Here is a 56035-nt window from a genome sequence, read left to right on the forward strand (position 1 = left end):
CCCCCCCCCCCCCCCCCCCCCCCCCCCCCCCCCGACCCACCTCACCACCGAACCCGCCTACGCGGCCAGCCAGTCGTCCACCCCGGCCAGCAGCTTCCGCTTCACCGCCTCCGGCGCAGCCGCCCCCCGCACCGACTGACGGGCCAGTTCCGCCAGCTCCGCGTCCGTGAACCCGTGGTGCTGCCGCGCGATCTCGTACTGCGCCGCCAGCCGCGCCCCGAACAGCAGAGGATCGTCCGCGCCGAGCGCCATCGGCACCCCCGCCTCGAACAGCGTCCGCAGCGGCACGTCTTCCGGCTTCTCGTAGACGCCCAGCGCGACGTTGGACGCCGGACACACCTCGCACGTCACCTGCCGGTCGGCAAGCCGCTTCAGCAGCCGCGGATCCTCCGCCGCCCGCACCCCGTGCCCGATCCGGTCGGCCTCCAGGTCGTCGAGACAGTCCCGCACCGACATCGGCCCGGTCAGTTCACCCCCGTGCGGCGCGGACAGCAGCCCCCCGTCCCGCGCGATCGCGAACGCCCGGTCGAAGTCCCGGGCCATGCCGCGCCGCTCGTCGTTCGAGAGCCCGAACCCGACCACACCCCGGTCCGCGTACCGCACCGCGAGACGGGCCAGCGTGCGCGCGTCCAGCGGATGCTTCATCCGGTTCGCGGCGACCAGCAACCGCATCCCGATCCCGGTGTCCCGCACGGTCGTTTCCACCGCGTCCAGGATGATCTCCAGCGCCGGAATCAGCCCACCCAGCCGCGGCGCGTACGACGTCGGGTCCACCTGGATCTCCAGCCACCCCGACCCGTCCCGCAGGTCCTCCTCCGCGGCCTCCCGGACCAGCCGCTGGATGTCCTCAGGATCCTGGAGGCACGAGCGCGCCGCGTCGTACAGCCGCTGGAAGCGGAACCAGCCGCGCTCGTCCGTCGCCCGCAGCTCCGGCGACTCCCCCCGGCTCAGCGCCTCGGTCAGCGTCTCGGGCAGACGCACACCGTGCTTGTCGGCCAGTTCCAGCAGGGTCGCGGGCCGCATCGACCCGGTGAAGTGCAGGTGCAGATGGGCCTTCGGCAGTTCAGAGACATCACGTACACGCTCCATTCCGTGATCCTGCCGCACGCCACGCCCGCCCCGGTAGCAGTTTCCCCGTACGTGGTCTTGCTCGCACAAACAAACAGAGCACCCCGTGACGTCACGGGGTGCTCTGTGGGAAGCGGGGGGAGGTCAGTCCCGCGCCTCCGCCAGCAGCTTCTGGATCCGGCTCACGCCCTCGACGAGGTCCTCGTCCCCGAGCGCGTACGAAAGCCGCAGGTAACCGGGAGTGCCGAACGCCTCGCCGGGCACCACCGCGACCTCGGCCTCCTCCAGGATCAGCGCGGCCAGCTCGACCGAGTCCTGCGGACGCTTGCCGCGGATCTCCTTGCCGAGCAGTGCCTTCACCGACGGGTAGGCGTAGAACGCGCCCTTGGGCTCCGGGCAGAGCACGCCGTCGATCTCGTTGAGCATCCGCACGATGGTCTGACGGCGCCGGTCGAAGGCCTCCCGCATCTTCGCCACGGCGTCCAGGTCGCCGGAGACCGCGGCCAGCGCCGCCGCCTGGGCCACGTTGGACACGTTGGACGTGGCGTGCGACTGGAGGTTCGTCGCGGCCTTGACGACGTCCTTCGGGCCGATGACCCACCCGACCCGCCAGCCGGTCATCGCGTACGTCTTCGCGACACCGTTGACCACGATGCACTTGTCGCGCAGCTCGGGCAGCAGCGCCGGCATGGACACCGCGAAGGCGTCACCGTAGACGAGATGCTCGTAGATCTCGTCGGTCAGCACCCACAGGCCGTGCTCGACGGCCCACTGGCCGATCGCCTCGGTCTCGGCCTCGCTGTACACGGAGCCCGTCGGGTTCGACGGCGACACGAAGAGGACGACCTTCGTCTTCTCCGTGCGGGCCGCCTCCAGCTGCTCCACGCTGACCCGGTAACCGGACGTCTCGTCGGCGACGACCTCGACGGGGACACCGCCGGCCAGCCGGATCGACTCGGGGTACGTCGTCCAGTACGGCGCCGGGACGATGACCTCGTCGCCCGGGTCGAGGATCGCGGCGAACGCCTCGTAGATCGCCTGCTTGCCGCCGTTGGTGACCAGGATCTGCGACGGGTCGACCTCGTAGCCGGAGTCGCGCAGCGTCTTGGCGGCGATCGCGGCCTTCAGCTCCGGCAGACCGCCGGCCGGCGTGTAGCGGTGGAACTTCGGGTTCTTGCAGGCCTCGATGGCGGCCTCGACGATGTACTCCGGCGTCGGGAAGTCGGGTTCACCGGCGCCGAAGCCGATCACCGGGCGCCCGGCGGCCTTGAGTGCCTTGGCCTTGGCGTCCACGGCGAGGGTGGCGGACTCGGAGATCGCGCCGACTCGGGCGGAGACCCGGCGCTCGGTGGGAGGGGTTGCAGGGCTCATGGGCCCATCGTTCCAGACCGGAAACTTCCGTGGCACACGGGTTTCACGGACTGAACAGACCGAACGGGGCAGGGCGCACGCCTGAACGCCCGCCTGAACGCCAGTCCGGATCCACCCGCGACACCAGTTCGGATCCACCCCCCGGGGCAGGGCGATCTTCGGCCAGGACGGCCCAGGAAGACGCCCGTGCGTCTTTTCTGTTCGACGCCCGGCCCGTGAGCACGTACACTCTCACCTCGTTGGCCTTCAGCGGCCCGCGCTCACTCGGTGCACACCAAGCATCCGGGCGGATGCGGTACGTTGGGGGGCACACAAAGGGTCGTAGCTCAATTGGTAGAGCACTGGTCTCCAAAACCAGCGGTTGGGGGTTCAAGTCCCTCCGGCCCTGCTACACACACCATCGCCAGGATGTGTGCGCATGTACGTACAGCAATGCACCGCCGTGCGGCTCAAACCGGGCGCGGCACGGCCACGACCCGGAATCAGGTGAGGACGAGTGACGGACGCCGTGGGCTCCATCGACATGCCTGATGCCCAGGACGAGGCGCCGGACTCCAAGAAGAAGGCCCGCAAGGGCGGCAAGCGCGCCAAGAAGGGCCCGCTGAAGCGCCTCGCGCTCTTCTACCGCCAGATCGTCGCGGAGCTTCGCAAGGTTGTCTGGCCCAGCCGTAACCAGCTGACGACGTACACCGCCGTGGTGATCATCTTCGTGGTCATCATGATCGGCCTGGTGACCCTGATTGACTATGGCTTCAGTCACGCGGCCAAGTACGTCTTCGGCTGAGTCGAGAGCGAAGGGCGCCGAGGTACCCGGCGCCCCTTTCGCGTGTTCCACCCCTATGTATCCAGGAAGAAGCAGCCACCGTGTCTGACCCGAACGTGAACGACGCCATCGAGCCGGTCGAGTCCGTCGAGGACGAGCTCGGCACCGTCGAGGGCGCCGACAACGAGGACACCGAGGCCTCCGCCGAGGCCGAGGCTGCCGACGACGTCGTCGTCGCGGACGCGGACGAGACCGCCGAGGCCCAGGACGAGACCGACGCGGACGAGACCGAAGACGACGAGTCCGACGAGGACGAGTCCGACGAGGCCCAGGACGAGGACGAGACCGCCGAGTCGGCGGACGAGGCCGCGGAGCCCGAGCCCGAGCTCGACCCGGTCGAGAAGCTCCGCCAGGAGCTGCGTGTCCTCCCCGGCGAGTGGTACGTGATCCACACCTACGCCGGTTACGAGAACCGCGTGAAGACCAATCTCGAGCAGCGCGCCGTCTCGCTGAACGTCGAGGACTACATCTTCCAGGCCGAGGTGCCGCAGGAAGAGGTCGTCCAGATCAAGAACGGCGACCGCAAGACGATCCGGCAGAACAAGCTGCCCGGCTACGTCCTGGTCCGCATGGACCTGACCAACGAGTCCTGGGGCGTCGTCCGCAACACCCCCGGCGTCACCGGCTTCGTCGGCAACGCCTACGACCCGTACCCGCTGACGCTGGACGAGATCGTCAAGATGCTCGCCCCCGAGGCCGAGGAGAAGGCCGCCCGCGAGGCAGCCGAGGCCGAGGGCAAGCCGGCGCCGCAGCGCAAGGTCGAGGTCCAGGTCCTGGACTTCGAGGTCGGCGACTCGGTCACCGTCACCGACGGCCCGTTCGCGACGCTGCAGGCCACGATCAACGAGATCAACGCCGACTCGAAGAAGGTCAAGGGCCTCGTCGAGATCTTCGGCCGCGAGACCCCGGTCGAGCTGAGCTTCGACCAGATCCAGAAGAACTAGCCTTCTTCGGACGTACCGCTTCCGAGCAGGTCAGACGAACGCTCGCGCGTTGTCTGACCTGCTCGGTTTTTGGCCGCGCATCCATACCCGTTATCGTTGTGCGGTATGCCTGTGTCCGGGTAGCTCCCGAACCCAGGCAGGACCCGAATCGAAAGGACCCGGAGAGCTATGCCTCCCAAGAAGAAGAAGGTCACGGGGCTCATCAAGCTCCAGATCCAGGCCGGTGCCGCGAACCCGGCTCCGCCGGTCGGCCCCGCGCTGGGTCAGCACGGCGTCAACATCATGGAGTTCTGCAAGGCCTACAACGCCGCGACCGAGTCGCAGCGCGGTTGGGTCATCCCGGTGGAGATCACGGTCTACGAGGACCGCTCCTTCACCTTCATCACCAAGACGCCGCCGGCCGCCAAGATGATCCTCAAGGCCGCGGGCGTGGAGAAGGGCTCCGGCGAGCCGCACAAGACCAAGGTCGCGAAGATCACGCGTGACCAGGTCCGTGAGATCGCCACCACCAAGATGCCCGACCTCAACGCCAACGACCTGGACGCCGCCGAGAAGATCATCGCCGGCACCGCGCGTTCCATGGGCGTCACGGTCGAGGGCTGACCTCCACCTCCGTAACCAAGCAGTAGTGGTAGGGCCTGCTCGGCCCGGACCACAACTCCTCAGAAGCCACAGGAGCAGTAGTGAGCAAGCGCAGCAAGTCTCTCCGCGCTGCGGACGCCAAGATCGACCGGGAGAAGCTCTACGCCCCGCTCGAGGCCGTCCGTCTCGCCAAGGAGACCTCCACGTCCAAGTTCGACGGCACCGTCGAGGTCGCCTTCCGTCTGGGTGTCGACCCGCGCAAGGCCGACCAGATGGTCCGTGGCACCGTGAACCTCCCGCACGGCACCGGTAAGACCGCCCGGGTCCTGGTCTTCGCGACCGGCGACCGTGCCGAGGCCGCGCGTGCCGCGGGCGCCGACATCGTCGGCGCCGACGAACTGATCGACGAGGTGTCGAAGGGCCGTCTGGACTTCGACGCCGTCGTCGCCACCCCGGACCTCATGGGCAAGGTCGGCCGCCTCGGCCGCGTGCTCGGTCCCCGTGGTCTCATGCCGAACCCCAAGACCGGCACCGTGACCCCGGACGTCGCCAAGGCTGTCAACGACATCAAGGGCGGCAAGATCGAGTTCCGCGTCGACAAGCACTCGAACCTGCACTTCATCATCGGCAAGACGTCGTTCGACGACACCAAGCTGGTGGAGAACTACGGCGCGGCGCTGGAGGAGATCCTCCGTCTGAAGCCGTCCGCCGCCAAGGGCCGCTACATCCGGAAGGCCGCCATCAGCACCACGATGGGCCCCGGCATTCCGCTCGACTCCAACCGCACCCGCAACCTCCTCGTCGAGGAGGACCCGGCCGCTGTCTGAGCCGACGGCTCGCCCAACCGGTTCACGGGCCCCGCACCTTCCGAGGTGCGGGGCCCGTTCCCCTTTTCCCGCAGGTGTTTCCCCGCAGGTGTTTCCCCGTACAGGTGCCCGTGCCCTGCGTTAGCGTGCGGGCACGGGACTCGCACGGGGGTGGGATGAATGACGCGCACGACGGCACGCCGTACGGTCGTCTCGATCGCGGTGACGGCCGCGCTGGCCTGCGTCACCGCCTGCACCGCCTCGGACGGGCCCTCCGACGACCCCGTCGGCTCGCCTTCCCTCACCGGCCCGTCGGCCGAGTCCCTGCGGTCCGTGGAGCGGGCCGTCGGACGGGCGGGTTCCGCCCGGGTCGAGTCCACGACCGTCATGGGCCGCGAGCTGTCCCTGGACGCCGCCGGCGCCCTCGGCTGGAGCGACGGCCTCACCGGAACCCTGACGATCACGTACACGGGCGGCACGACCGCCGAGACGATGCGCCGGCTCGGCACCACCACCATGGAGGCCCGGTACCTGCCCGACGCCTACTACGCCAGGATGGGCGACACGTTCGCCGACCGGGTGGGCGGCAGGCACTGGATCAAGTACGTCTACGCCGACCTGGAGGACCTCGGCGGCGGCGCGGGCGCCGGTTTCGCGGACCAGATGCGCAACACCACGCCCCACCAGGCGGTGCAGCGGCTGCTGGCCTCCGACGACGTACGCAAGGTCGGCGCGGAGACGACCCGCGGCCGGCGCACCACGCACTGGACCGGCACGGTGGGCGGCGCCACCGCCCAGACCGTCGACGTCTGGGTCGACGACCGCGACCTGCTGGTCAAGAAGGTCGAGCGAGGGCGGACGGAGACCGGGGAGCTGACCCAGACCGCGTACTACAGCGACTACGGCGTCGCCGTGACCGCCGAGCGCCCCCCGGCCGCCGACACGGCGGACTTCAAGGAGCTGCTGGCGGCGCCGGGCTCCTGACGCCTCTGACGCTCCTGGCCGGGGTCCCCGGACCACATAAACCGCAAGATCATTCGAACTGCTTCGGATACGCTCGCGTCCTGCTGTGCAGAGGCAGTCTCTTTTCCGTGTTCCGTGGGGGGAATCCATGAAGACGTCCGTACGTGTGCCCGTGGGTGCCGGGCTGGCCGCGCTGTTGCTCGCCGCGGGCGCGGTGGGCTGTTCCAAGGAGGACGGGGCCGACGAGTCCCCGAAGATGACGCCGGCGGCGGCCGTCGCCAAGGCGGCGAAGAACACGGAGGAGATCGACTCCCTCCGCTACCGCATGACCGGCAGGGCCCCCGAGGAGGGGCGGGTCGAGGCCGAGGCCGAGATGCAGCTCAAGCCCACGGTCGCGATGAGCATGAAGATGACGGCGCTCGACCAGGGCCCCGACGCGACGGCGGAGATCCGGCTGGTCGGCAAGGCCATGTACATCGGGGGCGGCGCCGAGGCCGCCAAGGAGATGGACGGCAAGAGCTGGATGAAGCTCGACCTGTCCGCGATGGGTGCCGGCGAGGAGCTGAACCAGCTGGGCGGCGCCTCCCAGGCCGACAAGAACCCGGCGACCGAGTCCACCTTCCTCACCGGGGCCAAGGACGTGGAGGAGGTCGGCACCGAGACCGTCGACGGTGTGAAGACCACCCACTACAAGGGCACGGTCACCCTCGCCGACCTGGAGAAGTCGCTCCAGGACGAGGACCGGGCCACTCGGGAGAAGCGCCGGAAGAGCCTCGAACAGTACGAGAAGATGGGCGTCGACAAGCTCACCATGGACATGTGGGTCGACGGCGAGGACCACACCAAGCAGTTCCGCATGCGCGGCGACGCCGACAAGGGCCCGCTGGACATGACCATCACCTTCCTCGGCCTCAACGAGCCCGTGAAGGTCACGGCCCCGCCCGCCGGGGAAACCGTCGACCTGGCCGAGATGATGAAGGAGTCCCAGCAGGGCTGAATCCGGCAGGGCTGGATCCGGCAGGGCTGGATCCGGCAGGGCCGAACCGGCGCGGCCGAGTCGCCGTACGGGCGGATTTGCTTGACACCGCCCCGTTCACGTACGCTCTCCCAGAAGCCAAAGACCGCTGGTCGTTGCCGTTGCGCTCGCGAGAGGGCACGGTGGCCGAAGGATCCGCTGAACTGCGGACGACCCGCGTAGGTGACAGTGGATGAGCTCCCGGAGCCCGCGCCCCGTGCGTGTGACGACGGTCGAGCCACGCCCCGTGCGCCTGCGCCGGGGCGTTTCGTTTTCCCCAGTCCTCCTTCGGGTCCGCGCGGTCCGAATCACCCGGAAGGAGGCCGAGGCTCTATGGCGACGCCCGACAAGGCTGCCGCGGTTGCCGAGCTGACGGACAAGTTCCGCAGCTCCAACGCCGCAGTGCTGACCGAGTACCGCGGTCTCACCGTGGCGCAGCTCAAGACGCTGCGCCGGTCGCTCGGTGAGAACGCCCAGTACGCCGTGGTGAAGAACACGCTGACCAAGATTGCGGCCAACGAGGCCGGGATCACGACGCTGGACGACCAGTTCAATGGTCCGACGGCTGTCGCCTTCATCACCGGTGACCCGGTGGAGTCGGCGAAGGGTCTGCGCGACTTCGCCAAGGACAACCCGAACCTCGTCATCAAGGGCGGTGTCCTTGAAGGCAAGGCGCTGTCCGCCGACGAGATCAAGAAGCTTGCGGACCTCGAGTCCCGCGAGGTTCTGCTCTCCAAGCTGGCGGGTGCCTTCAAGGGCAAGCAGTCTCAGGCTGCTCAGCTCTTCCAGGCGCTTCCCTCGAAGCTCGTCCGCACCGTGGACGCGCTCCGTGCCAAGCAGGACGAGCAGGGCGGTGCCGAGTAACTCGGCTCGCTTTCCGATCCTCGCCGCATGAACCGCATGAGGTGAGGGTCGATGCGGGCCCGACGTACGCCCGCCTCACCCCGTACATCCGGCACCTGCCGAATTAGTGGAAGGACCGCCATCATGGCGAAGCTCAGCCAGGACGACCTGCTCGCCCAGTTCGAGGAGATGACCCTCATCGAGCTCTCCGAGTTCGTGAAGGCCTTCGAGGAGAAGTTCGACGTCACCGCCGCCGCCGCGGTCGCCGTTGCCGGCCCCGCCGCCCCCGGCGCCCCGGTCGAGGCCGAGGCCGAGCAGGACGAGTTCGACGTCATCCTGACCGGCGCCGGCGAGAAGAAGATCCAGGTCATCAAGGTCGTGCGCGAGCTGACCTCCCTGGGTCTGAAGGAGGCCAAGGACCTCGTCGACGGCACCCCGAAGCCGGTCCTGGAGAAGGTCAACAAGGAGCAGGCCGAGAAGGCCGCCGAGTCCCTCAAGGGCGCCGGCGCCTCGGTCGAGGTCAAGTAAGACCTCACGGGCCCCACGGATCCGTAAGGATTCCGTAAGGACCTGTAACGCCTCAGCGCTGAAGAGCGATCATCCATCCGGGTGGTCGCTCTTCGGTGTATCCGGGGTCCGGCGGCGGCTGCCTTGCACGCGTGACGGCGGGGAGTATGGTGATCTTCGTCGTGCCGTCACCGGGGCGCTGAGAGCCCTCTGGTGACAACCGGTTCGGCCAAGGGGGGCCTTGACGAACCGCACGCGGCGCGCAATTCTCAGGGCGTCGTCACAAGGATCCGAATCCGAGGCATGGATCCGCGACGAAGAGGGCAGTATCAACGTGCGTTGAGGGCTAGGCCTTGCCGCAGGTGGTGAGAACAACGAGGAGCGAACACGGTCCGCGAGAACGGCACTGGACATCAGTGTGCCAAGTGGCTACACTGACCCTTTGCGCTGCCTGTTAGCTGCCCCCTGCCCGTCACCAGGGGTCTGCCCTCGCCCGAGCACCGACGACCAGAGCACGCCCGATCTGGCTCTTCAGCCACATCAGGCACCACCTGTCTTCGTGCACGGAAGAGGGGCCGGTACGCGCGTAGTGAGTCCGAGCCCTCGGAAGGACCCCCTCTTGGCCGCCTCGCGCAATGCCTCGACCGCGAATACGAACAACGCTGCCAGCACCGCCCCGCTGCGCATCTCCTTTGCAAAGATCAAGGAGCCCCTCGAGGTTCCGAACCTTCTCGCGCTGCAAACCGAGAGCTTCGACTGGCTGCTCGGCAACGACGCGTGGAAGGCTCGCGTCGAGTCGGCTCTGGAGTCCGGTCAGGACGTCCCCACCAAGTCCGGTCTGGAGGAGATCTTCGAGGAGATCTCGCCGATCGAGGACTTCTCCGGGTCGATGTCGCTGACGTTCCGCGACCACCGTTTCGAGCCCCCCAAGAACAGCATCGACGAGTGCAAGGACCGCGACTTCACGTACGCGGCCCCGCTCTTCGTCACCGCCGAGTTCACCAACAACGAGACCGGCGAGATCAAGTCCCAGACGGTCTTCATGGGCGACTTCCCGCTCATGACCAACAAGGGCACCTTCGTCATCAACGGCACCGAGCGTGTCGTGGTGTCCCAGCTGGTCCGTTCGCCGGGTGTCTACTTCGACTCCTCCATCGACAAGACGTCCGACAAGGACATCTTCTCCGCCAAGATCATCCCGTCCCGGGGTGCCTGGCTGGAGATGGAGATCGACAAGCGCGACATGGTCGGTGTGCGCATCGACCGCAAGCGCAAGCAGTCCGTGACCGTCCTGCTCAAGGCCCTCGGTTGGACGACCGAGCAGATCCTCGAGGAGTTCGGCGAGTACGAGTCCATGCGCGCCACCCTGGAGAAGGACCACACCCAGGGCCAGGACGACGCGCTGCTCGACATCTACCGCAAGCTGCGTCCGGGCGAGCCGCCCACCCGTGAGGCCGCGCAGACGCTGCTCGAGAACCTCTACTTCAACCCCAAGCGCTACGACCTCGCCAAGGTCGGCCGCTACAAGGTCAACAAGAAGCTCGGCGCCGACGAGCCCCTGGACGCCGGCGTCCTCACCACCGACGACATCATCGCCACGATCAAGTACCTGGTGAAGCTGCACGCCGGTGAGACCGAGACGGTCGGCGAGTCGGGCCGGGAGATCGTCGTCGAGACCGACGACATCGACCACTTCGGCAACCGCCGCATCCGCAACGTCGGCGAGCTGATCCAGAACCAGGTCCGTACGGGTCTCGCCCGTATGGAGCGCGTCGTGCGCGAGCGCATGACCACCCAGGACGTCGAGGCGATCACGCCGCAGACCCTGATCAACATCCGGCCGGTCGTCGCCTCCATCAAGGAGTTCTTCGGCACCAGCCAGCTGTCCCAGTTCATGGACCAGAACAACCCGCTGTCGGGGCTGACGCACAAGCGTCGTCTGAACGCCCTCGGCCCGGGTGGTCTCTCCCGTGAGCGGGCCGGCTTCGAGGTCCGTGACGTCCACCCGTCGCACTACGGCCGCATGTGCCCGATCGAGACGCCGGAAGGCCCGAACATCGGTCTGATCGGCTCGCTCGCCTCCTACGGGCGGATCAACCCGTTCGGCTTCATCGAGACGCCGTACCGCAAGGTCGTCGAGGGCCAGGTCACCGACGAGGTGGACTACCTGACCGCCGACGAGGAGGACCGCTTCGTCATCGCGCAGGCCAACGCCACGCTCAACGACGACATGCGGTTCACCGAGGCCCGCGTCCTGGTCCGCCGCCGTGGCGGCGAGGTCGACTACGTCCCCGGTGACGACGTCGACTACATGGACGTCTCGCCGCGCCAGATGGTGTCGGTCGCGACCGCCATGATCCCGTTCCTCGAGCACGACGACGCCAACCGTGCCCTCATGGGCGCGAACATGATGCGTCAGGCCGTGCCGCTCATCAAGAGCGAGTCCCCGCTCGTCGGCACCGGCATGGAGTACCGCTCCGCGGTCGACGCCGGCGACGTGGTCAAGGCCGAGAAGGCGGGTGTGGTCCAGGAGGTCTCCGCGGACTACATCACCACCACCAACGACGACGGCACGTACATCACGTACCGCCTGGCCAAGTTCTCCCGGTCCAACCAGGGAACCTCGGTCAACCAGAAGGTCATCGTCAGCGAGGGCGACCGGATCATCGAGGGCCAGGTCCTGGCCGACGGTCCGGCCACCGAGAACGGCGAGATGGCGCTCGGCAAGAACCTGCTGGTCGCCTTCATGCCGTGGGAGGGTCACAACTACGAGGACGCGATCATCCTGTCGCAGCGCCTCGTGCAGGACGACGTCCTCTCCTCGATCCACATCGAGGAGCACGAGGTCGACGCCCGTGACACCAAGCTCGGCCCCGAGGAGATCACCCGGGACATCCCGAACGTCTCCGAGGAGGTCCTCGCCGACCTCGACGAGCGCGGCATCATCCGCATCGGTGCCGAGGTCGTCGCCGGCGACATCCTCGTCGGCAAGGTCACGCCCAAGGGTGAGACCGAGCTGACGCCCGAGGAGCGCCTGCTGCGCGCGATCTTCGGTGAGAAGGCCCGTGAGGTCCGTGACACCTCGCTGAAGGTCCCGCACGGCGAGATCGGCAAGGTCATCGGCGTCCGCGTCTTCGACCGCGAGGAGGGCGACGAGCTTCCCCCCGGTGTCAACCAGCTGGTGCGCGTCTACGTCGCGCAGAAGCGCAAGATCACCGACGGTGACAAGCTCGCCGGCCGTCACGGCAACAAGGGTGTCATCTCCAAGATCAACCCGATCGAGGACATGCCGTTCCTCGAGGACGGCACCCCGGTCGACATCATCCTGAACCCGCTGGGTGTCCCGTCCCGAATGAACCCGGGACAGGTCCTGGAGATCCACCTCGGCTGGCTCGCCAGCCGCGGCTGGGACGTCTCCGGCCTCGCGGAGGAGTGGGCGCAGCGGCTCCAGGCCATCGGCGCCGACAAGGTCGAGCCCGGCACCAACGTCGCCACCCCGGTCTTCGACGGTGCGCGTGAGGACGAGCTCGCGGGTCTGCTCCAGCACACCATCCCGAACCGGGACGGCGAGCGCATGGTGCTCCCGACCGGTAAGGCGCGGCTGTTCGACGGCCGTAGCGGTGAGCCGTTCCCGGACCCGATCTCGGTCGGCTACATGTACATCCTCAAGCTGCACCACCTGGTCGACGACAAGCTGCACGCCCGGTCGACCGGCCCGTACTCGATGATCACCCAGCAGCCGCTGGGTGGTAAGGCCCAGTTCGGTGGCCAGCGCTTCGGTGAGATGGAGGTGTGGGCGCTGGAGGCTTACGGCGCCGCGTACGCCCTCCAGGAGCTGCTGACCATCAAGTCCGACGACGTGACCGGCCGCGTGAAGGTCTACGAGGCCATCGTCAAGGGCGAGAACATCCCTGAGCCCGGCATCCCCGAGTCCTTCAAGGTGCTCATCAAGGAGATGCAGTCCCTGTGCCTCAACGTGGAGGTGCTGTCCTCGGACGGCATGTCCATCGAGATGCGTGACACCGACGAGGACGTCTTCCGCGCAGCGGAGGAGCTCGGCATCGACCTGTCCCGGCGCGAGCCGAGCAGCGTCGAAGAGGTCTGACGGGAGTTTCGGCAGGCCTTGAGCGATCAAGGCCTGCCGGCCCCAGGACCCCCGTTTCAGACCCCAAGACTTACAACCCTGAGAGGGATTGACGCATAGTGCTCGACGTCAACTTCTTCGACGAGCTCCGGATCGGTCTGGCCACCGCTGACGACATCCGTCAGTGGAGCCACGGCGAGGTCAAGAAGCCCGAGACCATCAACTACCGCACCCTCAAGCCCGAGAAGGACGGACTCTTCTGCGAGAAGATCTTCGGTCCGACCCGGGACTGGGAGTGCTACTGCGGCAAGTACAAGCGCGTCCGCTTCAAGGGCATCATCTGTGAGCGCTGTGGCGTCGAGGTCACGCGCGCCAAGGTGCGCCGTGAGCGGATGGGCCACATCGAGCTTGCCGCTCCCGTCACCCACATCTGGTACTTCAAGGGCGTCCCGTCGCGGCTGGGCTACCTGCTCGACCTCGCCCCGAAGGACCTGGAGAAGGTCATCTACTTCGCGGCGTACATGATCACGTACGTCGACGAGGAGCGCCGCACCCGCGACCTGCCCTCGCTGGAGGCCCACGTCTCCGTCGAGCGCCAGCAGATCGAGCAGCGCCGCGACGCCGACCTGGAGGCCCGGGCCAAGAAGCTCGAGACCGACCTGGCCGAGCTGGAGGCCGAGGGCGCCAAGGCCGACGTGCGCCGCAAGGTGCGCGAGGGTGCCGAGCGTGAGATGAAGCAGCTGCGCGATCGCGCGCAGCGCGAGATCGACCGCCTCGACGAGGTGTGGAACCGGTTCAAGAACCTCAAGGTCCAGGACCTCGAGGGCGACGAGCTGCTCTACCGCGAGCTGCGCGACCGCTTCGGCACCTACTTCGACGGCTCGATGGGCGCCGCCGCGCTGCAGAAGCGCCTGGAGTCCTTCGACCTCGACGAGGAGGCCGAGCGCCTCCGCGAGATCATCCGTACCGGCAAGGGCCAGAAGAAGACCCGTGCGCTCAAGCGCCTCAAGGTCGTCTCCGCGTTCCTGCAGACCAGCAACAGCCCCAAGGGCATGGTGCTGGACTGCGTGCCGGTCATCCCGCCGGACCTGCGTCCGATGGTGCAGCTGGACGGTGGCCGCTTCGCGACCTCCGACCTGAACGACCTGTACCGCCGCGTGATCAACCGCAACAACCGCCTGAAGCGGCTTCTCGACCTCGGCGCGCCCGAGATCATCGTGAACAACGAGAAGCGCATGCTCCAGGAGGCCGTCGACGCGCTCTTCGACAACGGCCGTCGTGGTCGCCCGGTCACGGGCCCCGGCAACCGTCCGCTGAAGTCGCTGTCCGACATGCTCAAGGGCAAGCAGGGCCGCTTCCGTCAGAACCTGCTCGGCAAGCGAGTCGACTACTCGGCGCGTTCCGTGATCGTCGTCGGCCCGCAGCTGAAGCTGCACCAGTGCGGTCTGCCCAAGGCCATGGCGCTGGAGCTCTTCAAGCCGTTCGTGATGAAGCGCCTGGTCGACCTGAACCACGCGCAGAACATCAAGAGCGCCAAGCGCATGGTCGAGCGCGGCCGCACGGTCGTGTACGACGTGCTGGAAGAGGTCATCGCGGAGCACCCGGTTCTGCTGAACCGTGCGCCCACGCTGCACCGCCTCGGCATCCAGGCCTTCGAGCCGCAGCTGGTCGAGGGCAAGGCCATCCAGATCCACCCGCTCGTCTGCACCGCGTTCAACGCGGACTTCGACGGTGACCAGATGGCCGTGCACCTGCCGCTGTCCGCGGAGGCGCAGGCCGAGGCCCGCATCCTGATGCTGTCCTCGAACAACATCCTCAAGCCGGCCGACGGCCGTCCGGTGACGATGCCGACCCAGGACATGGTCCTCGGTCTGTTCTTCCTCACCACCGACGGCGAGGGCCGCGACCTCAAGGGTGAGGGCCGTGCCTTCGGGTCCGCCGCCGAGGCGATCATGGCGTTCGACGCGGGCGACCTGTCGCTCCAGTCGAAGGTCGACATCCGCTTCCCGGTGGGCACCATCCCGCCCCGCGGCTGGGAGCCCCCGGCGCGCGAGGAGGGCGAGCCGGAGTGGCAGCAGGGTGACACCTTCACCCTGCGCACCACGCTGGGCCGCGCGCTCTTCAACGAGCTGCTGCCCGAGGACTACCCGTTCGTCGACTACGAGGTCGGCAAGAAGCAGCTCTCGGAGATCGTCAACGACCTCGCCGAGCGCTACCCGAAGGTCATCGTGGCGGCGACGCTCGACAACCTGAAGGCGTCCGGCTTCTTCTGGGCCACCCGTTCCGGCGTCACCGTGGCCATCTCCGACGTCGTCGTTCCCGAGGCGAAGAAGGAGATCGTCAAGGGCTACGAGGCTCAGGACGAGAAGGTCCAGAAGCAGTACGAGCGCGGTCTGATCACCAAGGACGAGCGCACGCAGGAGCTCATCGCGATCTGGACCAAGGCGACCAACGAGGTCGCCGAGGCGATGAACGACAACTTCCCGAAGACCAACCCGATCTTCATGATGGTGAACTCGGGCGCACGAGGCAACATGATGCAGATGCGTCAGATCGCCGGTATGCGTGGTCTGGTGTCGAACGCGAAGAACGAGACGATCCCGCGTCCGATCAAGGCGTCGTTCCGTGAGGGCCTGTCCGTGCTGGAGTACTTCATCTCCACGCACGGTGCCCGTAAGGGTCTGGCGGACACCGCTCTGCGTACCGCCGACTCGGGTTACCTCACGCGTCGTCTGGTCGACGTCTCCCAGGACGTCATCATCCGCGAGGAGGACTGCGGCACCGAGCGCGGTCTGCGGCTGCGGATCGCCGAGCGCGGCGAGGACGGTGTCCTGCGCAAGACGGACGACGTCGAGACCAGCGTGTACGCCCGCATGCTCGCCGAGGACGTCGTCATCGACGGCAAGGTGATCGCGCCGGCCAACGTCGACCTCGGTGACGTGCTCATCGACCAGCTGGTGCACCACGGTGTCGAGGAGGTCAAGACCCGTTCGATCCTGACCTGCGAGTCCCAGGTCGGCACCTGCGCCATGTGCTACGGCCGCTCGCTGGCCACCGGCAAGCTGGTCGACATCGGTGAGGCGGTCGGCATCATCGCCGCCCAGTCCATCGGTGAGCCCGGTACCCAGCTGACGATGCGTACCTTCCACACCGGTGGTGTGGCCGGTGACGACATCACCCAGGGTCTGCCGCGTGTCGTCGAGCTCTTCGAGGCCCGTACCCCGAAGGGTGTCGCCCCGATCTCCGAGGCCTCCGGCCGCGTCCGGATCGAGGAGACCGAGAAGACCAAGAAGATCGTCGTCACCCCGGACGACGGCAGCGACGAGACGGCGTTCCCGATCTCGAAGCGTGCCCGTCTGCTGGTCGGCGAGGGCGATCACGTCGAGGTGGGCCAGAAGCTCACCGTGGGTGCCACCAACCCGCACGACGTGCTGCGCATCCTGGGTCAGCGTGCCGTCCAGGTCCACCTGGTCGGCGAGGTCCAGAAGGTCTACAACTCGCAGGGCGTGTCGATCCACGACAAGCACATCGAGATCATCATCCGGCAGATGCTGCGCCGTGTGACGATCATCGAGTCCGGCGACGCCGAGCTGCTGCCCGGCGAGCTGGTCGAGCGCACGAAGTTCGAGACCGAGAACCGTCGTGTGGTCCAGGAGGGCGGTCACCCGGCCTCCGGTCGTCCGCAGCTGATGGGTATCACCAAGGCCTCGCTGGCGACCGAGTCGTGGCTGTCGGCGGCGTCCTTCCAGGAGACGACCAGGGTCCTCACGGACGCGGCGATCAACGCCAAGTCCGACTCCCTGATCGGCCTCAAGGAGAACGTCATCATCGGTAAGCTCATCCCGGCCGGTACGGGCCTGTCCCGCTACCGCAACATCCGGGTCGAGCCGACCGAGGAGGCCAAGGCCGCGATGTACTCGGCCGTCGGCTACGACGACATCGACTACTCGCCGTTCGGCACGGGCTCCGGCCAGGCCGTTCCGCTGGAGGACTACGACTACGGTCCGTACAACCAGTAAGCGAGTCGCCTGATACGGCTGCTACGACCGAAGGGCGGTCACCCCGTGGGGTGGCCGCCCTTCGGCGTGTGCGGCGCCGGCGGCGCGGTCAGCGCATGACCTCCCACAGGGCGACGGCGACGCCCACGGTCGCGGTGAGCGCGCCGATGCTCGCCAGCGGCCAGCGGGAGCGTTCCAGCGTGTCGAGGCGGGCCTCGTGGTCCGCGAGCTGCTTGTCGGTCTGGTCGCTGCGCTGCACCAGCAGGGCGAGCTGGCCGTCGGCCCGGGCGAAGCCGGCTTCCAGGCTGCCGCGCAGGCGTTCCAGCTCCAGGGCCACGGCGACCGGGTTGTTCGGGTCAGCCTCGGTCATGGGCGGCTCCCGACGGTTTCGAACCCGACGGTTCTGTTCCCGCTGGTTCGGCCCCCGGCGGCAGAGTGCGCAGCCACCCCGGGAGCAGCGTCTGCACGGCGGGCACGGCCATCACCCGCGTCAGCGCCCCCGAGACGGCCAGGGCCCCGGCGATCCAGGGCAGGGTCGCCGGGAGTCCGGCCGCGTCGACAAGCGCGGGCAGGAGCAGGGCAAGGGAGACGGCGGTCTGCAGGACGGTGCGGGCGGTACGCCTGGCGGCGTCGGACATGGCAGGCTCCTCACTTCGTGTACGGGACCTTCAGCGCGTTCCAGGAGGTGCGGCCCGGCACCCCGTCGGCGTCGCCGCCCCGGAAGCCGAGCTTGCGCTGCCAGGCGGCGTACGAGCGGCGGTCGGCCTCGGTCCAGCGGGGGCCGGGGCCGACGGAGTACGCGGAGCAGCCCTCGGCGACGAGCCGGCGGCCCATGGCGGTGATCACGGGCGAGCTGGTGCGGCCGGTGAAGAAGGCGGCGCCGGGGAACGGGTGGTGGCTCGGCGTGGACACGTCCCCGCCCGCGGGCCGGCCGCCGGACGTCCCGCCGCCCTTGCCCGCCCCGCTCGCCGGGGCGCGCAGGCGGGCGGCGACCCGCTCCCGCAGGGACGGCATGGTGAAGCCGCGCGGGTCGACCTTCCAGTCGGACCACTCCAGGTGCCCGACGACGCTGCGGGCACCCCAGCCGTGGGCCCGGCAGATCGCCGCGGACACCCGCTCGATCGCGTCGAGCTGGGCGGCCGGCCAGGGGTCCTCGCCGTCGCCGAGGTTGACGCACTCGAAGCCGTAGAAACGGGCGTTGCCGTCGACGGCACCGGCGCTGCCGTCGTGTTCCCGCGGGGCGGGCGGCCGGTCGCCGTAGTCCTCGGCGATCACCCGCTCGAGCACGGCGGGATCGCCGCCGCCGGCGTGGTTGGCGCGGCCGTTGCCGACCAGGTGGACGGTGCCCGCCTTGTCGATGACGCCGTGGCAGAGCGGGCCCGGCAGCGTGGCGTGGCCGCGGTGGCAGAGCTCGACGGAGGCCGCGGAGCCGCTGCTGACGGTGTGGTGGATCATGACCCCGTGCACGGGGCCCCAGGCGCCCTTGTGGTTGCGGTTGTGGGTGCGCCAGGCCTCGTGCTCGACGACGTCGACGCCCTCGGCGCGCAGCGCGGCGAGCAGCCGGTCGGCGGTCAGCGGAGTGGCCACGGTGTGTTCCTCTCGTTCGGGCACGCGAAGGCCCCGCACCGCTCGGGTGCGGGGCCTTCGCGCGGGGGGATCAGGACAGGGCGGCCCAGATGGCGTTGGAGTCGGCCACCACCTTGCCCGGGTCGAAGGAGGTGGGCAGCGACGACTGGCCGGTGGTGCTCAGCCGGCCGTGACGGATGAACTTGCCCGGCATCCGGGCGCTGCCGCCCGGCGCCTCGCCCATGCTGGCGCCGCGCATGAAGGCCGGGCCGTTGGTGTTGGGGCTCGGCCCGTTGACGACGAGGCCGACCCAGTAGCGGCCCGGTTCCGCGACGTACGAGGCGGACAGGGGGCAGACGACGGTCTGTCCCTCGGTGGCGGGAATCAGGGTGCCGAGCGAGGCGGTCAGGCCGACCCGCTTGCCCTCCTCGGTGTACAGGCCCGCGTACGAGGAGGTGCTGAGCGCGTTGTTGCCCGCGTAGCCCGGGACGTAGAACACCACGTTCCGCACCGTCGCGCGGGCGTGCAGCGGGATGCCGATGAGGTACACCCAGCCGTTGATGCAGTACTGCACCGAGTTGGCGGAGCTCGCCGCCGGGTCGAACGACCAGCCGTGGAAGCCCACCGCCGACGGGGACCAGGTGCCCGCGGAGGAGACCGCGTCCACGTAGCCGCGGCGGGTCAGCGCGTCGGCCGTGGCGGGCGCGGCCGTGGTGACCGGCGGGGTGGCGAAGGTCTTGGTGCCCTGGATGCTCTGGTCGCCGGCGAGCAGGAGCGCCTCGCCCGCGGGCACCGCCGACACGGCGGACGCGGTGAGGACGACCTCGCCGGTGAGTCCGTTGACCGACCGCACCGGGGCACCGCCCAGGGGCAGGTACCGGGCGTCGCCCGTCACCTGCGTCAGCGCGCCCAGGTCGTCGGCGGTCAGCCGGACGTCGCCGGTCTGTCCGTTGACGGAGGCGACGGCGCCGCCACCGGCGGGGAGCTGGGCGGCCGGGACCAGCCCGTCGGCGCCGAGCGTGGCCACCCCGCCGGGGGCGCCGGCCGACGTGGAGGACAGGGCGGACACGTCGGCGGCGCTGAGCACGATGTCGGCCTCGGTGTGACCGTTGACGGAGTGCACCGCGCCGGCCGGCCCGGCCGGGCCCTGCGGGCCGAGCTCACCGGCGGGCCCCGGCGGCCCCGGCACGGCCACGTACTGCGGGGTGCCGGGGTCGGCCGGTGCGATGTCGGCGAGGTCGACCGCGGGGAGCGCCGCCGACAGCGCGATCTGGTACGTGCGCCCGCCGCGGGCGAGCCCGGCGAGCTTCTCGGTGACCGTGTACGTCCAGTCCACGGGGTTCCAGCCGGGGCCGTCGGTGGCCGGCAGGACGACGCTGATCCTGCCCTCGGCGTCGAGGGTGGCGCGGGTCGGGCCGCCCAGGAAGAGGTCCGCCTCGGCGTGGGTGAGCAGCGCCGGCGGCCGGAACTCGACGGTGCCGCTCATCGGGCGGCCGTCGGGAGTCAGGTAGCGGGCGGTGACGGTGACGGTGGGGATGCTTTCAGGCAGCACTCGGATGCCCTCCTCGGTGGTGAGTGTGGTTGCCGTCCGCGGTGACGGGGGTCGGCCGGCGGCGACGACCGGCGTCAGGACTGGATGCCGTACAGGGCGAGCGGCCGGCAGCGCAGGGTGTCCCCGGCGGCGGCGACCCTGGCCTGGACCTCGAAGGTGACGGTGGCGCCGTAGTCGGCGCGCATGCGCTCGGTGAACACCAGCCCGTCGCCCGGCGTGCCCACCGGGCCGGTCTGGACGCCGTCGACGAGCAGCCGGACCTCGGCGCCCGCGCTGCCCTCGGCGGCGACGGCGCAGTGCAGGCGGGGGTGCTGGACGATGCCCGGCCCCCGGAAGAGCGTCGTCCAGGTGGTGGCACCGGTGGACTCCCACCGGGCCGCGTCGGCGGGGGCGGGCAGTGGGTACGGGATGTAGGGCCGGGCCAGCCCACCGCGCGCCGCGTCGTCGGCGAGGACGACGTTGCCCCGGCGGTCGATGACCTGGACCGGCTGGACCGGCAGGGTGTCGGGTGCCGCCGTCCACACGGTCAGGGCCAGCGAGCCGTCGTCGCGGCGCACGACGAACCCCTGCTGCGGGCGGTCGGTGCCCCGGTCCGGCTGGACCCGCCCCAGGTAGAGGAGGTCCTCGTCGCCCGAGGTGCGCACCCGCAGCCGGCCCCGGTCGCCGATGACCACCTCGCCGCCCATGATCCGGTTCTGCGCCGGGGTGGTGTTGGCGCTGCCCATCAACTCCCTGACCTGGCGTTCCAGCGCACGGATGCGGTCGAGCAGATCGGTGGGGATGATCGCCACGGGTCACACTCCTTCCAGGTAGAGGACGGCGGTCTCGGGCTTGGTGCGCTGCGGCGGGGTGACGGCCATGCCGACGATCCGGTACGTGGTGTCGAGCCCTTCGTGGTGCCACAGGTCGTGGATCCGCAGCCGGATGCCGGCCCCGAGCAGCGCGGGGGTGATCCGCCCGTCCAGCAGCACGGTGAGCTCGGGGATGACCTCCGGGCGGTTCTGCCGGGCGAGTTCGGCGCGGGCCAGGGAGCGCAGGGTGGCCTGGTCCGTGACCCCGCCGTGGTCGGAGGTGCTCTCCAGGCGCGGCCAGCCCGCGGCCAGGTCGCCGGGGGACTCCTCGCTCGCGGTCAGCGGCTGGGAGTCCTGGGACTGGTCCGTGTTGGCGGACTCGCCGCGTGCCACCCACACGTTCGCCTGCACGGTGGAGTCCGTCGGCAGGCTGTAGGTGAGCACGGGGCCGGGGTGGTCCAGCACGATGTCCGTGTGCCCGGTGTGGATCTTCGGGTGGCCGAGCTGGAGGCGCTTGACCCGGCGGCCCTCCGCGTCCCGGTAGCAGTGGATGCGCCACTCGAATCCGTCGCTCAGTTGGCCGAGCTTGTCCACGAGTTCCCGGACCCGGGCGAGCGCGGAGTAGGCGTACGCGTAGTCCCGCACCACCCCGGACCGTTCGTGGCCCAGGCTGATTCCTATGTCGCCGCCGGGCTGCGCCTGCGCGTGGCCGATCAGGGCGCGGGCGATGTCGAACTGGTCCGTGCCGACGCCCGACAGGTCCTGGCCGAGGATGCGGTGGTCCAGGTACGAGTCGAAGGTGCCGGCCTGGAACTGCACCTGCAGCCGGCCCTGTTCGTCGGAGACCGGGGTGCAGGTCCACAGGATCCCGCCCCACCAGATGTCGCCGTCGCGCTCCAGCCAGACCGCGGGGCGGCCGGGCTGGAGCGCGGCCCGTGCCCGGGCGGCCAGGGGGGCCTGGGGCAGGGGGACGGTGGCGGTGAGCGAACCGGGTTTTCCTATGTAGTCGTCGAACTTGGTCTCCGTGAGCGGCAGCACGTCCAGCAGGCGGTCGGTGCGCAGGTCGCAGAAGAGCGCCCGGTAGACGGGCGTAGTGACGGATGCGGTCATCGGTGTCCTCACACGAGCGGGTCGACGCGGATGTAGCGGTTGTCGAACCAGCCCGTGTTGCTGGCCGCCGAGGAGACGTAGGCGGAGACCGCCGTGTACTCGGCGCCCCGCTTCAGTCCGGTGACGCGGAAGGTCATCGCCACGGACGTCATGGCCTTGGAGCCGACGGTCGCCGAGCGGACCTCGTCGGCGGGCACCACCAGGGCCCCGTCCTTGCGGATGTTGACGCCCATCCGGCACCACTGCCCGTCGACTCCGGTGTGGCCCATGAAGCCCACGGTCACCAGGACCGCTCCGGTCACCGGGACGGTGAAGGAGGCGCTGATGGTGGGGCCGTTGGTGCCGTCGACCGCCTCCACCCAGGAGGTGGAGGCGCAGGAGCCGCCGTCGTTGTTGTACGCCCAGGCGGTGGAGGGGACGGCCGGCCGCCACACGGTGCCGTCCCAGCGCTGCAGCGCTCCGGCCTCGTCGCGGTACTGGCCGGGGTACTCGCCGGCGGCGAGCGCTCCCTGCGGGGCGATGCCGCCGACCTCGCGGGGGTAGGTGGCCCAGCGGGTGCCGTCCCAGCGCTGCAGGGCGCTGGAGGTGTCGCGGTACTGGCCCGGGTAGCCGCCCGGGACGTCACGGCTCCAGGACTCGGCCAGGATGCCGCCGATGCCCACGGTGGGCACGCGCAGGTCGTAGACGGCGTCGTCCCAGACGATGCCGCCCGTGCCGACCGAGGCGCCGGCGGGGACGGTGATCCGGGCCAGCGGGAGCGAGGCGGGCGGTGTCTGCGGCGGGGTCGGGGTGGCGGACGCCTCGCCCTTGACGATCTCCAGGGTGGCTTCGGTGCGGTCGCCGCCGTCGAACTGGGCGTCGCGGACGCGCAGGACGACCAGGTCGATGCGCGGGTTGGTGGCGTTGCCGTCGTCGAGGGTGAGGGTGGTGTGGTCGGTGAGGACGACCGGGTAGGCCCCGGCCGGTCCCTGGCCCTGGATCACCGCGCGGCCCGGGGCGACGGTCACGTTCATGCCGGCGCTCTCGCCGAACACGTACAGCGCGGACATGAGGTCCTCGCCGGCGACGGACCCGGGCAGCACGCCGCTCGCGGTGGTCAGTGCGCCGGCCGGGGCCATGGTGCCGACGGGGGCGAGGCGGGTGTCGGCCCGGGACTGGCCGGTTTCGGTCTCGGTGCGGTTGATCAGCCAGGCGCTGCGTACGGGCATGGTGTCCTCCTGGGAAGGGATGGGTGCGGGAGTCGGGGGCCCGGCCGGGTCACCAGTGCGCGTCTCGCCAGCGCAGGGTGACCGAGGCCCGCGGGTCCGGGGTGGTGTCGGCGGCGCGGAAGGCGAGCTCCGTGCTGCCGGGCGGGAGGTGGAACAGCTGCTCGGGGGCGGAGGCGGGGGTCGCGGTGTAGAGGCGGGACGCGGTCCCGTTGAGCAGGACCGTGCCGGACTCGGTGTCGACGGTCAGGACGTCCTGGGGGCCGAGCACGATGTCGTACTGGAGCCGTCGGCCGTCACCGAGCCGGGTCAGGGTGGGCTGCCGGACCGGGCCCCGGAACTCGATCACCGGGTGGGCCGCGGCCCCGCCCTCGTTGACGGCGGTGCAGGTGCCGGCGGTGCCGGTCCCGCCCCACTCCAGCGGCCACCGCAGCCCCGCCGCGGTGGTCCCGGGCTCCTCGGGCCAGTCCAGTCCGGGTTCGGCGACGGGCAGCGAGGTCTTGGTCTCCCGCAGCACGGCGCCGAAGCGGCGCGGGTCCGTGGCGGTCCACTGGAGGCTGGCCCGGGACGCGCCGTGCACCACGAAGGAACGGTCCTGCGGTACGACCCGGCGGCTGACGCGGGCCCGTACGGCCAGCGTCTCCCCGTGCAGCCGCACGGCCAGCCACTGCTCGCCGCCGTCCGCGCCGGTGGCGGCCCGGAAGGCGGCGACGACGCCGAGGGCCTGACCGGTCGTCCGGGGCAGCAGCCAGACGGACGCCCCGACGAGCCGGGGCTGGGCCCAGCGGGCGCCGGGCCAGGCTCCGTGCTGGTCGGGGCGGACGATGTCCCCGGTGTCGAGCACCGGCAGGTCGTCCCAGCCGGTGATGCCGGTGCGGTCGATCTCGTACGGCGTGCCGGGGCCCATCAGCAGTCCGGCCCACTGGATCTGCCCGTCGCGGGTGATCAGTGAGCCGGGTGCGGTTTCCGGGGCGGGTGGGGTGGTGTTCTCGGCCATGGTCGCGGCCATGAAGGCCGTCACCTCGCTTCAGTCGTGGGGCGGGTGGGTGCTCATGCCGCCGCCGTGTAGAGGAACAGCAGGTCGGCGGCGACGGCGAGCGGGCCGTTGCCCTCCGTCGCGTGGTAGGAGCGCAGCCGGGCACGGTCCGGCGAACCGGTGGGGCGCCGGGTCCCGCGCGCGGCCTCGGCGGGACGCAGCCGGCTCAGCGCGGAGAGCGGCAGCACGGTGGCGGGGCCCTCGACGCCCGCGGGCCGGACGACGCCGCCCTCGGCGAGCTGCGGGATCTTGGGAAGGTCGACGCCGAACTTCTTGCCGAAGAAGCTGAAGCTGAGCTTGTTCAGGCCGTCGATGACCCAGTTCGCGAAGGAGATCAGGGCCTTGACCGGTCCGGTGACGGCGGCCATGACGCCCTGCATGCCGGTGCTGATGAAGCCGCCGATGCCGTTCAGGGTCTTGGACGTGGCGTCCTTGACCCGGGTGAACATGTCGGGGATCTTCTTGGTGATCCAGTCCAGGACGGGCTGGATCACCGTGCGGAACCCGTTCCAGGCGCGGCGGATGATGCCGGACAGGGCGCTGGTGGCCGAGCCGACGGCGCTCCGTGCCCCGTTGAAGCCCTTGGAGAGCGCGGCGCCCACCACGGTCAGGACCGTGGTGACGACCTTGGTGGCGGCCTTGAAGTAGGCCGAGATCACGGTGGCGTACGCCTTGAGGACGGGGCCGAGGAATTTCAGGACGGTCTGGAACACCTTGAGGACCTGGTCGAAGACCTGCTTGATGATCTTCTGACCTGTCTCGGAGTTGACGGCGTACTCGATCAGGTAGCCGGCCAGCGGCGCGACCAGGCCGAGGACGAACCCCAGCGGGTTGGCGCGCATGGCGACGTTGACGGCGGTCATGGCGCCGGAGGCGACGGTGAGGGCGCCGCCGAAGAGGCCCATGAGGGTGGAGACCGTGCCCGAGCCCTGGGCGAGTGTGCCGACGACGCCGCTGAAGGCGGCGCCCTCGGCGGCGACGGAGTTGAGCGGTGCGAGGGTGCTGCGGGCCTTGCCACCGCCGGTGCGCAACTGGCTCGCCGTGCGGCCGGCGGTGCGGCCCGCCTTGGTGAGGGACCTGCCGGACGCGTCCGCGCGGGTCCGGATCTGCTTCACCGCGGTGCCGGCGGAGGTGGCCCCGCCCCTGATCCGGTCGGCGGCCGTCGCGATCCGGCCGGCGCCCTGCGCGGCGGACCGTACGGACCGGGCGGCGCCGTTGAGGTGGGTGCGCAGGGAGTTCAGCGCGGGGGCCACGCCCGCGAACGGGTCCCGGCCGGCACCGATCGCGGCGGCGCTCATCCGCGTGCCTTGGACAGGAAGAACAGGGCGGCGGCGGTCTCCTGGAGGTCGGCCGTGGACGCCTCGTAGTAGTTCTCGATCTGGAAGCCGGACACCGCGCCGGCCGTGGCGTTGAGGGTGTCGGCCCGGTTGCGGCGCGCGGTGTGCCGCAGCAGCCGGTCCAGCTTGGACAGCGGCAGCACGGCCTCGGCCTCACCGGCCTCGGCGACGATCGCGTGCACGCCGCCGTTGCGGGGCTGGACGATGCCGCCCGCGGCCAGCTGCGGGATCTTCGGCAGGCTGATGCCGAAGGTCTTGCCGCCGACGCCGGGGACCCAGCCGGGGATCGAGACCTTGATGCGGTTGAGTTTGTCGATCGCGGAGTTGATGAGTCCGATGACGGAGTTGATCGGGCCCTTCACCGCTCCCTTGATCTTGTCGAAGGCCCGGCCGGCGATGTCCTTCAGCCCGCCCCAGACGCTGGACAGCTTCTCCTTGACCTTGCTGAAGGCCTGCGGAACGACGTTCCGTATCCAGTTGACGACCGGTGTGATGATGTTCTTGATGCCGTTCCAGACGCTGGAGATCACCTTCTTGACGGCGTTCATCACCGTCGTGATGATCTTCTTCCAGGCGTTGAAGTAGGTCGTGATGACCTTGGCGACGGCCTTGATGACGACGGTGACGGCCTTCTTGATGCCGTCCCAGACCTTCTTGATCAGTGCGCCGGCCTGCTTCATGATCGGCCCGACGGCCTTCATGACCGAGCTGATGACCTTCTTGATCGCGTCGAAGGCGACCTTGAGGACCTTCTGCATGGTCTTCGACCGGGTGGCCATCTCGACCACCTTCTGGACGAGCGGGGCGAGCAGGGAGAGCAACTGGCCGATGAGGTTGCCCTTCATCGACTTGTTGAGCCCTTTCATGCCCTTGGAGGCCTTGTCGGCCCCGGACTTGAACTTGCCGACCTGGGTCCCGCTCTTCTGCCCGGTCTTGCCGGCCTTGGACATCGACCGTTCGGCCTTGTCGGCGGCGCGCTGGATGCCGGTCAGCTCGCGGGCGGAGCCCTGGGCGGAGGTCTTGAGTTTCCTGAGCTCGCGTTCGCCGGCCGCGGAGTTCTGGCCGAGCCCGCCCGCCGCCTTGCCGGCTCCCTGCGTTGCGCCCTTGAACGTGTTGAGGGAGGTTGTGGCCCTCCCGAGGGATCGGACCAGGGACATGTGTGCACCTCTTTCTCGGCAGGGGAACGTGCCCCGCGCGGATCACCCGAGGGCCGCGACCAGTTGATCGATGCGTGTGTGCAACTCGTTGAGTTCGGCGGCGGCGGTGCGTGTGGACGGGATGGTTCCGGGTGAGGCGGCCACGGTCCTGACCCGGTCCCGGGCGTCCTGCACGTTCCTGCGGGCCCGGGTGTTCTCGGCGACCCGCCGGTCCAGGCCGTCGATCCGCTTGTTCAGCTTCTTCGCGACGTCCTTGATCCGCCGGGACAGCCGATGGTCGAGGTCGTGGAAACGCCGGTTGAGTTCCAGTTCCGCCTTGTGCTGGCTGGTGCGGAACTGGTCCTGCCAGCGGTCGCGCTTCGTGACGTGGTTCGCGACGCGCAGGATGGCGCGGTTGACCTTCTCCGTCAGGTCGAACAGCGCGAAGTCGTACTTCACGAAGGTGAGCCCCATGGAGGCCAGGGTGCCTCCGATCGCGGCCCCGGTCAGGGCGCTCACGAAGCCCATGAATTCCGGGGTTTTGTACCATCGTGAATCAGGTTTCCAGACGGACTGTCCGGCCTTTTCGACTTCGGTCGATATCAGTTGCTTCAGGGAGGCTTCGAAGGTCTTCTGCTCTGCCTGCTTGTTTTTGTCCTTCTCCACGAGGAAGGAGAGTTTGTCCTTGTCGAGCTTTTTCTGTATCTCGCTCGTGAGTCGTGTGTTCTGTGCGGTCAGATCCTCTCTGATCTGCCTTATCTGTTCCTCGGGACTGCTCATCGTGATCCTCGCCGTCCTCTGGTACCGTCGGCCGAGTGAGTGATTCAGTCGACACAGGTGCGACAGTGAATGCTTCGGGCGGTAATGCGCCGCTCCGTCATCTGTTTGTAGGTGTCGGGGTATTTCTCCAGTTCTGCGGAGCGACGCTCCTGATCGAGCTGTTCAGCCGGGTGGGGGATCAGGCGGACTGCGGCGCCCGGAGGGCCGGCGCCTGTGAGGAGGGGTCGGCGCTGCTCGGCCTCGGCGCCCCGGTCTTCGTCGCCGGTGTTCTGGTCTTCGGCCTTCTGGACCGGCGCGTCGGATGGTCGGGGCCGGCCATGGTTTTCAGCGGCCTTTCCCTGATCTACGGGGCGGCGGGCACCGGGCTGGCCTTCGCGTGGAACGCGGTCACCGCGGACAGCGTCCTGTGGGCCGTACTGGCCGGCGTGATAGCGGTTCTTCCGCTCGGGGTGACCGCGGTGCTGCTCAAGGGGTTCTTCAAGGGCCTGCGTGAGGGCGGGGTCAGGAAGTGGGCGGAAGCGACGTTCTGGGTGCTCGAGGAGCTGCCCCGGTCGAAGCGGCAGCGAAAGCGGCTCGCGCGGTCCAGGGGCATCGGATCCAGGCGCATGCGGAACGGACGGCTGGTGCCTGAAACGCGTCAGGAGAAATTCCACTGGGCGCTGTTCGTCATCGAGTCGTGCGTGGCCCTGGTCGGCGGAGTTCTGGCCGGGTGGTTCTTCATCGTCGCTGTTTCCTGAACGCGCTGGGATTGAGGTGGGGATTGGGTTGGGTTGGGGCCGAAGCCGGGGGCCGGCGGCCGGAATCAGGCGAAGAAGCGCAGAAGGTCCGTCCGGTCCGGCATCTCCGGCGGTGCGGGCTCTTCGTCCTCCGGCGGGCCGGCCGGACGGACCGCGTCGGGTCTGGGAACCGGAACAGGAGGCTCCGGCGGTTCGGAGTCCTCGTCGCTGTTGACGGAGGCGAACATCCAGTTGGCCGCCGCGAGGTGGTCCACGGCGGCGGCCAGCAGGTAGTCGGTGACGCCCCATTCGGCGCCGTCGCCGTGGAGTTCCTGGGCGAGGGCGCTGTCGCGTGGCATGTGCTTGACCAGCACCGCGAGCCGGCGGGAGGACAGCCGGCCGCGGTGCCAGTCGAGCAGGTCCACACCGAAGTGCCGCAGCAGGTCGGCTTCCAGAGCCTCGGCGTGTTCTTCGACGAACGCGTCGAGGCTCAGTCTTCCCCCAGGCCGAGCCCGGTCTCCTTGCCGTACGCCTCGAGGATCGCGGCGATGTCCTGCATGGTGACGTCGTGCTGCTCGAAGCGGCCGTACTGCTTGTCGCCCAGCAGCAGCTTCAGCAGCCCGTCGACGTCGTTGTCGTCGAGTCCGCCGAGCGCCCTGGCGGTGGCGCGGCTCAGTTCGGTGGGCAGTTCGAAGGTGTCGCCGTCCAGGGCGAACGACCAGGAGCGGCCGAGCGCCTCCATGCGCTGGGCGCGGGCGGCGTTGACGTCGAATGAAGCCATGGGTGCGTGGTCTCCTTGCGCGGAGGTGAGGTGGGCGGGTGTCAGGAGGCGGCCGGCACCTTGTAGGCCGCGTCCTTCATGACGAAGGTGGCCAGGGCCTGGCCGTCACCCGGGGACAGGGCGGTGAAGGTGACGCCGAGCAGCGCGGCCGCCTTGCGGGCGAGCTTGATGTCGTCGGTGGCCGTCACCTGGCCGCGCGGGATGACGAAGCGGTAGGTGACCGCGGAGCCGTCGGTGAACTCCAGGCCGAGCGCGCGCTCGTCGAAGGTCGGGCCGTCCGGCACGTCGAACTGGACGACGTCGGAGGTGGCGTCCCGGCGGAAGTCCGCCGACTTGCCGCCCAGGAAGAGGGGCAGCGTGTCCTCGTTGAACTGCAGCATGGAGAACTTCAGCGTCAGGTCGCGGTCCGCGTAGACGAACCGGGCCGGGCTGATCGACTGCCACGTCTCGACCGGGTCCAGCTTGTCCTTCTTGGCGAAGGTCACACCGTCGGTGGAGGTGTAACCGAGGTCCGTCCACGCCGACCCCCAGTCGGTCGCGGGGTTGTCGGAGAAGGCCGCCGGGAGGGGCGCGTTGACGTCCGCGATGAGGACGCGGCCGGTGCCGGCGACGCGGATCTCGGACGAGTTGTTGCCTGCCATGGATGTCTCCTTGGGTGGGTTTTCCTGGGTGGTGGTGCCTGCCGTGGGTACGGCGAAGGCCCCGCCGGTCGGCGGGGCCTCGTCTGTGGGGCGCGGGAACCGGCCCGCGCCGGGGTGGGCGGTGTCGCGGGTCAGCCGATGCGCAGGGAGACGCGCAGCACGCAGAGGTAGCGGTTGGCCGCCGGGTACAGGTACTCGGGCAGCCAGCGCGGGCCGTCGGCCTCGACCACGTCGCTGATCACGACGTTCGTCCCGTACGTCCGGCCGGTGGCCGCGAGCAGCTCGGCCCGGGCGGCGTTCGCCAGGCGGTGCGCGGTCGGCTTGTCCGGCCCGTAGGCCTCCAGCTCGATCAGCGGCTGGTCCAGGTGGAGGTCGTCGACCCACGCGCCGCCGCGCCGGGAGACGATCACCGCCGGCTGGGTGCCGTCGAAGCCGGGCGGCGGGGTCTCGTCCACGACCGCCTCCGCGAGATCGGGGCGGTCGGAGAGGAGTTCCACGACGATGGCCTCCACATCGGGGAAGGCGCTCGGAGGTGAACTCATGACGGGGCATCACTCCTGTTCGTGGTGGGCCTGCTTCGTGGAGGCCTGCTTCGGGGTGGGCTGCTCCGTGGTGGCCGCCCCGGCGGGCAGGAACGCGAACGGCGGAGCCGCGCCCGGGAGGGAAGGTGGGCGCAGCTCCGCCGCTGCACCAAGTGTGACGCACATTGTGCGTGTGCGCAACTAACTAGTGCGAGTACGCAATCAAGCGAGGTCGGCGCGGGGTCACGGGCGCACCGCCGCCGTCCCCCTTTGGCGCATCGGTAACTCCCGCACCGCGGCACCCGGTTTGTTAGTCTGCTGGTATCGAACACACATTCGAGAGGTGGCGGTTCGGAAGCGGGAGCGCCGTTGCGGAGGCGCGAGCACGAAGGAGCTGTGGAGCGGGTGAACGGGAGCGTGATGGTGATCAGTGCCCAGGAGCGACTGGCCGACGTCGTGGACGCCGTGGTCGAAGTGGCCGCGGAATCGGGGGAATCGGGTACGTACACCGCCGAGGTCGCCCGCACGCTCGCCGCCGTCGTCGGCAAGGTCGGGGCGCGGATCGCCATGGAGTCGGAGACGCGGGGGTTCCGTTGCGGCTGGCGCGAGGCGGTGGTCCTGGCCGCGGACGGCGCGCAGGACGAAGCGCAGGTGTTCCGGATGCCCGCCGGGCCGGGGAAGTAGCCGCGCGAAGCGGACGCGCGTGGCAGGGGCGCAGGGCGGGGTCACAAGGCACGAAAGAGGGGCGGCCCATGTGGACCGCCCCTCTTGACCGTTCATCCGTCGCCGTGCCTCAGCCGGCCGCGCCCGGCCGCCCTCCTCGCGCGGCGCGTTCCGCGGCGAAGACGTCCTCCAGCCGGAACAGCTGGGCGCGCCCCTGCTTCCCGGCGGGGGAGAGGCGGCCCAGCTGGACCCACTTGCGGATGGTCGCCGGGGTCACGCCCGCCTCGGTGGCGGCCAGCGCTCCCGTGAGCAGCGTCGCCGCCGTCATCGCCGTACCTCCCGGTCCGCGGTGTCGGCCGTCGCGCCGGTCAGTTCCGTGAGGTCCGCGCCGGACTCCGCCGCCAGCCGTGCCCACTCGCCCTCGCTCCAGGCGTGGCGGTGCGCCGGGTCCGTACGGCAGTCGCAGTCCCGGTCGGCGCACCGGCAGGCGGGGTTGACGCACAGCACCGCTCGCCGGGCCGGGAGGGCGCGCAGGGAGACCGAGTCGCACCACGGGCAGCGGCCGCCGATCCTCACCACCGGTTCCGCCGCTCCCAGCGCGCGTGTGCAGCGCCGTGCCATCCGGCGGACCTCGTCGCGGATGTGCTCCGTGAGCAGCGTGTCGCCGGTGGCCCGGTCGAGCAGCGCGGCGACGCGCAGCAACCGCTCGGCCACCTGGGCGCGGCGGGGGCGGGGCAGTCGCAGCCTGTCGTGCACGGCCTCGTCGAGCTCCACCACGCCGTCGGTGATGTCGCGGATGGCGTCGGAGACGTGCAGCCGCAGGGGGGCGGTGGAGGGGCCGGACGGCGTGAGTCCGTGCAGCTGCTCGGTCCGCAGCGCCTCCGCCCGTTCGGCGTGGGTGCGACCCGCCGGGGCGGGCGGCTTCGGCGTGTCCCGCGGCGGTGCCGAGGGGGAGTGGTGCGCGGGCGCCAGCTCGTCGAGCAGCTCCGGGAACTGCCGCAGCAGCAGTTCGATCCAGAGCATGGCGTCACGGGCCGTCTTCTGGTCGTCGGTCGGTGCGGACATCGGTGGTCCTTTCTCCCCGGGCGCATTTTTTGTTGCGAGCACGCACACTGACATGTTGCGCGCTCGCACGCAAGCTCAAAGTGGCAATCCTGCCTCCCTTTAGCTCGACAGAATCCTCACAAACGAGACGGCGTGAGCGGGTAATTCCTTGCGCGCAAGCGCGATACGCTGATAGCCGCTCTGGAGGGAGGCGACCCGCACGTGACCACAGGAGAGCTCGACCGCTTCGCGGCCTGGATCGAAGAGCTGATCCGCCGGCGCGGCTTCGACATCGACAGCCCGCGTGGTGGCGGCAAGTCCCGCCTCGCCGACGAGGCCGGAGTGCACCGGGCGGCCATCACCCGGCTGCTCCAGCGCCAGAGCATGCCCGACCTGGAGACGACGCGCAGGCTGGCCCAGGTGCTCCAGGTGCCGGTGCGCGACATGCTCATCCGTTCCGGCCGCCTCACCGAGGACGACCTGCCCCTGCCGTCCGCGCCGACCGCGGGCGCCGCGGGAGAGCGCCGTCTCACGCTGGAGGAGGCCGCCGACGGACTGGGCGTCGCCGCCGAGCAGCGGGAGATGTTCATCAGGATCGCGGGCCAGTTCCTCCCCGGCACGTCCGCCGCGACGCACGAGGAAAGGGCGCCGCTGGCGTCCGACTGACCCGGCGTTCGCGCGTACCCCGTGGTCCCCGGCAGCGGGCGGCCCGGCAGCGGGCGGGTGTGGATCTTGCACTGTGCCTGGCCGAGGGGGCCCAGAGGGTGGCCCGTAAACTGTGGTGGCCTGTCCCCCCACCACAGCAGGCGCACACATCAGCGTCGGCGCACGCCCTTCGGGCGAGGTGGTGCGCGCGTCGTCCGGGACACGGATCTGCCGCGAACCCAGGGCCGGCACTTCGGGTGGGACGGGGGTTCTTCATGGCTGAGCAGGACGAGCAAGCCCCACTCGCATCCGACGATGCCCCCTCCGACGACCCCGCGGCGGCCGGCCACGGCAACTCCGCGGCGGCCGACTACGGCGACGGCACCGCGGCCGACCGCCGCCCGCCTGCCGGTCCCGACGGCCGGGATCATGACACGATCCCGCCCGGCGCCCCCGGACCGGACGATTACGCGGGCCTCCTCGCCACACTCGGCCACTACCTCGACCGTCACTCGCCCGACGAGGTCATGGTGCTGCTGCGGGCGGAGATGGACCGCCGGGAGACAGCGGCGTACGCCAGCGGCTGGCGTGACGCCGCGGCCTGCTACGAACCCGCGCTCGCGGAGGCGAGGGCCGCGAGCGGACGTACGCCACGTCCGGTGCGGCGCACACCGGGTCAGGCGGTGGTGATACCCCTGCGGCGGGAGGGACCGGAAGCGGCCGGCCGCGGCGCCGGCGACGCGCGCGGCAACGGTGGCGACGGCCGTGACCCGGATGCGCGGGCGGGCTCCGCCGGCCGCCCGGCCCAGGAGAACCCGCGCCAGGACAGGCAGCCCGCCACCACCCCGCCCGCGCTGGTTCCCAAGAGCCCCAGCTCCCGCGCACCGACGATTCCTCGGCTCCGCACCAACCGCCGCCGGCCGGCCGACGGCGGACACGCCGGCACCCCGGACGGCGACGCGCTGTGAAAGGTGTCCGGCCCGCCGGGGTGCGGGTCCAAAGGCCGTGCCGCGGGGCCGCTACGGCACGCCCAGCTCGAAGATGACGTAATGGGCGTACCAGCCGGAGGCGACAGCGGCCGTGGCGAAGAAGACCACCAGGCTCGGGCGCTTCAGGCGGCTCAGGGCCACGGCCGGGGCGAGGAGCAGCGGGAAGGCGGGCAGCAGGTAGCGCATCGTGTTGCCGAACATCTGCTGGGTGCCGAGGACGGTGACGATCGTCGCCAGGGTGTACGCGACCAGCACCAGCGGGGGCCGCTTGCGCAGCATCAGGGCGATCAGGAAGGGCAGCGCCAGGACCAGTTGCAGGGACAGCAGGTCCGGGGTGGAGAAGGCGAAGGGGTAGTCGCCGCGCCCCACCGTGAGGTTGCGCAACACGTCCACGGTGTAGGCGCCGTAGTCGAAGAAGTGCGCCCAGCCCTCGCGCTGCAGGGTGAAGTACGCGGTGGCCTCGCCGGTGCTGTGGCCGACCCAGGCGATGTAGCCCAGCAGACCCAGGGGCGCGACGACCATGGCGTACACCGGGCCGCGCACGCCGTGTTCGCGTCGGCTCGCGGGGCGCGCGAGCGTCACCAGCGCGGCGAGCCCCACGGCGCCGATGAGCACGGCGGACGTGGGCCGGTTCAGGCCCGCGGTGAAGGCGAGCAGGCCTGCCGCCACCCAGCGCCGGGTCATCACGGCGTAGCAGGTCCAGGCGGCGATGGCCACGAACAGGGACTCGGAGTACACCGCCCACTCGACGCCGGCGCCGGGGGCCACGGCCCACAGCCCGGCGGCGACGGTGCCGGCCCGGGCTCCCGAGATCAGGGAGATCACGGCGTAGATCCCGGCCGCGGCGACGAACGAGGACAGGACGGACACCAGGATCCCGGAGCCGTACAGGCCGAGGCCCGTGGACTCCGAGACCATGCGGATCAGGGCCGGGTAGAGGGGGAAGAAGGCGACCGAGTTCTGCTGGACCGTGAACAGGCCCTCGGAGTCGAGCCGCACCAGCGCGGGGTGGTAGCCGTGCTCGGCGACCTGGAGGTACCACCAGCCGTCCCAGGTGGCCAGGACGTCCCACCAGTGGGCGCCGCCGCCGAAGCGCGGGTTCTTCCCCCGGTAGTCCCCGGCGTACTCCAGCAGGGAGGCGAAGACCGCGAGGCCGACCAGCTTCGTGACGCCGTACAGGACGAGCGGGGCCAGGTAGGGCCGGGCGCCGGACGGCAGGGCGGGGGGCCAGGTCCGCCAGGAGCGTTCCCGGGGCTCGTCGGCAGGCCGTTTCCCTGCGCCGGCCGACCCGTCGGTGACCGTGCCGTCGGCAGCCGTGTCCATGGCCGTCATCCCCCTGAGTCCACCCTCAACCGTCAATTGCTGCCATAAGATCGCACAAGAGTCGCACATCCGTACTCAGTGTCAGGGTGAGGGGAGGCGCGGTGCCCGAGGAACGGGACGCGGAGCAGCACGAACCGGTCGTGCTGTCGGTCGTCATTCCGATGTACAACGAGGAAGAGGTCCTGCCCGCGCTGGTCAGCAGGTTGCGTCCGGTCCTGACGGAGCTGGGCGTCCCCCACGAGGTGGTCGCGGTGGACGACGGCAGCGGTGACCGCACGGCGGAGCTGCTCGCCGCCTTCCGGCTGGGCTGGCCGGAACTGCGCGTGGTCGGGCTGCGGCGCAACTCCGGCCACCAGGCGGCCCTCACCGCCGGGCTGGACCGGGCGGTGGGCGCCTACGTGGTGAGCCTGGACGCGGACCTCCAGGACCCGCCGGAGAAGATCGCCGACATGCTGGCGCTGGCCCGCGCCGAGGGCCTCGACATCGTCTACGGCGTCCGGGCCGACCGCAGCAGTGACACCGGGTTCAAGCGGTGGTCGGCCGGCGTCTACTACCGGCTGATGCGGCGCCTGGCGGGCCCCTCGGTCACCGCGCAGGCGGGCGACTTCCGGCTGCTCAGCCGGGCCGCGGTGGACGCCCTGAAGGCGCTGCCGGACCAGCAGCGGGTCTACCGGCTCCTCGTGCCCTGGCTGGGTTTCCCGAGCGGGCAGGTGACGTACGAGCGCGCGCCGCGCAGCGCGGGCCGCACGAAGTACCCGCTGGGCCGGATGATCCGCCTCGCGGTCGACAGCGTCACCGGTTTCTCCGCGGCCCCGCTGCGGATCGCCACCTGGCTGGGCGCCGGCGCCTTCGTCGTCTGCCTGGGGCTGCTGGTCTACACGCTGACCGCCTTCGCCCTGGGCCGCACGGTGCCCGGCTGGACCTCCCTCTTCACCGGGGTGGTCTTCATCGGCGCCGTCCAGCTGATCTGCGTCGGCCTGCTCGGCGAGTACGTCGGGCGCATCTACACGGCCGTGCAGAACCGGCCGACGTACTTCGTCCGCCACGACACGGCGACGTCGTCCCCCGCCGGTGGCGGTGCTCCCGGCGACGACCCGGGCACGGCCCCGGCCCGGCGTGCCGAGCCCGTACCCGACGCCACCACGGAACCCGCCTCGGACAGCGCCGGACCGGCGGCCCACGACGCCCACGACACCGACGACGTGGACGGCACCGACGGCCTCGCGGCCGACGCGTCCACGCACGGCGCCGCCCGCCCGCCGGGGCCACGGATGGCCCCGGCCGACCCGGACGGCCCGCGCGTCCCGGTGCCGCGGATCTGAGACGGTGGAGCGCCGGGGACGGCGGCAGCACCGGCCTCGCGGCCGACGCGCCCGCGCGCGTCACCGTCCGCCCGCTGGACGGGTCGCGTGTCGCCGGGGCCGGGTGCCGCCGATCGGGTGTGGTCCATGACCGTGTGGTGCGGCCGTACGATTCGGGGGAAACCGGTGCGAGCCGGGTGTCGCCGCCGGTCCCGCGCATTTGTTTTGACCACAGCGAATGCGATAGGTACGCTCAGACCTTGTGCCTGGGGTGTGCCCTGGCCCTTGTGCGTGCCTTGAACCGCACTGGGGGCCGTCACCGGCCACCGCAATACGCGCTTCCCTCCGCCTGGCGGGCGGATCCGCGGCATTCGACACACCCGACCGCGTGGGTCGGAGTTGTTCCAGGTTAGCTTCACCATTCGGCACACAGAAACCGGAGAAGTAGTGCCTACGATCCAGCAGCTGGTCCGTAAGGGCCGGCAGGACAAGGTCGAGAAGAACAAGACGCCCGCACTCGAGGGTTCCCCTCAGCGTCGTGGCGTCTGCACGCGTGTGTTCACGACCACCCCGAAGAAGCCGAACTCGGCCCTGCGTAAGGTCGCGCGTGTGCGTCTGACCAGCGGGATCGAGGTCACTGCTTACATTCCGGGTGAGGGGCACAACCTGCAGGAGCACTCCATCGTGCTCGTGCGCGGCGGCCGTGTGAAGGACCTGCCGGGTGTTCGTTACAAGATCATCCGCGGTTCGCTTGACACCCAGGGTGTGAAGAACCGCAAGCAGGCCCGCAGCCGCTACGGCGCCAAGAAGGAGAAGTAAGAATGCCTCGTAAGGGCCCCGCCCCGAAGCGCCCGGTCATCATCGACCCGGTCTACGGTTCTCCTCTGGTGACCTCCCTGATCAACAAGGTGCTGCTGAACGGCAAGCGCTCCACCGCCGAGCGCATCGTCTACGGCGCCATGGAGGGCCTGCGCGAGAAGACCGGCAACGACCCGGTCATCACGCTGAAGCGCGCTCTGGAGAACATCAAGCCGACCCTCGAGGTCAAGTCCCGCCGTGTCGGTGGTGCGACGTACCAGGTCCCGATCGAGGTCAAGCCCGGTCGTGCCAACACGCTCGCGCTGCGCTGGCTCGTCGGTTACTCCCGCGCCCGTCGCGAGAAGACCATGACCGAGCGTCTGCTCAACGAGCTCCTCGACGCCTCCAACGGCCTCGGTGCCGCTGTGAAGAAGCGCGAGGACACGCACAAGATGGCCGAGTCCAACAAGGCCTTCGCGCACTACCGCTGGTAGTCGCTACCCACATCGAGACCGAGAGAAGACTGAAGCCTTATGGCTACCACTTCACTTGACCTGGCCAAGGTCCGCAACATCGGGATCATGGCCCACATCGACGCGGGCAAGACGACCACCACCGAGCGGATCCTGTTCTACACCGGTGTGTCGTACAAGATCGGTGAGGTCCACGACGGCGCCGCCACGATGGACTGGATGGAGCAGGAGCAGGAGCGTGGCATCACGATCACGTCTGCTGCGACCACCTGTCACTGGCCGCTCGAGGACAACGACTACACGATCAACATCATCGACACCCCGGGGCACGTCGACTTCACCGTCGAGGTGGAGCGTTCCCTGCGTGTGCTCGACGGTGCCGTGACCGTGTTCGACGGTGTCGCCGGTGTCGAGCCGCAGTCCGAGACGGTGTGGCGTCAGGCCGACCGTTACGGCGTGCCGCGCATCTGCTTCGTCAACAAGCTGGACCGTACCGGCGCCGAGTTCCACCGCTGCGTGGACATGATCTCGGACCGCCTGGGCGCCCAGCCGCTCGTCATGCAGCTCCCGATCGGCGCCGAGGCCGACTTCCAGGGCGTCGTGGACCTGGTCCGCATGAAGGCGCTCGTGTGGTCCGCCGACGCGGCCAAGGGCGAGATGTACGACACCGTCGACATCCCGGCCACGCACACCGAGGCCGCCGAGGAGTGGCGCGGCAAGCTGGTCGAGGCCGTCGCGGAGAACGACGAAGAGATCATGGAGCTGTTCCTGGAGGGCCAGGAGCCCACCGAGGAGCAGCTGTACGCCGCGATCCGTCGCATCACCATCGCGTCCGGCAAGTCCAGCGACACCACGGTCACCCCGGTGTTCTGCGGCACCGCGTTCAAGAACAAGGGCGTCCAGCCCCTGCTCGACGCGGTCGTGCGCTACCTGCCGACCCCGCTCGACGTCGAGGCCATCGAGGGCCACGACGTCAAGGACCCCGAGGTCGTCGTCAAGCGCAAGCCGTCGGAGGACGAGCCCCTCTCCGCGCTGGCGTTCAAGATCATGAGCGACCCGCACCTCGGTAAGCTCACCTTCGTCCGCGTGTACTCCGGCCGTCTGGAGTCCGGCACCGCCGTGCTGAACTCCGTCAAGGGCCGCAAGGAGCGCATCGGCAAGATCTACCGCATGCACGCCAACAAGCGTGAGGAGATCGAGTCGGTGGGCGCCGGCGACATCGTCGCCGTCATGGGCCTGAAGCAGACCACCACCGGTGAGACGCTCGCGGACGAGAAGAACCCGGTGATCCTGGAGTCCATGGACTTCCCGGCGCCGGTCATCGAGGTCGCGATCGAGCCCAAGTCCAAGGGCGACCAGGAGAAGCTGGGTGTCGCCATCCAGCGTCTCGCGGAGGAGGACCCCTCCTTCCAGGTGCACACCAACGAGGAGACCGGCCAGACCGTCATCGGCGGTATGGGCGAGCTTCACCTCGAGGTGCTGGTCGACCGGATGAAGCGCGAGTTCAAGGTCGAGGCCAACGTCGGCAAGCCGCAGGTCGCCTACCGTGAGACGATTCGCAAGACCGTCGAGCGCGTGGACTACACCCACAAGAAGCAGACCGGTGGTACCGGTCAGTTCGCCAAGGTGCAGATCGCGATCGAGCCGATCGAGGGCGGCGACGCCTCGTACGAGTTCGTGAACAAGGTGACCGGTGGCCGCATCCCGAAGGAGTACATCCCTTCGGTCGACGCCGGTGCGCAGGAGGCCATGCAGTTCGGCATCCTGGCCGGCTACGAGATGACGGGCGTCCGCGTCACGCTCATCGACGGTGGCTACCACGAGGTCGACTCCTCCGAACTCGCGTTCAAGATCGCCGGTTCGCAGGCCTTCAAGGAGGCCGCGCGCAAGGCTTCGCCCGTGCTCCTGGAGCCGATGATGGCCGTCGAGGTCACCACGCCCGAGGACTACATGGGTGAGGTCATCGGCGACATCAACTCCCGCCGTGGCCAGATCCAGGCCATGGAGGAGCGGGCGGGTGCCCGCGTCGTGAAGGGCCTCGTGCCCCTGTCGGAGATGTTCGGCTACGTCGGAGACCTCCGCAGCAAGACGTCGGGTCGCGCAAGCTACTCGATGCAGTTCGACTCCTACGCCGAGGTTCCCCGGAACGTCGCCGAGGAGATCATCGCGAAGGCCAAGGGCGAGTAACGGACTCCGTTTAACGGACCACGTTCCCACGCCTTAGGCTTGACCCCGGAGCCTGCAAGGGGCATTCCGCCGCCAACCCGGCGGAATGTCCCGGGCCCGGGTTTCCCAGCAAAGATCACCTGGCGCCGATGAGTAAGGCGTACAGAACCACTCCACAGGAGGACCCCAGTGGCGAAGGCGAAGTTCGAGCGGACTAAGCCGCACGTCAACATCGGCACCATCGGTCACATCGACCACGGTAAGACGACCCTCACGGCCGCCATTACCAAGGTGCTGCACGACGCGTACCCGGACCTGAACGAGGCCTCGGCCTTCGACCAGATCGACAAGGCTCCTGAGGAGCGCCAGCGCGGTATCACCATCTCCATCGCGCACGTCGAGTACCAGACCGAGACGCGTCACTACGCCCACGTCGACTGCCCCGGTCACGCGGACTACATCAAGAACATGATCACGGGTGCGGCGCAGATGGACGGCGCCATCCTCGTGGTCGCCGCCACCGACGGCCCGATGCCGCAGACCAAGGAGCACGTGCTCCTGGCCCGCCAGGTCGGCGTTCCGTACATCGTCGTCGCGCTGAACAAGGCCGACATGGTGGACGACGAGGAGATCCTGGAGCTCGTCGAGCTCGAGGTGCGTGAGCTCCTCTCCGAGTACGAGTTCCCGGGCGACGACGTTCCCGTCGTCAAGGTCTCCGCTCTGAAGGCCCTCGAGGGCGACAAGGAGTGGGGCAACTCGGTCCTCGAGCTCATGAAGGCCGTCGACGAGGCCATCCCGGAGCCCGAGCGTGACGTCGACAAGCCGTTCCTGATGCCGATCGAGGACGTCTTCACCATCACCGGTCGCGGTACGGTCGTCACCGGCCGCATCGAGCGTGGTGTCCTCAAGGTCAACGAGACCGTCGACATCATCGGCATCAAGACCGAGAAGACCACCACCACGGTCACCGGTATCGAGATGTTCCGGAAGCTCCTCGACGAGGGCCAGGCCGGTGAGAACGTCGGTCTGCTCCTCCGTGGCATCAAGCGCGAGGACGTCGAGCGCGGCCAGGTCATCATCAAGCCGGGCTCGGTCACCCCGCACACCGAGTTCGAGGCGCAGGCCTACATCCTGTCCAAGGACGAGGGTGGCCGCCACACGCCGTTCTTCAACAACTACCGTCCGCAGTTCTACTTCCGTACGACGGACGTGACCGGCGTCGTGACCCTCCCCGAGGGCACCGAGATGGTCATGCCGGGTGACAACACCGAGATGAAGGTGGAGCTCATCCAGCCCGTCGCCATGGAAGAGGGCCTGAAGTTCGCCATCCGCGAGGGTGGCCGGACCGTGGGCGCCGGCCAGGTCACCAAGATCAACAAGTAAGCTCCGCTTGCTTGTCGGTCGACCTGACCTGACATGGGCTGATGCCTGAAAGGGCCCGTACGACTCCGGTCGTACGGGCCCTTTCGCGTGGGGACCCCGCGCTCGCGCGTCAGCTCACTCCCGCGTTCCCGCCAGTTCCGCGGCACGGCGCCGCAGTGCCACCCCCGCCGGGACCACCGAGGCGACCACCGCGAGGACCGCGCAGGCACCCACGACCCCGCCGAGGAGCGTCCACGGCAGTTCGACGGTGCTGTGCACCGACAGAAGGCCCAGCGCCCCCCACACCCCGGCCAGGTTGAGCCCGGCCACGACCAGCCCCAGCACCGCGCCGACCGCGACCACCGTCAGCGACTCCGCGCCGACCAGTCGCAGCACCTGCCCCCTGGTGGCTCCGGCCAGCCGCAGCACGGCCAGGTCGCGCACCCGGTCGGAGGTGGCCATCACCATGGTGTTGACCAGGGAGATCCCGGTGTACAGCAGGGCGATGCCGAGGACCAGGAACAAGCCGGTCCGGGTGGTGCCGTTGGTCTCCGGGTAGGCCGCCGCGACCCACTCGTCCCTGCTCGACACCTGTGCGCCGGTCGGCCCCACCGCCTCGCGCAGCCCCTTGGCCACCGCGCCGGCGTCGGCGCCGTCCGCGACGGCGACGTCCACCCGGCCGACCGCGGCACCCGGGGCGTTGGCGGAGGTGACGTAGACCCCGTTGTCGCCGGTACCGGTGTGCATCACGGCCGCGACGCGCAGCGTCCTCGGCGTGCCGTCGCCGAGCCACACCCGCACGCTGTCACCGACGGAGTGCCGTTCCCACTCCTCGTTGACGATGATCGAACCGTCGTCCAGGTCGGTCACCCTCCCCGCCGCGAGCGGCAGCCGGGAGGTGGCCGCCAGCGCCCGGGGGTCGGCGACGGCACGTGCGTCGGACCTGATGAGCGCCACGCCCTCCTCCAGGACGTACACGGCACTCGACGAGGTCGGGGAGACCACCGCCCCGGGCACCGCGCGCAGCCGGTCCACGGTCCTCGCGTCGAAGCCGGAGCCGCCCGCCGCCGTGACCACGAGGTCGGCGGAGGTCTGCTCGCGGGTCTCGGTGGCCCTCGCCTCGTTCAGCGTCGCCGTGGTGCCGAGCAGCGAGCCCGCGAGGGCCACCGTCACGAGGACGGGCGCCGCGATCGCCGCCGTGCGCCGCACCCGGGCGGCGGCGTTCTCCCGCACCAGCATGCCCGCCGCGCCCGGCAGCAGCGCCGGCGGCCAGGCCAGCAGCCGGGTCAGCGGACGCACCACGACGGGGGCGAGCAGCGCGACCGCGGTGATCAGCAGCATCGGTCGGCTCACGTACGTCTTGCGGTGCAGCAGGTCCCCGGGATCGCCGGCCAGGGCGAGGGCGAGCGTCACCAGCGAGGTCAGCAGCAGGCCCCCGCCGAACAGCCACCGCCCCCGGGTCATGGTCCCGGTGTCCACGGACGCCTCGCGCAGCGCCTGCGCGGGGCCGGTCCGGCCGGCCCGCCAGGACGCCGCGACCACGCCGCACAGGGCGACGAGCAGTCCCGTCCAGAAGGCCGTGTGGTACGGCCAGGTGTGGTCGCCGATGGCGAACCAGGCCGGTGCCAGGCCCTCGTCGACCACCCACGCCGCCAGCCGCGGGGCGCCGTACGAACCGAGCGCGCAGCCGGTCGCGGAGGCGAGCACACCCACCCCGAGGGCCTCGGCCAGCACCATCCGGCGGACCTGCCCCGGCGTCGCGCCCGCGGTGCGGAGCAGCCCGAACTCCCGCCGCCGCTGCGCGACCGTGAACGCGAACGTGGACGCCACGACGAACACCGAGACGAAGGCGGTGACGCCGCCGGCCGTGCCGAACAGGGCGTTCAGCGCGGTCAGCGCCTCGCCGTCCCGGCCGGGGTCGGCGTCGGCGTAGCGCCGGTCGTCCCCGGTGAGCACCTGGACGCCCGCGCTGCCCCGCACCGCGTCCCGTACCGCGGACGCCTCCGCGGCGACCACCAACTGCACGCTGAACGGGGCGAGCCGGGCGGCCCGCGCGTCGGTGAAGAAGACGGCGTCCTCGAATCCGAGGTCGGGCACGGTGCCCACGACCCGCAGGGTGCCCCGGTCCGTCCGCAGCCGCTCGCCCGGCGCGGCCCAGCCGCCGGTGACGACGACCTCGTCGGCCGTGCGCGGCGCGCGGCCCGCGTCGATGCCGTAGGGAGCGAACGCGGCGGTCGACCAGGGGTGGCCCACCAGGTCACCGGGCAGGTCCCGGGGCAGTTCATCGGGCAGATCCCCGGGCAGTTCACCGGGTAGTTCACCGGGTAGTTCACCGGGCAGGTCCCCGGAAAGCTCACCGGGTAGTTCACCGGTCAGGCCCCCGGGCCCGCGTCGGTCGTCGGCGCGTACCGGGAAGGACCGGTCCTCGACGACCGGGCCGAGCCGCTCCAGCCTCGCGACGGTCCCGGCGGGCACGGCCCGCGGCTGCGCCAGCTCCGCCGTACGGTCGCCGATCGGCGTCGGCACCCGCAGGGTGTCCTGGCCCCGGACGACCACCGGCGCGGCGGCGAACCGCTCCGGCGCACGCTCGGGCGCGTCCAGCGAGGAGGCCAGGGCCAGCCCCGTCACGACGAGCAGGGCGACACCCAGCGACAGCGCGACGAAACTGCCGGCGAAGGTGACCCAGCGGGTGCGCAGGGTGCGCAGGGCGGTGCTCAGCACGGGGCGGCCTCCGGCGTGGTCGTGCGGGTGGTGTCGGCGTCGGTGTCGGTGTCGGTGTTGGTGTTGGTGTCGGCATCGGTTCCGATGGACTCGCCGTTGTCCGGGCCGGCGTGGGGGGCGTCGTGGGCGGTCCCGTGGGGGCGGGGGCCGGTGCTCAGCACGGGACCGCCTCCAGCGTGGTCATCCGGGCGGCCACGGCGGTGGCGTCGGCGCCGGTCAGCTCGTCGTGGACCCGGCCGTCGACGAGGAAGAGCACGCGGTCGGCGTAGGAGGCGGCCACCGGGTCGTGCGTGACCATGACGACCGTCTGGCCCTCCCCGTCGACCATGCCGCGCAGCAGCGTCAGCACCTCGCGGCCGGTCCGTGAGTCCAGGGCGCCGGTCGGCTCGTCGGCGAACAGCACCTCGGGTCGGGTGATCAGCGCACGGGCCAGGGCGACGCGCTGCTGCTGGCCGCCGGACATCTCGGTCGGCCGGTGCCGGGCGCGGTCGCCGAGGCCGACCCCCGCCAGCACCTCGCGCACCCGGGCCCGGGAGGGGCGGCGGCCGGCCAGGCGCAGGGGGAGCGCCACGTTCTGCTCGGCGGTCAGCGACGGCAGCAGGTTGAACGCCTGGAACACGAACCCGATGCGCTCACGGCGCAGCAGGGTCAGCCTTCTCTCGCTCAGCCCGGTCAGCTCGGTACCGCCGAGGACCACCGATCCCGACGTGGGCCGGTCCAGCCCGGCGGCGCACTGCAGGAGGGTCGACTTCCCCGATCCGGAGGGGCCCATCACGGCGGTGAACGTGCCCCTGGGGAAGACGAGGGAGACCTCGTCGAGGGCCGTCACGGCACTGTCGCCCGACCCGTACCGCCTGCTGACGGAACGCAACCGGATCGCGTCGTCGTTCATCTCGTCTGTCCCCACTCGTCACTCGTCGGCTTCTGCGTCGGTGACCCCACGAAACCGTCCGCGACCACCCCGGCGCAGTGCGGCAGGGGCGAGAAACGGGGTAGGGCGGGCCATACCCCCGGTCCTCCCCCTGGGCCGATGGTCCCGCCGCTCACCCCGGCTCTACGGTGATCCGCATGCACCCTCGGAATGTGTGGCAGGCCATGGCCCGCCCCGGCTTCCTGCTGTCCGCCTGGCCGTGGCGCTCGCTCGCCTACCTGCTGACCGGGGCGGTGGCCGGTGCCGTGACCCTGGTGGGGATCGCCGCCGCGGTGACCGTCGGCGGCGTCCTCGCCATCGTCCTGGTGGGCCTGCCGCTGCTGCTCCTCACCGCCCTCGCCGGCCTCCCCGTCGCCCAGCTGGAACGGCTCCGGCTGCGCCTGGTCGACCGCGACCCGGCATCCGGCCGGCACCGGCAGCCCGCCGCCGCGGGCCTGTGGGCGTGGCTGACCACCCGCCTGCGGGAGCCGGCGACCTGGCGGGAACTCGGCTACGCCCTGCTGTTCGCGGGCCTGCTCTGGCCGGTGGACGCCCTCGCCGTCACCACCGCCCTGGCCCTGCCGCTCGCCACGGTCGCCACCCCGCTGCTGATGGCCACCGTCGGCGACGGCGAGGAGGCCAAGGTGCTCAAGCAGTGGACGGTCACCACCTGGCCGACCGCGTTCGCGGTGGCGGTGCTGGGGCTGCTGCTCCTCGCCCTGGGCGCCTACGCGCTGGGCCTGGTGGCCGGCGCGCGGGCCGAGCTCGCCCGCGTACTCGTGGGGACCCCGCGTGAGGGCGACCTGGGTGACAGGGTCGTCGAACTCACCCGCTCCCGCGTGCGGTTGGTGGACGCCTTCGAAGCCGAGCGGCGCCGGATCGAACGCGACCTGCACGACGGTGCCCAACAGCGCCTCGTCGCCCTGACGATGGCCCTCGGCCTGGCCCGCCTCGACGCACCGCCCGGCCCCCTGGCCGACCAACTGGCCAAGGCCCACGGGGAGGCGGGGAAGGCGCTGGAGGAACTGCGTGAGCTGATCCACGGCATCCACCCCAAGGTGCTCGCCGACTACGGCCTTCAGGCCGCCGTCGACGACGCCGCCGACCGGTCCGCCGTCCCCGTCGACGTCCGCCTGGAGCTGCCCGGCAGGCCGCCCCAGGCAGTGGAGGCCGCCGCCTACTTCGTGGTGTGCGAGGCCCTCGCCAACGTCGCCAGGCACAGTGGCGCCGACCGCGCGGAGGTGACCGGCGGCCACCGTGACGGACGGCTGTTCCTGGAGGTCCGCGACGACGGCAGGGGCGGCGCCGAGGCCGGGGCGGGCAGCGGGCTGACCGGACTCGCCGACCGGGTGTCCGTACTGGATGGCAGACTCTCCCTGTCCAGTCCGCCGGGTGGCCCGACCCTGTTGCGCGTGGAGATTCCTTGCGAGTTGACCGAACGCTTCGCGTAGTACTGGCCGAGGACAGCGTGCTGCTGCGGGACGGGCTGATCGGCCTGCTCGGCCGCTGCGGCCACGAGGTCGTGGCGGCCGTGGGCGACGCGGAGGCGCTCGTCGCGGCCGTGGAGGAGCACACCCCGGACATCGTCGTCACCGACGTCCGCATGCCGCCCGGCTTCCAGGACGAGGGCCTGCACGCGGCGGTGCGGCTGCGGGAGAAGCGTCCCACCCTGCCCGTCCTCGTCCTCAGCCAGTACGTCCAGCGGGCCTACGCCGCCGAACTGCTGGACTCCGGCGACGGCACGGGCGTCGGCTACCTGCTGAAGGACCGCGTCGGCCAGGTCGAGGAGTTCGTCGACGCCCTGTCCGAGGTGGCGGACGGCGGCACGGTCGTCGACCCCGAGGTGGTGCGCCAGCTGCTGCGCCGCCGCCGCGACCCCCTGGAGCGGCTCAGCCCGCGCGAGCGGGAGGTGCTGGCCCTGATCGCGGAGGGCAAGTCCAACGGCGCCGTCGCCCGCGAACTCGTCGTCTCCGAGGCCGCCGTGGGCAAGCACATCGGCAGCATCCTCACCAAGCTCGACCTGCCCCCGGCGGACGAGACCCACCGCAGGGTGCTGGCGGTCCTGGCGTACCTGCGGGCCTGATCCTGCGGCGGCGGCGCCGTCGGCCGTCACAAGGTCCTGTCCTCACCCGTGAACCCTGAACCCCTGAACCCCTGAACCACAGACCGGAAAGTGAGCCCGTGAGTACCGTCCCGCCTCCCGGCCGTCCCGACGACGATCCAGCACCTTCCCTGTCCGACGAGCAGTTGGAGTCGTTCCTGCGGGAGGCCGCCGAGGGCGGTGGGGCGGCGGCCCCCAAGGAGCCGTCGGCGCGGGCGCGGATGGTGGCCCGGCGGTTGCGGGAGGAGGACGAGGCGGCACGGCGGGAACAGCGGCCCACCACCCCGCCGGGGTGGCGTACGGGCCCGGCGGCGCGGGCGGGGAACGACCGCCGGACCCGTCGGCGCGGGGTGGGCGCGGTGGTCGGTGTGGTGACGCTGGCGGTGCTCGCGGTCGTCGCCGTACGGCCCTCGCTGGTGCTGGACCTGTTCCCCGGCGGGGACGGCGGGGGTTCCCGGAAGCCGCTGGCGGCCGAGACCGCGCTGCCGACCGGGGCTCCCGGGGAGGCCGCCGGGTCGGAACGGGCCACGCGCGAGCACCCGTTCCGCGGCTCACCGGCCGAGCGGTGGGCCGAGGGCGCCGACGCCATCGAGATACCGCAGGCGAAGGCGCTGTCCGGCATGAGCGAGGACGACGTGGCGTTCGCGTTGCGCCGGACCAAGGAGCTCCTGGTCGCCGCCAATCTCGATCCCGCCGTACTGCGCGGCGAGTGGCCGGGCAAGGCGCTGGCCGTCCTCGACCCGAAGCAGCCGGAGCTGCTGCCGAAGCTGCGTCGGTCACTGAGCGAACCGGACGCGGAGCACGACCCGCTCCGTCTCTTCACCCGCTTCGACCCGGCCGAGGCCCGCCTGGCCGGTGACGTGGTCAAGGTCCGCGGCCACATGACCCTGGCCGCCGGGAAGCCGGGCGTCGTGAAGGTCAACGCGGACTACACCTTCGTCTACCCGCTGGTGCGGGCCCACGGGGACGACGACCGGGTCGCGCGTACGATCGTCCGCCGCGTGCTGACGCTGACCTTGAACGACCCGGCCAGGTGGGACGTGACCGAGGGCAAGCTCCTGGTGGAGAAGTACTTCAGCGAACACGGGAACACCAGCTGCGGTGTCCATGACGGGTACCTGCACCCCGGGTTCGCCGACGCCGCCGCCGACGGTGACCCGGCCACCGGGCCCCTGACTGATCCCTATGACCGCAGTCAGCCCCTCACCGGGGCCGAGTCGGGAGACTGCGGGCGCGTGACCCGTACCTGAACGGTGTGACGCCGTGACCGGGCCCGGGTGCCCCACAGGTGCACCCGGGCCCTCCCCGTGCCTCCGATGCCTCAGCGTCCGCCGTGGCTCACACCCGTTGCCACAGCGCCGGGACGTTCGGAGGTTCCCAGCCCTGCTGGGCCTGGTGGCCCTGCAGGCAGCGGTAGGTGGCGCCGCCGTACGTCACCGTGGCGCCCGGCTGGTAGACGGTGCCGGCCGCCCAGGTCCCGCCGGGCGGCGGCTCCTCCGGGCCGCCGTCGTCCCCGGTCGTCTTCAGGGTGAGGCCGTAGTTCTGGAGCAGCGGGTTGATCGGCTGGAAGAAGGTCTCGCCGCCGCTGCTGCAGTTGCCCGAGCCGCCCGAGGTGACGCCCTGCGCCTGGCTCCCGGAGATGTACGAGCCGCCGGAGTCGCCGGGCTCGGCGCACACCGTGGTGCGGGTGACGCCGCTGATGGTGCCCTCGGGGTAGGTCACGCTGGTGCCGTGCTGCTGGACGGTGCCGCAGTGCCAGCCGGTCGTCGAACCGGAGCGGCAGACGGACGAGCCGACCGGCGCCTGCGTGGAGCCGGTCACCTGGACGTTCTGCCCGCCGGCACCGTTGACGTACGGGGTCGCCGTCCAACTGGAGTTGGTGGCTACCCACGCCATGTCGCGGCCCGGGAAGACCGACCCCTGGAAGGTGCCCTGGGCCACCCGGTTGGCGCCGCTCGTGCTCGCGCCGGCCTGTCCGCAGTGACCGGCGGTGGCGAAGCCCTGCTGGGTGCCCTTGGTGACCGGGAAGCCGATCGAGCAGCGACCGCTGTTGTTGATGTAGTACGCCTCGCCGCCGCGCAGGTCGTAGAACGTGCGGGGCCGCTCCGTGCGCGTCTCGACGCGGGCGAGGGACCGCTCGACCCCGGCCGCCGCCAGCAGCGAGTGGGCCGCCGCCGGGCGCACGGCCTCGACGACGAGGGCGTTGGTGCGCGTGTCGACGTACCAGACGGGTGCGTCGGCGGTGTTCCGGCCGGCCGCCGCGCGGTCCAGGCGGGCCTTGGCCGCGTCCAGGTCGGCGAGCGAGTGGCGTACGACCTCCGCCTCGGCCCCCCGCGCCTCGATCGCCGCGACGTCGTCCGCGTCCGTCGTCGCCACGGTCAGGGTGCCGGACTCGGCGCCCCGCACCCAGGCGCCCGCGAAGTCGCCACCGAGCGCGGCGCGGAGCCGGCCCGCCGTGGCGCCCGCCTCGGCCTCGTTGACGAGGCGGCGCTCGGCCTGCTGCCGGTCGAGGCCGAGGTCGCGCTGCATGGCCCGGAGCAGGGCGGGAGGCGCGGCGTCGGTGCGGAGGGTCTCGGCCGCGGTGGGTGCGGAGCCGGCGGGAGCCGTCCCGGCGCTCGCGGAGCCGCTGAGCCCGGCCACGAGCAGGGCGGCCGTCGCCGCGAGCGCGGCGCCCGCCGCTCTGACGCCGGGTCTGGTCGGTCGGTGGGGCATGGGGGATCTCCTCGGTTTCGGTGGGGAGGTGCCGAAACCGTAGGGAGGGGCGACCGGCGCCCGTAAGACATCGGTCGACCCTCTCCCCGGCGTTATGGAAGGCGCACGTGACGCGTCACGGGACGTGCCGTGATCGCGTCATGGTGCGACACGGGACGTGCCATGGTCGCGTCATGGTGCGCGACACGGGACGTGCCATGGTCGCGTCACGGGACGCGGTGCGCCGCCATCCACTCCGTGTAACTGTCGCTGCTCGCCGCCACACCCGCGTGCGCCATGCGGGCCTGCGCCAGCACGGTGGCGGCGGTGTCCTGCCGTTGCGTCACCGCGTGCCAGCCCAGCAGGTGCCGCCAGGCCAGCGGCGTGCCGGTGAGCGGCCGGGTGACGATGCCGGGCGTGGTCGGGAAGGTCGCCCGGCACAGCCCCACCGCCCGCCCCACCTGCACCAGATGCACCAGGGACGCGGTGTCCGTCTCGTACATGCGGCGCGGGGTGAACCCGGCACGGGCGCACGACGCGGCGAAGCAGTCGCCGAAGCAGCCGTCACCGGGTACGCAGGCCCACTCCTCACCGGCCAGCTCGGTCAGGTCCACCTCCGGCCGGTGGGCGAGCGGGTGACCCGCGGGCACCATGACGAACACCGGGTCCACGGCGACCTCCCGCCACACCAGCCCCTCGGCGCCGGGCGGGGAGGCGGAGCCGCAGGTGCCCGCGAGAGCGAAGTCCAGCCGCCCCTCCGCGAGTTGCCCGGCCAGCTCCCGTTCCGACCACGAGGTGCAGGTCGTCATCCGGGCATCCGGCGCCACGTCCGCCAGCCGGTCCACCAGGGCGCCCAGTAACGGCCCGTGGGTGCCGCCCAGCCGGAGGTGCCGCGCGGTGCGCGGCGCCCGCGCGAACCGCGCCGCCTCCTGCTGCAACTCGGTCACCGCGGGCAGCACGATCCGGCTCCGCTCCAGCACCAGTTCGCCCAGCGCGGTGGCCCGCACGCCGTGCCGTCCACGCTCGAACAGGGCGCCGCCCAGGGCCCGTTCGATCCGCTTGAGCTGTGCGCTCAGCGCGGGCTGCGCGAGACCGAGAGCCGTCGCCGCCCTGGTGAGGCTCCCGGCGTCGGCGATGGCCCGAACCGTCTTGAGATGCCGCAACTCCAGCTCCATGAGGTGAGCTTGCGGCGCGGGAGGAGCGAGGGCAAGAGTCTGGTACAGACCAGTGCGGGTTCCCTGGGCGGTGCGGTGGACGCCTCAGATGCGGTGCACCGTGTGCAGCGTCCTCGCGTACGTGCCCGTGCCGTCGAGGGTTGAGCTGCCGCCCAGGTCGGACATGGTCGGACCGTTGACCGTCTTGCGGCTGGAGAGGAAGCGGCGCCCGCCGGCGGTGTCCGCGCCGAGGTAGATGCCGACGTGGTCCGTCGTGGCGACCTCCTTGTCGTCGCCCGAGTCGGCGTTGAACAGGACGAGGTCACCGGGCTGGAGCTGCTCGGCGGCGGGCGGGTTGGTGCCGTCGGTCCGGGCGATGCGCACGCCGGGTGAGTGGTCCGCCATGTCCCGGGACTTGCGGGGCAGGCGGGTGCCGGAGGTGTCCTCGCCCGCGGCCAGCGGCACGCCCATGTGGTAGCCGTAGACCATGCGGGTGTAGCCGGAGCAGTCCAGGTTGCCGACCTGCTTGCTGGACGGGCCGGTGTGGGTGCCGTCCGGGAAGGTCCAGCCGCTGTTCATGTACTCGTGGAAGTCGGCGCCCTCGTAGCGGTATCCCTGCGGGTCCAGGTAGCCGTACCCCGCCTCGCCCATGACCTGCCTGCCCTCGGCCGGACCGGAACCGGCGACCACGGGCGACGCGCCGGCGAGGAACATGGCCGCGTGGGCGAGGACGTCCGGGGCCGTGGAACCGGCCCAGCCGCGCACGACCTTCTCCAGCTCCGGTGTCCAGGCGCCGTCGAAGGGCTCGGGCAGGACCCGTACCCAGTCGGAGTGGGTGACGACCGGCGGCGCCGCCCAGTTCGCGGCGTCCACCTGGAACCGGCTGACGAGCAGGGTCACCGGCAGGTTCGTACAGCCGCGGTTGGCGAGTGCGCGCAGGCCGACGCGGCCCTTGCCGAAGGTGGCGTCGGTGACGTCGAAGGCCCACCCGGACGGCTCCGCGCCGGCGGACCGCCAGGCCTTGGCCCGGATCCGGGTGCCCTCGCGGCGGACCCGTATCGTCCAGTCGGTGCCGGCGGGCACGCCGGTGGCGAGCGCCACGGCCGGGGCGAGCTGGGTGACCGTGTCGTCGGCCTCCTTCTCCAGCCTGAGCTGGACCTCGCCGGAGGTGGTGAAGGACAGCCGGGCCCGGTAGCTGTTGTGGGTGTCCTGGTAGCCGAAGGAGAGGGCGTAGGAGCAGGCGTCTCCGGTCGGCACCTTGTCGAACCGCGCGACGGAGCGTACGTCGACGTCGGTGATCTCGCCGTCCCGCAGGCTGGCGTGGCGGCTGGCGTAGTCGGTGGTCAGGGCGATGGCGCCGGTGCCCGGCACCACCGAGTAGTCGGTGTCCACCGGCCCGAGGGTGGACCAGCTCCCGCCGCCCGGGGAGGTGCCCCAGTACGTGCGGTCGTCGGCGGGCAGCGACGTGTCGGGCAGCGTCCGCGTGAAGTCGTCGACGAAGGGCTTCTTGTTCTCCGTGAACGTCCGCTGAGGGCCGGGCAGCAGCACGGTGCGGGCGCCGTGGGTCAGCAGCGCGACCCGTCTGCCGCCGGAGGTGACCTCGGTACGGGCCGGGGTGCCGGGCAACACGGTGGCGGTGAGCCGGGACTCCAGGGTGAGGCCGCTGAAGTACGAGGGGCCCAGGGGCGGGAGCGTCACGGAGGAACGGGCCGCGGTCAGACCGGCCGGCGCGGCGAGTGGGGCGACCGACGGGGTGGTCGGTGAGGCGGTCGGCGCGGTGGCGCGCGCGGGGGAGGCGGAGGCCGTACCGCCGAGCGGGACCGTGGCGGCCGAGGCCGCGAGGGCGGCGAGAACGCTGCGTCGCGAGGTGTTTGTCATGACCGTAATAAATCAGCTCGGCCAGTGGTGATGTGCGTCATCGGCGTAGATCGAAGTGCCGTCAGGGCACGTCACCCCCGTTGCTTTCGAGGAGTTCGCGGGTACGGCGCACCAGCGTCCGCCGTACGGAATCCGGCGACAGCACGCGCAGGGGGGTGCCGAGGCCCAGCAGATACGTGGTGAGTCCCTCGGCGTCCGGGCCGCCGACGTCGACGATCGTGGCGTCCGGGCCGTCGGGGCGGTGGACGCCCACGGTCGACGGGATCAGCCGCAGCGCCCGGTCCATGGGCACCGGGAGCCGGACCGTGGCGCGCAGCGGGTACGGCCCGGTGGCGGTGGCGCGGGAGACGAGGAGCGCCGGGTCGGGCGGCGGCTCGGTGAGCTCGACCGGCCGGCCCGTGGGCTGCAGCCGCTCGACCCGGTCGGCCCGGAAGGTCCGCCACTCGCCCCGCTCGACGTCCCGCGCGACGAAGTACCAGCGCCGCCCGGTGTGGACGAGGCGGTACGGGTCGACGTCCCGGACACTGGCGCGCCCCTCCCGGTCCCGGTACGCCATCCGGCCGCGCTCGGCCCGTCGGCAGGCGGCCGCCAGCTCCAGCAGCATGCCCGGCGCTATCTGAGCCTCACCGGACCTCGGCGTCTGCACGAAGGCGGCGTCCATGTCACCCAGCCGGTCCGCGACCCGCCCCGGCAGCACCTGGCGCAGTTTCAGCAGCGCCGACAGGGCGGCCTGGTCCCCGCCCAGCGCCCCGCTGAGCGCGGCCTCCCGCAGCCCGACGGCCACGGCGAGGGCCTCCTCGTCGTCGAGGATGAGCGGCGGCGTCCGCGTGCCGGGGCGCAGCCGGTAGCCGCCCCACGGCCCGGGGTCGGAGTCGACGGCGTACCCCAGCTCCCGCAACCGGGCGATGTCCCGGCGCACCGTGCGCTCCGTGACCTCGATCCGCTCGGCCAGCTCACCGCAGGTCCAGGCGGGACGGACGGCGAGCAGGGAGACCAGCCGCAGCAGCCGGGCGGAAGTACTGAGCACGTTGCCGGAGTCTTCCACAACACGGGTACGTGACCAGGACCGAACCTGTCCTGGTCACGTCCTACGGTTCCTCCATGACCACCACGGAGAACACCTCGGCACCCGTCGCGTTCCGCTACTCGGCCGTCACCTTCGACTGCCCCGACCCCGCCGAACTGGCCCGCTTCTACGGCGAGGCCCTCGCCCTGCCCGTCGTCCACTCCACCGACGACTTCGTCCTGCTCGGCGGCGCGCAGGACGGCGCGGCCGGCCTCGGCTTCAACCGCCTGGCCGACTACCGCCGCCCCACCTGGCCGGACCCCGCCCAGGAGAAGCAGGCCCACATCGACCTCGGCGTCGACGACCTGGACGCGGCGGAGGCCCGCCTGCTGGCCCTCGGTGCGACCAAGCCCGACTTCCAGCCGGCGCCGGACCGGTGGCGGGTGCTGCTGGATCCGGCGGGGCATCCGTTCTGCGTGTCGACGGTGGCGTGACAGGAGAGTGCCCTGTGTGCGAGGCCGACCTATTCGCTCTCGAAGATCGCTTCGGCCGATGACGCGGTTACGGCACGCGCGAGCCAGTCGCGGAGAACTTCCGGGTCGCCGCATTCCGTGATGCGCGTGCGGACGTCGTCGGAGATGTCGAGGCCGCGCTGTCGCAGGACGAGCAGGATGTCCTGGGCGCCCTGCTGGGCGCGCCCCTCGTCGCGGATTTCTTCGGAGATGTAGGACTTGTAGAAGGAGAGGTCCACGGCCACCAGGTTCCTCCAGAGGTGCTTGGCCGGGTGGTTGCCCAGGCCCTGTGCGGTGAATTCGACGATGGGGTCCGCGAGGGCTTCGGGCGCGTCCCGCAACGCTGTGGACAGGGCCTTCAGTATCGCATTGACGACCGGCTCGGCGGCGTGTGTGATGGCCGCCAAGCTGGCGAGAACCAGGTCGGCGCGGGCCTCCTCCGGGTCGGTGATCACTGGCATGTTGTGCGGGCCGGCGACAAGAGGGCGCAGGGTCAGGGTGGGCATGTGAGGCGGCCCGCTGCTCACCGCCTGCTGGGCCCATTTGGCTGTGCTGTAGTCCTGACAGACGACCAGGAGCACTGCGGGCAGCCGGTACTTCGTCCACAGGTATGAGACGTAGTACGCCCAGCTCGCGGGCTTGTCCGGGTCCTTCCTGCCCTGAGCCTCGACGGCCAGGAGGAACGAGCCCTGCTCTGCGGTCTCGAAGCGCAGGAGCGTGTCCACGCGGCGTTCGACGGGGCTGGCCTCGGTGAGGTCGGTCGGCAGCGCGGTAGCCCCGATGGGCTTCGGGAGGTCGATCCCGAGGAAGCGTGAGACGCGACTGAACAGTCCGGGGTCGTGCTGGAAGATGCGGTGCATCGCCTCGTGGGGCGGGCTGACCATGTGTTTCCTTACCGGAATGAGCGGCGTTGGCAGTCGCGGCAGAGGGCTTCGGTCTCGGGGGCGCGGAAGGCGTGGTCGCAGCCGTCGCAGTTGCGCAGTTCGTGGCGGGGCGGCGGGGGCGTGGCCGCGGAGGGCGCACGGAACGGGGGCGGGGGCGGCAACTTCTCGGTGAGGCGGTGGGCGAGGAGGGCTGCGGGGCGTCGCAGGGGATCGTCCGGCAGGTCGGAGATCAGGGCTTGGCGTACGGCGGTGGAGGCGACGTCCCGTTCCAGCCAGGCGGCGACGCCGGGGGCCAGGTGGGCGGTGTCGGTCTCGGACAGCAGCAGGCGGGGGTCGTGTCGGCGCAGGGTGGTGAGGAGGTCGGTGGCCTGCTGGAGGAGCGCGGGGGCGGTGCAGCTGGGCTGCGGTACGGCGGGGAGGGCCTTGCGGATGCCGGTGCGAGGCGGGTGGGGCGGGGCCGCTTGCCCCGGGGGGCCTTCTGCCGGGCGCGGCGGCACTGTCGGGCGGGCGGGCCGGACCGGACGGTCGGGGCAGCCGGTGTCGGCCGGCTCGCGGCGGGGTGTCTTCGGCTGGTTGCAGGAGACCGTGCGGGTGACGATGCGGCCGGTGGAGGTGCGTACGCGTTCGCGGCGCAGGTAGCCGTGGGCCTCCAGCTCGCGCAGGGCGGCGGCGATGCGGGTCGGGCCCTCCGGGAAGCGTGCGGCGAGCGACTTGATGTCGGCGCCCGTGCCGGTCGGGAGCGACTGGATGTGGCAGCCGAGGCCGATCGCGAGCAGCGACAGCTCCCTGTGCTGGACCAGGTGGTTGCCGATCACCACGAAGCGGGTGGTGTGGCGGGTGTTCTCGTGGATGACGCCGCCGCCGTGACGACGCGGACGGGTCGGATTGTCGGCAGGGGCTGACTGGGCGCGCGAGGGCGCGCTAGGGTTTTGGGTACCCATCAGGAAGGCCTCATCTTCCTCGGTGGTCAGGCCCTCGCACTGGGATTGCCGTCCCGGCGGGGGCCGAAGTCTTTTTGCGGTTGTGTGCGCTGAGCGTAGGGGAGTCGGGGGCTCGAAAATCCAGCTGAGCCGGTGATGTTCACCCGCCCGAGTGATTGCGCGCCTCGGGCGGGAGGGGTGGGGCTTGGTGGGGTTCTTTTCCCCGAGTTCTTTTTATGGGTAAGGCACCGACGGCACCGCGACCTCAGAACGTGGGTCCCGGTGGCGTGAAGCGCAGTTCGGCCCAGACGGTCTTGC

General features: G+C 70.8%; 53 protein-coding genes, 1 tRNA gene and 1 pseudogene (1 of these 55 cut by a window edge). 24 read left to right on the plus strand and 31 right to left on the minus strand.

The genetic code is table 11. From position 1 onward, the window contains the following. Positions 1 to 57: 57 nt before the first annotated feature. Both RM812_RS07570 and RM812_RS07575 read right to left on the minus strand, forming a co-directional pair. Positions 58 to 1089: an adenosine deaminase gene (locus tag RM812_RS07570; protein WP_311571631.1), complete on the minus strand. Its 1032-nt coding sequence runs from the start codon at positions 1087 to 1089 to the stop codon at positions 58 to 60. A gap of 123 nt (positions 1090 to 1212) precedes the next feature. Beyond that, positions 1213 to 2439: a pyridoxal phosphate-dependent aminotransferase gene (locus tag RM812_RS07575; RefSeq protein WP_311571632.1), complete on the minus strand. Its 1227-nt coding sequence runs from the start codon at positions 2437 to 2439 to the stop codon at positions 1213 to 1215. 315 nt (positions 2440 to 2754) lie between these two features. Between RM812_RS07575 and RM812_RS07580 the strand changes: the two genes are divergently transcribed. The 11 genes from RM812_RS07580 to RM812_RS07630 all read left to right on the plus strand — a co-directional run bounded on the left by RM812_RS07580 (position 2755) and on the right by RM812_RS07630 (position 17025). Beyond that, positions 2755 to 2827, plus strand: a tRNA-Trp gene (locus RM812_RS07580). A 108-nt stretch (positions 2828 to 2935) separates the two neighbouring features. Next, positions 2936 to 3223 (plus strand): preprotein translocase subunit SecE, encoded by a 288-nt coding sequence (secE, locus tag RM812_RS07585; protein ID WP_311571633.1) that lies wholly within the window; start codon positions 2936 to 2938, stop codon positions 3221 to 3223. A gap of 80 nt (positions 3224 to 3303) precedes the next feature. Further along, entirely contained in the window at positions 3304 to 4206 is a 903-nt protein-coding gene (gene nusG, locus RM812_RS07590) for a transcription termination/antitermination protein NusG (RefSeq protein WP_311571634.1), read from the plus strand. A 168-nt stretch (positions 4207 to 4374) separates the two neighbouring features. Then, positions 4375 to 4809 carry a 50S ribosomal protein L11 gene (rplK, locus tag RM812_RS07595; RefSeq protein WP_006130605.1) on the plus strand — a complete coding sequence of 145 codons (435 nt, stop codon included), beginning with the start codon at positions 4375 to 4377 and terminating at the stop codon, positions 4807 to 4809. An 80-nt stretch (positions 4810 to 4889) separates the two neighbouring features. Next, on the plus strand, positions 4890 to 5615 hold the full coding sequence (gene rplA, locus RM812_RS07600) for a 50S ribosomal protein L1 (RefSeq protein WP_311571635.1): 726 nt from the start codon (positions 4890 to 4892) through the stop codon (positions 5613 to 5615). Positions 5616 to 5774: 159 nt separating this feature from the next. After that, positions 5775 to 6578 (plus strand): hypothetical protein, encoded by an 804-nt coding sequence (locus RM812_RS07605; protein WP_311571636.1) that lies wholly within the window; start codon positions 5775 to 5777, stop codon positions 6576 to 6578. Between the two features lie 127 nt (positions 6579 to 6705). Next, positions 6706 to 7554: a LolA-like protein gene (locus RM812_RS07610; RefSeq protein WP_311571637.1), complete on the plus strand. Its 849-nt coding sequence runs from the start codon at positions 6706 to 6708 to the stop codon at positions 7552 to 7554. A gap of 351 nt (positions 7555 to 7905) precedes the next feature. Continuing rightward, positions 7906 to 8436 (plus strand): 50S ribosomal protein L10, encoded by a 531-nt coding sequence (gene rplJ / locus RM812_RS07615; RefSeq protein WP_311571638.1) that lies wholly within the window; start codon positions 7906 to 7908, stop codon positions 8434 to 8436. A gap of 123 nt (positions 8437 to 8559) precedes the next feature. Beyond that, positions 8560 to 8943, plus strand: coding sequence for a 50S ribosomal protein L7/L12 (gene rplL, locus RM812_RS07620; protein WP_311571639.1), 384 nt, complete (start codon positions 8560 to 8562; stop codon positions 8941 to 8943). A 598-nt stretch (positions 8944 to 9541) separates the two neighbouring features. Next, positions 9542 to 13027, plus strand: a complete 3486-nt coding sequence (gene rpoB, locus RM812_RS07625; RefSeq protein WP_311571640.1) for a DNA-directed RNA polymerase subunit beta — start codon at positions 9542 to 9544, stop codon at positions 13025 to 13027. Positions 13028 to 13125: 98 nt separating this feature from the next. After that, positions 13126 to 17025, plus strand: coding sequence for a DNA-directed RNA polymerase subunit beta' (locus RM812_RS07630; protein ID WP_311571641.1), 3900 nt, complete (start codon positions 13126 to 13128; stop codon positions 17023 to 17025). A gap of 88 nt (positions 17026 to 17113) precedes the next feature. Here the strand turns inward: RM812_RS07630 and RM812_RS07635 are convergent, their stop codons facing one another. The 11 genes from RM812_RS07635 to RM812_RS07685 all read right to left on the minus strand — a co-directional run bounded on the left by RM812_RS07635 (position 17114) and on the right by RM812_RS07685 (position 27517). Further along, positions 17114 to 17374 carry a hypothetical protein gene (locus RM812_RS07635; RefSeq protein WP_311571642.1) on the minus strand — a complete coding sequence of 87 codons (261 nt, stop codon included), beginning with the start codon at positions 17372 to 17374 and terminating at the stop codon, positions 17114 to 17116. After that, positions 17361 to 17642, minus strand: a complete 282-nt coding sequence (locus RM812_RS07640) for a hypothetical protein (RefSeq protein WP_311571643.1) — start codon at positions 17640 to 17642, stop codon at positions 17361 to 17363. The genes RM812_RS07635 and RM812_RS07640 overlap by 14 nt, the downstream gene beginning before the upstream one ends. A gap of 10 nt (positions 17643 to 17652) precedes the next feature. Next, positions 17653 to 18591: a peptidoglycan-binding protein gene (locus tag RM812_RS07645; protein ID WP_311571644.1), complete on the minus strand. Its 939-nt coding sequence runs from the start codon at positions 18589 to 18591 to the stop codon at positions 17653 to 17655. A 70-nt stretch (positions 18592 to 18661) separates the two neighbouring features. After that, the gene (locus RM812_RS07650; RefSeq protein ID WP_311571645.1) at positions 18662 to 20122 is read right to left on the minus strand and encodes a phage tail protein; all 1461 of its coding nucleotides are present in this window, start codon (positions 20120 to 20122) and stop codon (positions 18662 to 18664) included. Between the two features lie 74 nt (positions 20123 to 20196). Then, positions 20197 to 20913 carry a hypothetical protein gene (locus RM812_RS07655; RefSeq protein WP_311571646.1) on the minus strand — a complete coding sequence of 239 codons (717 nt, stop codon included), beginning with the start codon at positions 20911 to 20913 and terminating at the stop codon, positions 20197 to 20199. Positions 20914 to 20916: 3 nt separating this feature from the next. After that, a complete protein-coding gene (locus RM812_RS07660; RefSeq protein ID WP_311571647.1) occupies positions 20917 to 22023 on the minus strand; it encodes a hypothetical protein in 1107 nt (368 codons plus the stop codon). An 8-nt stretch (positions 22024 to 22031) separates the two neighbouring features. Then, positions 22032 to 23231, minus strand: coding sequence for a hypothetical protein (locus RM812_RS07665; RefSeq protein ID WP_311571648.1), 1200 nt, complete (start codon positions 23229 to 23231; stop codon positions 22032 to 22034). A gap of 49 nt (positions 23232 to 23280) precedes the next feature. Then, entirely contained in the window at positions 23281 to 24225 is a 945-nt protein-coding gene (locus RM812_RS07670; RefSeq protein WP_311571858.1) for a phage distal tail protein, read from the minus strand. Positions 24226 to 24278: 53 nt separating this feature from the next. Continuing rightward, positions 24279 to 25562 (minus strand): tape-measure protein, encoded by a 1284-nt coding sequence (locus tag RM812_RS07675; protein WP_311571649.1) that lies wholly within the window; start codon positions 25560 to 25562, stop codon positions 24279 to 24281. Further along, a complete protein-coding gene (locus RM812_RS07680; RefSeq protein WP_311571650.1) occupies positions 25559 to 26758 on the minus strand; it encodes a phage tail protein in 1200 nt (399 codons plus the stop codon). Before RM812_RS07680 ends, RM812_RS07675 begins: the two co-directional genes overlap by 4 nt. Positions 26759 to 26800: 42 nt before the next feature. After that, on the minus strand, positions 26801 to 27517 hold the full coding sequence (locus RM812_RS07685) for a hypothetical protein (protein WP_311571651.1): 717 nt from the start codon (positions 27515 to 27517) through the stop codon (positions 26801 to 26803). Between the two features lie 35 nt (positions 27518 to 27552). On the opposite strand from RM812_RS07685, the gene RM812_RS07690 reads away from it, so the two are divergent. Then, complete coding sequence (locus RM812_RS07690) at positions 27553 to 28254, plus strand: hypothetical protein (protein ID WP_311571652.1); 702 nt, start codon at positions 27553 to 27555, stop codon at positions 28252 to 28254. Between the two features lie 65 nt (positions 28255 to 28319). Here RM812_RS07690 and RM812_RS07695 read toward each other — a convergent pair whose 3' ends face one another. The 5 genes from RM812_RS07695 to RM812_RS07715 form a co-directional block, all read right to left on the minus strand. Next, positions 28320 to 28658, minus strand: a complete 339-nt coding sequence (locus RM812_RS07695) for a hypothetical protein (protein WP_311571653.1) — start codon at positions 28656 to 28658, stop codon at positions 28320 to 28322. A 65-nt stretch (positions 28659 to 28723) separates the two neighbouring features. Then, on the minus strand, positions 28724 to 29014 hold the full coding sequence (locus tag RM812_RS07700; protein WP_311571654.1) for a hypothetical protein: 291 nt from the start codon (positions 29012 to 29014) through the stop codon (positions 28724 to 28726). 41 nt (positions 29015 to 29055) lie between these two features. Then, the gene (locus RM812_RS07705; protein WP_311571655.1) at positions 29056 to 29655 is read right to left on the minus strand and encodes a phage tail tube protein; all 600 of its coding nucleotides are present in this window, start codon (positions 29653 to 29655) and stop codon (positions 29056 to 29058) included. A 131-nt stretch (positions 29656 to 29786) separates the two neighbouring features. Then, positions 29787 to 30197, minus strand: a complete 411-nt coding sequence (locus RM812_RS07710; protein ID WP_311571656.1) for a hypothetical protein — start codon at positions 30195 to 30197, stop codon at positions 29787 to 29789. A gap of 9 nt (positions 30198 to 30206) precedes the next feature. Next, positions 30207 to 30377 carry a hypothetical protein gene (locus RM812_RS07715; protein WP_311571657.1) on the minus strand — a complete coding sequence of 57 codons (171 nt, stop codon included), beginning with the start codon at positions 30375 to 30377 and terminating at the stop codon, positions 30207 to 30209. A gap of 204 nt (positions 30378 to 30581) precedes the next feature. Between RM812_RS07715 and RM812_RS07720 the strand changes: the two genes are divergently transcribed. Next, positions 30582 to 30860: a hypothetical protein gene (locus RM812_RS07720; protein WP_311571658.1), complete on the plus strand. Its 279-nt coding sequence runs from the start codon at positions 30582 to 30584 to the stop codon at positions 30858 to 30860. A 109-nt stretch (positions 30861 to 30969) separates the two neighbouring features. Here RM812_RS07720 and RM812_RS07725 read toward each other — a convergent pair whose 3' ends face one another. Both RM812_RS07725 and RM812_RS07730 read right to left on the minus strand, forming a co-directional pair. Next, on the minus strand, positions 30970 to 31167 hold the full coding sequence (locus tag RM812_RS07725; RefSeq protein WP_311571659.1) for a MerR family transcriptional regulator: 198 nt from the start codon (positions 31165 to 31167) through the stop codon (positions 30970 to 30972). Further along, positions 31164 to 31904: a hypothetical protein gene (locus RM812_RS07730; RefSeq protein WP_311571660.1), complete on the minus strand. Its 741-nt coding sequence runs from the start codon at positions 31902 to 31904 to the stop codon at positions 31164 to 31166. The genes RM812_RS07725 and RM812_RS07730 overlap by 4 nt, the downstream gene beginning before the upstream one ends. Positions 31905 to 32105: 201 nt before the next feature. On the opposite strand from RM812_RS07730, the gene RM812_RS07735 reads away from it, so the two are divergent. Continuing rightward, a complete protein-coding gene (locus tag RM812_RS07735; protein ID WP_311571661.1) occupies positions 32106 to 32549 on the plus strand; it encodes a helix-turn-helix transcriptional regulator in 444 nt (147 codons plus the stop codon). 254 nt (positions 32550 to 32803) lie between these two features. Further along, positions 32804 to 33496, plus strand: a complete 693-nt coding sequence (locus tag RM812_RS07740; protein ID WP_311571662.1) for a hypothetical protein — start codon at positions 32804 to 32806, stop codon at positions 33494 to 33496. 51 nt (positions 33497 to 33547) lie between these two features. On the opposite strand, the gene RM812_RS07745 is transcribed toward RM812_RS07740, so the two are convergent. Then, positions 33548 to 34840 carry a hypothetical protein gene (locus RM812_RS07745; RefSeq protein WP_311571859.1) on the minus strand — a complete coding sequence of 431 codons (1293 nt, stop codon included), beginning with the start codon at positions 34838 to 34840 and terminating at the stop codon, positions 33548 to 33550. A gap of 101 nt (positions 34841 to 34941) precedes the next feature. Between RM812_RS07745 and RM812_RS07750 the strand changes: the two are divergent. From RM812_RS07750 to tuf, 5 genes and pseudogenes are all read left to right on the plus strand, one after another. After that, positions 34942 to 35946, plus strand: a pseudogene (locus RM812_RS07750) (glycosyltransferase family 2 protein); the annotation flags it as partial. Between the two features lie 642 nt (positions 35947 to 36588). Then, on the plus strand, positions 36589 to 36960 hold the full coding sequence (rpsL, locus tag RM812_RS07755; RefSeq protein WP_003948652.1) for a 30S ribosomal protein S12: 372 nt from the start codon (positions 36589 to 36591) through the stop codon (positions 36958 to 36960). Between the two features lie 2 nt (positions 36961 to 36962). Continuing rightward, positions 36963 to 37433: a 30S ribosomal protein S7 gene (gene rpsG / locus RM812_RS07760; RefSeq protein WP_003974303.1), complete on the plus strand. Its 471-nt coding sequence runs from the start codon at positions 36963 to 36965 to the stop codon at positions 37431 to 37433. A 39-nt stretch (positions 37434 to 37472) separates the two neighbouring features. Further along, positions 37473 to 39599 (plus strand): elongation factor G, encoded by a 2127-nt coding sequence (gene fusA / locus RM812_RS07765; protein WP_311571664.1) that lies wholly within the window; start codon positions 37473 to 37475, stop codon positions 39597 to 39599. 168 nt (positions 39600 to 39767) lie between these two features. Beyond that, a complete protein-coding gene (tuf, locus tag RM812_RS07770) occupies positions 39768 to 40961 on the plus strand; it encodes an elongation factor Tu (protein WP_161166423.1) in 1194 nt (397 codons plus the stop codon). Between the two features lie 114 nt (positions 40962 to 41075). On the opposite strand, the gene RM812_RS07775 is transcribed toward tuf, so the two are convergent. From RM812_RS07775 to RM812_RS07785, 3 genes are read right to left on the minus strand one after another with little or no spacing between them, the layout of a single operon-like run. Further along, positions 41076 to 43661 (minus strand): ABC transporter permease, encoded by a 2586-nt coding sequence (locus RM812_RS07775; protein WP_311571665.1) that lies wholly within the window; start codon positions 43659 to 43661, stop codon positions 41076 to 41078. Beyond that, on the minus strand, positions 43655 to 43822 hold the full coding sequence (locus RM812_RS07780) for a hypothetical protein (RefSeq protein WP_311571666.1): 168 nt from the start codon (positions 43820 to 43822) through the stop codon (positions 43655 to 43657). The genes RM812_RS07775 and RM812_RS07780 overlap by 7 nt, the downstream gene beginning before the upstream one ends. After that, a complete protein-coding gene (locus RM812_RS07785; RefSeq protein ID WP_311571667.1) occupies positions 43816 to 44553 on the minus strand; it encodes an ABC transporter ATP-binding protein in 738 nt (245 codons plus the stop codon). Before RM812_RS07785 ends, RM812_RS07780 begins: the two co-directional genes overlap by 7 nt. Positions 44554 to 44729: 176 nt before the next feature. Here RM812_RS07785 and RM812_RS07790 point away from each other — a divergent pair, with 176 nt between their 5' ends. The 3 genes from RM812_RS07790 (at position 44730) to RM812_RS07800 (ending at position 47922) form a co-directional block, all read left to right on the plus strand. Further along, positions 44730 to 46022: a sensor histidine kinase gene (locus RM812_RS07790; protein ID WP_311571668.1), complete on the plus strand. Its 1293-nt coding sequence runs from the start codon at positions 44730 to 44732 to the stop codon at positions 46020 to 46022. Then, positions 45995 to 46654: a response regulator transcription factor gene (locus tag RM812_RS07795; RefSeq protein WP_311571669.1), complete on the plus strand. Its 660-nt coding sequence runs from the start codon at positions 45995 to 45997 to the stop codon at positions 46652 to 46654. Before RM812_RS07790 ends, RM812_RS07795 begins: the two co-directional genes overlap by 28 nt. A 98-nt stretch (positions 46655 to 46752) precedes the next feature. Further along, a complete protein-coding gene (locus RM812_RS07800) occupies positions 46753 to 47922 on the plus strand; it encodes a hypothetical protein (protein ID WP_311571670.1) in 1170 nt (389 codons plus the stop codon). A gap of 88 nt (positions 47923 to 48010) precedes the next feature. Here the strand turns inward: RM812_RS07800 and RM812_RS07805 are convergent, their stop codons facing one another. From RM812_RS07805 to RM812_RS07820, 4 genes are all read right to left on the minus strand, one after another. Further along, positions 48011 to 49384, minus strand: a complete 1374-nt coding sequence (locus tag RM812_RS07805; RefSeq protein ID WP_311571671.1) for an alpha-lytic protease prodomain-containing protein — start codon at positions 49382 to 49384, stop codon at positions 48011 to 48013. Between the two features lie 206 nt (positions 49385 to 49590). Further along, the gene (locus RM812_RS07810) at positions 49591 to 50538 is read right to left on the minus strand and encodes a LysR family transcriptional regulator (RefSeq protein ID WP_311571672.1); all 948 of its coding nucleotides are present in this window, start codon (positions 50536 to 50538) and stop codon (positions 49591 to 49593) included. Between the two features lie 84 nt (positions 50539 to 50622). Further along, positions 50623 to 52395, minus strand: a complete 1773-nt coding sequence (locus tag RM812_RS07815; RefSeq protein WP_311571673.1) for an NlpC/P60 family protein — start codon at positions 52393 to 52395, stop codon at positions 50623 to 50625. A gap of 61 nt (positions 52396 to 52456) precedes the next feature. Further along, on the minus strand, positions 52457 to 53422 hold the full coding sequence (locus RM812_RS07820; protein ID WP_311571674.1) for a helix-turn-helix transcriptional regulator: 966 nt from the start codon (positions 53420 to 53422) through the stop codon (positions 52457 to 52459). Positions 53423 to 53496: 74 nt separating this feature from the next. Between RM812_RS07820 and RM812_RS07825 the strand changes: the two genes are divergently transcribed. After that, the gene (locus RM812_RS07825; protein ID WP_311571675.1) at positions 53497 to 53895 is read left to right on the plus strand and encodes a VOC family protein; all 399 of its coding nucleotides are present in this window, start codon (positions 53497 to 53499) and stop codon (positions 53893 to 53895) included. Positions 53896 to 53924: 29 nt separating this feature from the next. Here the strand turns inward: RM812_RS07825 and RM812_RS07830 are convergent, their stop codons facing one another. From RM812_RS07830 to RM812_RS07840, 3 genes are all read right to left on the minus strand, one after another. Next, positions 53925 to 54797, minus strand: a complete 873-nt coding sequence (locus RM812_RS07830; protein ID WP_311571676.1) for a hypothetical protein — start codon at positions 54795 to 54797, stop codon at positions 53925 to 53927. Between the two features lie 8 nt (positions 54798 to 54805). Continuing rightward, on the minus strand, positions 54806 to 55738 hold the full coding sequence (locus tag RM812_RS07835; protein WP_311571677.1) for a helix-turn-helix domain-containing protein: 933 nt from the start codon (positions 55736 to 55738) through the stop codon (positions 54806 to 54808). A gap of 244 nt (positions 55739 to 55982) precedes the next feature. Further along, on the minus strand, positions 55983 to 56035 hold the final stretch of the coding sequence (locus RM812_RS07840; RefSeq protein WP_311571678.1) for an ATP-binding protein. 379 nt of this gene lie beyond the right edge of the window; 53 of the gene's 432 nt are visible here — the last part of the coding sequence; its start codon lies off the right edge, out of view; its stop codon occupies positions 55983 to 55985.

It is taken from the genome of Streptomyces lancefieldiae, from assembly GCF_031845825.1.
GTDB classification, from domain to species: Bacteria; Actinomycetota; Actinomycetes; order Streptomycetales; family Streptomycetaceae; genus Streptomyces; species Streptomyces lancefieldiae.

What these genes read in the sequence shown, in the direction of transcription:
- RM812_RS07570 (WP_311571631.1), bottom strand. Translation starts at nt 1,089, where the DNA reads ATGGAGCGTGTACGTGATGTCTCTGAACTGCCGAAGGCCCATCTGCAC.
- RM812_RS07575 (WP_311571632.1), bottom strand. Translation starts at nt 2,439, where the DNA reads ATGAGCCCTGCAACCCCTCCCACCGAGCGCCGGGTCTCCGCCCGAGTC.
- rplK (WP_006130605.1), top strand. Translation starts at nt 4,375, where the DNA reads ATGCCTCCCAAGAAGAAGAAGGTCACGGGGCTCATCAAGCTCCAGATC.
- RM812_RS07605 (WP_311571636.1), top strand. Translation starts at nt 5,775, where the DNA reads ATGACGCGCACGACGGCACGCCGTACGGTCGTCTCGATCGCGGTGACG.
- RM812_RS07610 (WP_311571637.1), top strand. Translation starts at nt 6,706, where the DNA reads ATGAAGACGTCCGTACGTGTGCCCGTGGGTGCCGGGCTGGCCGCGCTG.
- rplJ (WP_311571638.1), top strand. Translation starts at nt 7,906, where the DNA reads ATGGCGACGCCCGACAAGGCTGCCGCGGTTGCCGAGCTGACGGACAAG.
- rplL (WP_311571639.1), top strand. Translation starts at nt 8,560, where the DNA reads ATGGCGAAGCTCAGCCAGGACGACCTGCTCGCCCAGTTCGAGGAGATG.
- RM812_RS07635 (WP_311571642.1), bottom strand. Translation starts at nt 17,374, where the DNA reads ATGACCGAGGCTGACCCGAACAACCCGGTCGCCGTGGCCCTGGAGCTG.
- RM812_RS07640 (WP_311571643.1), bottom strand. Translation starts at nt 17,642, where the DNA reads ATGTCCGACGCCGCCAGGCGTACCGCCCGCACCGTCCTGCAGACCGCC.
- RM812_RS07660 (WP_311571647.1), bottom strand. Translation starts at nt 22,023, where the DNA reads ATGACCGCATCCGTCACTACGCCCGTCTACCGGGCGCTCTTCTGCGAC.
- RM812_RS07665 (WP_311571648.1), bottom strand. Translation starts at nt 23,231, where the DNA reads ATGCCCGTACGCAGCGCCTGGCTGATCAACCGCACCGAGACCGAAACC.
- RM812_RS07670 (WP_311571858.1), bottom strand. Translation starts at nt 24,225, where the DNA reads ATGGCCGAGAACACCACCCCACCCGCCCCGGAAACCGCACCCGGCTCA.
- RM812_RS07675 (WP_311571649.1), bottom strand. Translation starts at nt 25,562, where the DNA reads ATGAGCGCCGCCGCGATCGGTGCCGGCCGGGACCCGTTCGCGGGCGTG.
- RM812_RS07680 (WP_311571650.1), bottom strand. Translation starts at nt 26,758, where the DNA reads ATGTCCCTGGTCCGATCCCTCGGGAGGGCCACAACCTCCCTCAACACG.
- RM812_RS07685 (WP_311571651.1), bottom strand. Translation starts at nt 27,517, where the DNA reads ATGAGCAGTCCCGAGGAACAGATAAGGCAGATCAGAGAGGATCTGACC.
- RM812_RS07700 (WP_311571654.1), bottom strand. Translation starts at nt 29,014, where the DNA reads ATGGCTTCATTCGACGTCAACGCCGCCCGCGCCCAGCGCATGGAGGCG.
- RM812_RS07705 (WP_311571655.1), bottom strand. Translation starts at nt 29,655, where the DNA reads ATGGCAGGCAACAACTCGTCCGAGATCCGCGTCGCCGGCACCGGCCGC.
- RM812_RS07710 (WP_311571656.1), bottom strand. Translation starts at nt 30,197, where the DNA reads ATGAGTTCACCTCCGAGCGCCTTCCCCGATGTGGAGGCCATCGTCGTG.
- RM812_RS07725 (WP_311571659.1), bottom strand. Translation starts at nt 31,167, where the DNA reads ATGACGGCGGCGACGCTGCTCACGGGAGCGCTGGCCGCCACCGAGGCG.
- RM812_RS07730 (WP_311571660.1), bottom strand. Translation starts at nt 31,904, where the DNA reads ATGTCCGCACCGACCGACGACCAGAAGACGGCCCGTGACGCCATGCTC.
- RM812_RS07740 (WP_311571662.1), top strand. Translation starts at nt 32,804, where the DNA reads ATGGCTGAGCAGGACGAGCAAGCCCCACTCGCATCCGACGATGCCCCC.
- RM812_RS07745 (WP_311571859.1), bottom strand. Translation starts at nt 34,840, where the DNA reads ATGGACACGGCTGCCGACGGCACGGTCACCGACGGGTCGGCCGGCGCA.
- rpsG (WP_003974303.1), top strand. Translation starts at nt 36,963, where the DNA reads ATGCCTCGTAAGGGCCCCGCCCCGAAGCGCCCGGTCATCATCGACCCG.
- fusA (WP_311571664.1), top strand. Translation starts at nt 37,473, where the DNA reads ATGGCTACCACTTCACTTGACCTGGCCAAGGTCCGCAACATCGGGATC.
- RM812_RS07785 (WP_311571667.1), bottom strand. Translation starts at nt 44,553, where the DNA reads ATGAACGACGACGCGATCCGGTTGCGTTCCGTCAGCAGGCGGTACGGG.
- RM812_RS07790 (WP_311571668.1), top strand. Translation starts at nt 44,730, where the DNA reads ATGCACCCTCGGAATGTGTGGCAGGCCATGGCCCGCCCCGGCTTCCTG.
- RM812_RS07805 (WP_311571671.1), bottom strand. Translation starts at nt 49,384, where the DNA reads ATGCCCCACCGACCGACCAGACCCGGCGTCAGAGCGGCGGGCGCCGCG.
- RM812_RS07810 (WP_311571672.1), bottom strand. Translation starts at nt 50,538, where the DNA reads ATGGAGCTGGAGTTGCGGCATCTCAAGACGGTTCGGGCCATCGCCGAC.
- RM812_RS07815 (WP_311571673.1), bottom strand. Translation starts at nt 52,395, where the DNA reads ATGACAAACACCTCGCGACGCAGCGTTCTCGCCGCCCTCGCGGCCTCG.
- RM812_RS07825 (WP_311571675.1), top strand. Translation starts at nt 53,497, where the DNA reads ATGACCACCACGGAGAACACCTCGGCACCCGTCGCGTTCCGCTACTCG.
- RM812_RS07830 (WP_311571676.1), bottom strand. Translation starts at nt 54,797, where the DNA reads ATGGTCAGCCCGCCCCACGAGGCGATGCACCGCATCTTCCAGCACGAC.
- RM812_RS07835 (WP_311571677.1), bottom strand. Translation starts at nt 55,738, where the DNA reads ATGGGTACCCAAAACCCTAGCGCGCCCTCGCGCGCCCAGTCAGCCCCT.